General features: G+C 57.7%; 55 protein-coding genes (2 of these 55 running past the window's edge). 31 read left to right on the plus strand and 24 right to left on the minus strand.

Going from position 1 to position 56,503, the window contains the following annotated elements:
- Window positions 1–1,168, minus strand: the 5' end (the start) of a protein-coding gene (gene malP, locus ACW9E7_RS18895) for a maltodextrin phosphorylase (protein ID WP_458728205.1). It extends 1,226 nt beyond the left edge of the window; the window shows 1,168 of its 2,394 coding nt (coding positions 1–1,168); its start codon is at window positions 1,166–1,168; the stop codon falls past the left edge of the window.
- A 585-nt stretch (window positions 1,169–1,753) separates the two neighbouring features.
- On the opposite strand from malP, the gene malT reads away from it, so the two are divergent.
- Window positions 1,754–4,459 carry an HTH-type transcriptional regulator MalT gene (malT, locus tag ACW9E7_RS18900; RefSeq protein ID WP_008503059.1) on the plus strand — a complete coding sequence of 902 codons (2,706 nt, stop codon included), beginning with the start codon at window positions 1,754–1,756 and terminating at the stop codon, window positions 4,457–4,459.
- Between the two features lie 61 nt (window positions 4,460–4,520).
- On the opposite strand, the gene ACW9E7_RS18905 is transcribed toward malT, so the two are convergent.
- Genes ACW9E7_RS18905 through glpE form a run of 3 tightly spaced genes read right to left on the minus strand, consistent with a single transcriptional unit; the run spans window position 4,521 to window position 6,506 of the window.
- A complete protein-coding gene (locus tag ACW9E7_RS18905; RefSeq protein ID WP_008503060.1) occupies window positions 4,521–5,279 on the minus strand; it encodes a DeoR/GlpR family transcriptional regulator in 759 nt (252 codons plus the stop codon).
- A 16-nt stretch (window positions 5,280–5,295) separates the two neighbouring features.
- Complete coding sequence (glpG, locus tag ACW9E7_RS18910; protein WP_133295266.1) at window positions 5,296–6,126, minus strand: rhomboid family intramembrane serine protease GlpG; 831 nt, start codon at window positions 6,124–6,126, stop codon at window positions 5,296–5,298.
- Between the two features lie 47 nt (window positions 6,127–6,173).
- Window positions 6,174–6,506, minus strand: a complete 333-nt coding sequence (gene glpE / locus ACW9E7_RS18915; RefSeq protein ID WP_115876843.1) for a thiosulfate sulfurtransferase GlpE — start codon at window positions 6,504–6,506, stop codon at window positions 6,174–6,176.
- Between the two features lie 188 nt (window positions 6,507–6,694).
- Here glpE and glpD point away from each other — a divergent pair, with 188 nt between their 5' ends.
- The gene (glpD, locus tag ACW9E7_RS18920) at window positions 6,695–8,203 is read left to right on the plus strand and encodes a glycerol-3-phosphate dehydrogenase (protein WP_136195950.1); all 1,509 of its coding nucleotides are present in this window, start codon (window positions 6,695–6,697) and stop codon (window positions 8,201–8,203) included.
- Between the two features lie 95 nt (window positions 8,204–8,298).
- On the opposite strand, the gene glgP is transcribed toward glpD, so the two are convergent.
- The 6 genes from glgP to asd form a co-directional block, all read right to left on the minus strand.
- Window positions 8,299–10,746, minus strand: coding sequence for a glycogen phosphorylase (gene glgP / locus ACW9E7_RS18925; protein WP_133295268.1), 2,448 nt, complete (start codon window positions 10,744–10,746; stop codon window positions 8,299–8,301).
- 18 nt (window positions 10,747–10,764) lie between these two features.
- Window positions 10,765–12,198, minus strand: coding sequence for a glycogen synthase GlgA (gene glgA, locus ACW9E7_RS18930; protein WP_008503065.1), 1,434 nt, complete (start codon window positions 12,196–12,198; stop codon window positions 10,765–10,767).
- Entirely contained in the window at window positions 12,198–13,493 is a 1,296-nt protein-coding gene (gene glgC, locus ACW9E7_RS18935; protein ID WP_008503066.1) for a glucose-1-phosphate adenylyltransferase, read from the minus strand. Before glgC ends, glgA begins: the two co-directional genes overlap by 1 nt.
- A 17-nt stretch (window positions 13,494–13,510) precedes the next feature.
- A complete protein-coding gene (gene glgX / locus ACW9E7_RS18940; RefSeq protein WP_115876841.1) occupies window positions 13,511–15,484 on the minus strand; it encodes a glycogen debranching protein GlgX in 1,974 nt (657 codons plus the stop codon).
- Window positions 15,481–17,667 carry a 1,4-alpha-glucan branching enzyme gene (gene glgB, locus ACW9E7_RS18945; RefSeq protein ID WP_133295269.1) on the minus strand — a complete coding sequence of 729 codons (2,187 nt, stop codon included), beginning with the start codon at window positions 17,665–17,667 and terminating at the stop codon, window positions 15,481–15,483. The genes glgX and glgB overlap by 4 nt, the downstream gene beginning before the upstream one ends.
- A gap of 249 nt (window positions 17,668–17,916) precedes the next feature.
- Window positions 17,917–19,020, minus strand: a complete 1,104-nt coding sequence (asd, locus tag ACW9E7_RS18950) for an aspartate-semialdehyde dehydrogenase (RefSeq protein ID WP_033146834.1) — start codon at window positions 19,018–19,020, stop codon at window positions 17,917–17,919.
- Window positions 19,021–19,199: 179 nt separating this feature from the next.
- Here asd and yhgN point away from each other — a divergent pair, with 179 nt between their 5' ends.
- A complete protein-coding gene (gene yhgN / locus ACW9E7_RS18955) occupies window positions 19,200–19,793 on the plus strand; it encodes an NAAT family transporter YhgN (RefSeq protein WP_003861574.1) in 594 nt (197 codons plus the stop codon).
- A 62-nt stretch (window positions 19,794–19,855) separates the two neighbouring features.
- On the opposite strand, the gene tusA is transcribed toward yhgN, so the two are convergent.
- Complete coding sequence (gene tusA / locus ACW9E7_RS18960) at window positions 19,856–20,098, minus strand: sulfurtransferase TusA (protein WP_017693840.1); 243 nt, start codon at window positions 20,096–20,098, stop codon at window positions 19,856–19,858.
- 167 nt (window positions 20,099–20,265) lie between these two features.
- Between tusA and ACW9E7_RS18965 the strand changes: the two genes are divergently transcribed.
- The gene (locus ACW9E7_RS18965) at window positions 20,266–20,931 is read left to right on the plus strand and encodes a 7-cyano-7-deazaguanine/7-aminomethyl-7-deazaguanine transporter (RefSeq protein ID WP_111963750.1); all 666 of its coding nucleotides are present in this window, start codon (window positions 20,266–20,268) and stop codon (window positions 20,929–20,931) included.
- Between the two features lie 72 nt (window positions 20,932–21,003).
- The gene (locus tag ACW9E7_RS18970; RefSeq protein ID WP_008503073.1) at window positions 21,004–21,561 is read left to right on the plus strand and encodes a DcrB family lipoprotein; all 558 of its coding nucleotides are present in this window, start codon (window positions 21,004–21,006) and stop codon (window positions 21,559–21,561) included.
- A gap of 4 nt (window positions 21,562–21,565) precedes the next feature.
- On the opposite strand, the gene ACW9E7_RS18975 is transcribed toward ACW9E7_RS18970, so the two are convergent.
- Window positions 21,566–22,783, minus strand: coding sequence for an MFS transporter (locus ACW9E7_RS18975; RefSeq protein ID WP_111963748.1), 1,218 nt, complete (start codon window positions 22,781–22,783; stop codon window positions 21,566–21,568).
- Window positions 22,784–22,928: 145 nt separating this feature from the next.
- Here ACW9E7_RS18975 and ACW9E7_RS18980 point away from each other — a divergent pair, with 145 nt between their 5' ends.
- From ACW9E7_RS18980 to acpT, 20 genes are all read left to right on the plus strand, one after another.
- On the plus strand, window positions 22,929–23,978 hold the full coding sequence (locus ACW9E7_RS18980; protein WP_023309517.1) for an AI-2E family transporter: 1,050 nt from the start codon (window positions 22,929–22,931) through the stop codon (window positions 23,976–23,978).
- Window positions 23,979–24,313: 335 nt separating this feature from the next.
- Window positions 24,314–24,703, plus strand: a complete 390-nt coding sequence (locus ACW9E7_RS18985) for a lipoprotein (RefSeq protein ID WP_111963747.1) — start codon at window positions 24,314–24,316, stop codon at window positions 24,701–24,703.
- A gap of 69 nt (window positions 24,704–24,772) precedes the next feature.
- Entirely contained in the window at window positions 24,773–25,837 is a 1,065-nt protein-coding gene (locus ACW9E7_RS18990) for a methyltransferase (RefSeq protein ID WP_115876839.1), read from the plus strand.
- A 67-nt stretch (window positions 25,838–25,904) separates the two neighbouring features.
- Window positions 25,905–26,627 (plus strand): beta-ketoacyl synthase chain length factor, encoded by a 723-nt coding sequence (locus ACW9E7_RS18995; protein ID WP_149367163.1) that lies wholly within the window; start codon window positions 25,905–25,907, stop codon window positions 26,625–26,627.
- Entirely contained in the window at window positions 26,624–27,439 is an 816-nt protein-coding gene (locus ACW9E7_RS19000) for a lysophospholipid acyltransferase family protein (protein ID WP_111963744.1), read from the plus strand. Before ACW9E7_RS18995 ends, ACW9E7_RS19000 begins: the two co-directional genes overlap by 4 nt.
- On the plus strand, window positions 27,420–27,677 hold the full coding sequence (locus ACW9E7_RS19005; RefSeq protein WP_008503081.1) for a phosphopantetheine-binding protein: 258 nt from the start codon (window positions 27,420–27,422) through the stop codon (window positions 27,675–27,677). The genes ACW9E7_RS19000 and ACW9E7_RS19005 overlap by 20 nt, the downstream gene beginning before the upstream one ends.
- 10 nt (window positions 27,678–27,687) lie before the next feature.
- Window positions 27,688–27,939 (plus strand): acyl carrier protein, encoded by a 252-nt coding sequence (locus ACW9E7_RS19010; protein WP_024908875.1) that lies wholly within the window; start codon window positions 27,688–27,690, stop codon window positions 27,937–27,939.
- Between the two features lie 6 nt (window positions 27,940–27,945).
- Complete coding sequence (locus ACW9E7_RS19015; RefSeq protein ID WP_133295273.1) at window positions 27,946–28,533, plus strand: COG4648 family protein; 588 nt, start codon at window positions 27,946–27,948, stop codon at window positions 28,531–28,533.
- Window positions 28,526–29,887 carry a class I adenylate-forming enzyme family protein gene (locus tag ACW9E7_RS19020; RefSeq protein WP_458728206.1) on the plus strand — a complete coding sequence of 454 codons (1,362 nt, stop codon included), beginning with the start codon at window positions 28,526–28,528 and terminating at the stop codon, window positions 29,885–29,887. Before ACW9E7_RS19015 ends, ACW9E7_RS19020 begins: the two co-directional genes overlap by 8 nt.
- On the plus strand, window positions 29,874–30,227 hold the full coding sequence (locus ACW9E7_RS19025; protein WP_111963741.1) for an ApeI family dehydratase: 354 nt from the start codon (window positions 29,874–29,876) through the stop codon (window positions 30,225–30,227). The genes ACW9E7_RS19020 and ACW9E7_RS19025 overlap by 14 nt, the downstream gene beginning before the upstream one ends.
- Window positions 30,218–31,909 carry a glycosyltransferase family 2 protein gene (locus tag ACW9E7_RS19030; protein ID WP_458728207.1) on the plus strand — a complete coding sequence of 564 codons (1,692 nt, stop codon included), beginning with the start codon at window positions 30,218–30,220 and terminating at the stop codon, window positions 31,907–31,909. The genes ACW9E7_RS19025 and ACW9E7_RS19030 overlap by 10 nt, the downstream gene beginning before the upstream one ends.
- Window positions 31,910–31,912: 3 nt before the next feature.
- Entirely contained in the window at window positions 31,913–32,335 is a 423-nt protein-coding gene (locus ACW9E7_RS19035) for an acyl-CoA thioesterase (RefSeq protein ID WP_023309526.1), read from the plus strand.
- Window positions 32,332–32,937 (plus strand): LolA family protein, encoded by a 606-nt coding sequence (locus ACW9E7_RS19040; RefSeq protein WP_458728208.1) that lies wholly within the window; start codon window positions 32,332–32,334, stop codon window positions 32,935–32,937. Before ACW9E7_RS19035 ends, ACW9E7_RS19040 begins: the two co-directional genes overlap by 4 nt.
- A complete protein-coding gene (locus ACW9E7_RS19045; RefSeq protein ID WP_458728209.1) occupies window positions 32,906–35,230 on the plus strand; it encodes an MMPL family transporter in 2,325 nt (774 codons plus the stop codon). The genes ACW9E7_RS19040 and ACW9E7_RS19045 overlap by 32 nt, the downstream gene beginning before the upstream one ends.
- Window positions 35,227–35,805, plus strand: a complete 579-nt coding sequence (locus ACW9E7_RS19050) for a DUF3261 domain-containing protein (protein ID WP_115876832.1) — start codon at window positions 35,227–35,229, stop codon at window positions 35,803–35,805. Before ACW9E7_RS19045 ends, ACW9E7_RS19050 begins: the two co-directional genes overlap by 4 nt.
- A gap of 1 nt (window position 35,806) precedes the next feature.
- Window positions 35,807–36,976: a beta-ketoacyl-[acyl-carrier-protein] synthase family protein gene (locus ACW9E7_RS19055; RefSeq protein WP_127732530.1), complete on the plus strand. Its 1,170-nt coding sequence runs from the start codon at window positions 35,807–35,809 to the stop codon at window positions 36,974–36,976.
- A complete protein-coding gene (locus tag ACW9E7_RS19060) occupies window positions 36,973–37,446 on the plus strand; it encodes an ApeP family dehydratase (protein ID WP_111963735.1) in 474 nt (157 codons plus the stop codon). Before ACW9E7_RS19055 ends, ACW9E7_RS19060 begins: the two co-directional genes overlap by 4 nt.
- Window positions 37,443–38,174 (plus strand): 3-ketoacyl-ACP reductase FabG2, encoded by a 732-nt coding sequence (locus ACW9E7_RS19065; RefSeq protein WP_111963734.1) that lies wholly within the window; start codon window positions 37,443–37,445, stop codon window positions 38,172–38,174. Before ACW9E7_RS19060 ends, ACW9E7_RS19065 begins: the two co-directional genes overlap by 4 nt.
- Window positions 38,171–39,400 carry a beta-ketoacyl-ACP synthase gene (locus ACW9E7_RS19070; RefSeq protein ID WP_115876829.1) on the plus strand — a complete coding sequence of 410 codons (1,230 nt, stop codon included), beginning with the start codon at window positions 38,171–38,173 and terminating at the stop codon, window positions 39,398–39,400. Before ACW9E7_RS19065 ends, ACW9E7_RS19070 begins: the two co-directional genes overlap by 4 nt.
- A 2-nt stretch (window positions 39,401–39,402) precedes the next feature.
- A complete protein-coding gene (acpT, locus tag ACW9E7_RS19075) occupies window positions 39,403–40,020 on the plus strand; it encodes a 4'-phosphopantetheinyl transferase AcpT (protein ID WP_458728210.1) in 618 nt (205 codons plus the stop codon).
- On the opposite strand, the gene arnF is transcribed toward acpT, so the two are convergent.
- The 8 genes from arnF to ACW9E7_RS19115 form a co-directional block, all read right to left on the minus strand.
- Window positions 39,968–40,357, minus strand: coding sequence for a 4-amino-4-deoxy-L-arabinose-phosphoundecaprenol flippase subunit ArnF (gene arnF / locus ACW9E7_RS19080; RefSeq protein WP_115876827.1), 390 nt, complete (start codon window positions 40,355–40,357; stop codon window positions 39,968–39,970). The two genes, acpT and arnF, sit on opposite strands and share 53 nt — an antisense overlap.
- Entirely contained in the window at window positions 40,354–40,692 is a 339-nt protein-coding gene (arnE, locus tag ACW9E7_RS19085; RefSeq protein WP_458728211.1) for a 4-amino-4-deoxy-L-arabinose-phosphoundecaprenol flippase subunit ArnE, read from the minus strand. Before arnE ends, arnF begins: the two co-directional genes overlap by 4 nt.
- Window positions 40,689–42,344: a lipid IV(A) 4-amino-4-deoxy-L-arabinosyltransferase gene (gene arnT, locus ACW9E7_RS19090; protein WP_223580678.1), complete on the minus strand. Its 1,656-nt coding sequence runs from the start codon at window positions 42,342–42,344 to the stop codon at window positions 40,689–40,691. The genes arnE and arnT overlap by 4 nt, the downstream gene beginning before the upstream one ends.
- Window positions 42,341–43,243: a 4-deoxy-4-formamido-L-arabinose-phosphoundecaprenol deformylase gene (gene arnD / locus ACW9E7_RS19095; protein WP_325848818.1), complete on the minus strand. Its 903-nt coding sequence runs from the start codon at window positions 43,241–43,243 to the stop codon at window positions 42,341–42,343. The genes arnT and arnD overlap by 4 nt, the downstream gene beginning before the upstream one ends.
- Window positions 43,240–45,222: a bifunctional UDP-4-amino-4-deoxy-L-arabinose formyltransferase/UDP-glucuronic acid oxidase ArnA gene (gene arnA, locus ACW9E7_RS19100; protein WP_133295281.1), complete on the minus strand. Its 1,983-nt coding sequence runs from the start codon at window positions 45,220–45,222 to the stop codon at window positions 43,240–43,242. Before arnA ends, arnD begins: the two co-directional genes overlap by 4 nt.
- Window positions 45,219–46,202, minus strand: coding sequence for an undecaprenyl-phosphate 4-deoxy-4-formamido-L-arabinose transferase (gene arnC / locus ACW9E7_RS19105; RefSeq protein ID WP_325848830.1), 984 nt, complete (start codon window positions 46,200–46,202; stop codon window positions 45,219–45,221). The genes arnA and arnC overlap by 4 nt, the downstream gene beginning before the upstream one ends.
- A gap of 1 nt (window position 46,203) precedes the next feature.
- Window positions 46,204–47,343 (minus strand): UDP-4-amino-4-deoxy-L-arabinose aminotransferase, encoded by a 1,140-nt coding sequence (gene arnB / locus ACW9E7_RS19110; protein ID WP_325814324.1) that lies wholly within the window; start codon window positions 47,341–47,343, stop codon window positions 46,204–46,206.
- A 325-nt stretch (window positions 47,344–47,668) separates the two neighbouring features.
- Entirely contained in the window at window positions 47,669–48,172 is a 504-nt protein-coding gene (locus ACW9E7_RS19115; protein ID WP_008503103.1) for a phenolic acid decarboxylase, read from the minus strand.
- Between the two features lie 99 nt (window positions 48,173–48,271).
- On the opposite strand from ACW9E7_RS19115, the gene ACW9E7_RS19120 reads away from it, so the two are divergent.
- The gene (locus ACW9E7_RS19120; protein WP_458728212.1) at window positions 48,272–49,126 is read left to right on the plus strand and encodes a LysR family transcriptional regulator; all 855 of its coding nucleotides are present in this window, start codon (window positions 48,272–48,274) and stop codon (window positions 49,124–49,126) included.
- Window positions 49,127–49,185: 59 nt separating this feature from the next.
- Window positions 49,186–49,980 (plus strand): SDR family NAD(P)-dependent oxidoreductase, encoded by a 795-nt coding sequence (locus ACW9E7_RS19125; RefSeq protein WP_115876820.1) that lies wholly within the window; start codon window positions 49,186–49,188, stop codon window positions 49,978–49,980.
- Window positions 49,981–49,985: 5 nt separating this feature from the next.
- Here ACW9E7_RS19125 and ACW9E7_RS19130 read toward each other — a convergent pair whose 3' ends face one another.
- On the minus strand, window positions 49,986–50,513 hold the full coding sequence (locus tag ACW9E7_RS19130; protein WP_133295283.1) for an NlpC/P60 family protein: 528 nt from the start codon (window positions 50,511–50,513) through the stop codon (window positions 49,986–49,988).
- Between the two features lie 240 nt (window positions 50,514–50,753).
- Between ACW9E7_RS19130 and ACW9E7_RS19135 the strand changes: the two genes are divergently transcribed.
- Window positions 50,754–51,416, plus strand: coding sequence for an HAD family hydrolase (locus ACW9E7_RS19135; RefSeq protein WP_111963721.1), 663 nt, complete (start codon window positions 50,754–50,756; stop codon window positions 51,414–51,416).
- Window positions 51,417–51,476: 60 nt separating this feature from the next.
- Here the strand turns inward: ACW9E7_RS19135 and ACW9E7_RS19140 are convergent, their stop codons facing one another.
- Together ACW9E7_RS19140 and ACW9E7_RS19145 are read right to left on the minus strand one after the other, a co-directional pair.
- On the minus strand, window positions 51,477–52,502 hold the full coding sequence (locus tag ACW9E7_RS19140) for a TerC/Alx family metal homeostasis membrane protein (protein ID WP_458728213.1): 1,026 nt from the start codon (window positions 52,500–52,502) through the stop codon (window positions 51,477–51,479).
- A 169-nt stretch (window positions 52,503–52,671) separates the two neighbouring features.
- A complete protein-coding gene (locus ACW9E7_RS19145) occupies window positions 52,672–53,070 on the minus strand; it encodes a potassium channel family protein (protein WP_115876818.1) in 399 nt (132 codons plus the stop codon).
- 317 nt (window positions 53,071–53,387) lie between these two features.
- Between ACW9E7_RS19145 and ACW9E7_RS19150 the strand changes: the two genes are divergently transcribed.
- A complete protein-coding gene (locus tag ACW9E7_RS19150) occupies window positions 53,388–54,722 on the plus strand; it encodes an MFS transporter (RefSeq protein ID WP_458728214.1) in 1,335 nt (444 codons plus the stop codon).
- A 37-nt stretch (window positions 54,723–54,759) separates the two neighbouring features.
- Here the strand turns inward: ACW9E7_RS19150 and ACW9E7_RS19155 are convergent, their stop codons facing one another.
- Complete coding sequence (locus ACW9E7_RS19155; protein ID WP_021242157.1) at window positions 54,760–55,497, minus strand: IclR family transcriptional regulator; 738 nt, start codon at window positions 55,495–55,497, stop codon at window positions 54,760–54,762.
- A gap of 169 nt (window positions 55,498–55,666) precedes the next feature.
- On the opposite strand from ACW9E7_RS19155, the gene ACW9E7_RS19160 reads away from it, so the two are divergent.
- Window positions 55,667–56,359, plus strand: coding sequence for an RraA family protein (locus ACW9E7_RS19160; protein ID WP_458728215.1), 693 nt, complete (start codon window positions 55,667–55,669; stop codon window positions 56,357–56,359).
- Window positions 56,359–56,503, plus strand: the beginning of a protein-coding gene (locus ACW9E7_RS19165) for an NAD(P)-dependent oxidoreductase (RefSeq protein WP_458728405.1). Its footprint extends 794 nt past the window's final position; 145 of the gene's 939 nt are visible here — the first part of the coding sequence; its start codon is at window positions 56,359–56,361; the stop codon falls past the right edge of the window. The genes ACW9E7_RS19160 and ACW9E7_RS19165 overlap by 1 nt, the downstream gene beginning before the upstream one ends.

The raw sequence follows: 56,503 nt of genomic DNA on the forward strand, positions 1-56,503 counted from the left end.
TGCCCGGCCAGGTTTTATCCACGAGCTTTTTAAACTGGTCGTTAATTTTGTTGATGATCTGCATGTGGCGCGGCAGCAGCGTTTTCACCAGCTTCTCATCCCAGCACTCAAGCGCTTCTGGCATCAGGGTGTGGTTGGTGTAGGCAAAGGTACGGCTGGTGATGGCCCAGGCGTCATCCCAGCTCAGCTGGTGCTCGTCGATCAGCACGCGCAGTAGCTCCGGGATGGCAATGGTCGGGTGCGTGTCGTTGAGCTGAATCACTTCAAAGTCCGGCAGCTGCTCCAGCTTGCGGCCCGCCAGGTGATGGCGACGCAGAATGTCCGCCACGGAGCAGGCGCACTGGAAGTACTGTTGCATCAGGCGCAGCTTTTTACCGGCCAGGTGGTTGTCGTTCGGGTAGAGGACTTTGGTCAGCTTCTCGGCATCGATGCCCTGCTGCTCGGCGCGCAGGAAATCGCCGTCGTTGAATTTGGTCAGGTTAAACGGATGCGCGTGCTTCGCCTGCCACAGACGCAGCGGCTGCGCCACGCCGTTACGGTAGCCAAGCACCGGCAGATCCCAGGCTTCGCCGGTGATGGTGAACGCCGGTTCCCAGAGACCCTGCTTTGTCACTTTCCCGCCAATGCCAACCTGTACGTCCAGCTGCGCGTTGTGGCGGAACCACGGATAGGTATTGCGATGCCAGTCGTCCGGCGCTTCCATCTGATGCCCGTCGGCAAACGACTGACGGAACAGGCCGTACTGATAGTTCAGACCATAGCCAATCGCCGACTGGCCGACGGTCGCCATGGAGTCCAGGAAGCAGGCCGCCAGGCGTCCCAGGCCGCCGTTGCCCAGCGCCGGGTCAATCTCTTCTTCCAGCAGGTCGGTCAGGTTAATGTCGTGTTCTTTAAGAACGTCACCGACCTCCTGATACCAGCCGAGGTTCAACAGGTTGTTGCCCGTCAGACGGCCAATCAGGAATTCCATTGAAATGTAGTTTACATGGCGCTGGCCTTTTACCGGGTTTGCCAGGGGTTGAGCATCCAGCTGCTCTGCGAGCGCACCGCTCACTGCCTGCCACCACTGGTGAGGCGTCATCTCGTTTGCAGCATGAAGGCCAAAACGCTGCCACTGACGCGTCAGGGCAGCCTGGAATTGAGCTTTGTTGAAAGTAGGCTGTGACATAGGGGATCGGCATCCTTTAGAAAGAAAACACAAGTTGGCGCTAGTGTGCCTGGCTCATTTCCCCTCTTCCTCCTCCTGTGGGGGATTAGACAGGGAGGAGTAACGGGGATGAGCATAAAAGTGTGATCGAGGCCACTCTCAGAGCATAGTTCGAGTGTGCCCGGAAGATAAAAAAGTAACCGAGGAGAATGTCAAAGAAATGAAATGCGGTTTCGGGTGAAATTAAACCCCGCCGAAATAATTACTTACGTAGAATAATATTTCGGCAATCGGGAAATCGCTAAGGAGATTATTAATCTCCCTTAACTTTACCAGAAGTATATTAAATTCGACGTCACTATCCCTTTCTGAAACCAGTTTCAGCGCAGCCGCAGCACAGCCATACAAGCCAGCATTGACGGGGCATCAAAGACCTTTTCAGAAAGTTCCCTCCTCTGCCTGAATGTTTTGTGACAGAGTGCAAATTCACAGCCACCAAATCCAGACATAACTTGCAATAGTTAACTTATTGGCCGACCTTATATCCATTAATTACGAAGCGCAAAAAAAATAAAATCTCTCGTTCCCCACAGTGAAGTGAAACCTATGTTGATTCCGTCTAAATTAAGTCGCCCAGTTCGCCTTGACCATACAGTGGTCCGCGAGCGTCTGTTGGCTAAACTTTCCGGCGCGCATAATTTCCGACTGGCGCTGGTTACGAGCCCTGCAGGTTATGGAAAAACAACGCTCATTTCGCAATGGGCCGCGGGTAAAAGCGATCTTGGCTGGTACTCTCTCGACGAGGGCGATAACCAGCAGGAGCGTTTTGCCAGCTATCTGATTGCCGCCATACAGCAAGCAACCCATGGACACTGCGTCGCCAGTGAGGTGATGGTGCAAAAGCGCCAGTACGCAAGCCTGTCCTCCCTTTTCTCTCAGCTGTTTATCGAACTGGCCGAATGGCATCGCCCGCTTTACGTGGTGATTGATGATTACCATCTCATCACTAACCCGGTAATTCATGAATCGATGCGTTTCTTCCTGCGCCATCAGCCGGAAAACCTGACCTTAGTCGTGCTGTCACGCAACCTGCCGCAGCTGGGTATTGCCAACCTGCGCGTGCGCGATCAGCTCCTGGAAGTGGGCAGCCAGCAGCTGGCCTTTACCCACCAGGAAGCGAAACAGTTCTTTGACTGCCGCCTGAACTCACCGATTGAGGCCGCCGAAAGCAGCCGCCTGTGTGATGACGTTGCCGGCTGGGCAACGGCGCTGCAGCTGATTGCCCTCTCAGCCCGGCAAAATAACAGTCCGGCACATCAGTCTGCGCGGCGCCTGGCGGGCATCAACGCCAGCCACCTTTCTGACTATCTCGTGGATGAGGTGCTGGACAGCGTCGATCCCTCAACGCGTAATTTCCTGCTGAAAAGCTCTCTGCTGCGCTCCATGAACGATGCGCTCATCGTGCGGGTGACGGGCTGTGAAAACGGCCAGCTGCAGCTCGAAGAGATTGAACGTCAGGGCCTTTTCCTGACGCGCATGGACGATCCGGGCGAGTGGTTTAGCTATCATCCGCTGTTTGGCAGCTTCCTGCGCCAGCGCTGTCAGTGGGAGCTGGCGGTTGAACTGCCGGAGATCCACCGCGCCGCTGCCGAAAGCTGGATGGCGCAAGGCTTCCCAAGCGAAGCCATCCACCACGCGCTGGCCGCCGGTGATGCCAGCATGCTGCGCGATATCCTCCTCAATCATGCGTGGGGCCTGTTTAACCACAGCGAGCTGACGCTGCTGGAAGAATCCCTCAAAGCCCTGCCGTGGGAAAGCCTGCTTGAGAATCCGCGTCTGGTGCTGCTGCAGGCCTGGCTGATGCAGAGCCAGCATCGCTACAGCGAAGTGAACACCCTGCTGGCGCGCGCCGAGCAGGAGATGGAAAGCGAAATGGATACCACCCTGCACGGCGAGTTCAACGCGCTGCGCGCTCAGGTGGCGATTAACGATGGCGACCCGGACGAAGCTGAACGGCTGGCGATGGTCGCGCTGGATGAACTGCCGCTTGCCAACTTCTACAGCCGTATCGTGGCGACCTCCGTGCACGGCGAAGTGCTGCACTGCAAAGGCGATCTCACGCGATCGCTTTCACTGATGCAGCAAACCGAACAGATGGCGCGTCGTCATGATGTCTGGCATTACGCCCTGTGGAGCCTGATCCAACAGAGCGAGATTTTATTCGCGCAGGGGTTCCTGCAGGCTGCCTGGGAAAACCAGGAAAAAGCGTTCCAGTTGATTCGTGAACAGCATCTGGAACAGCTGCCGATGCACGAGTTCCTGTTGCGTATTCGCGCCCAGCTGCTGTGGGCATGGTCGCGTCTGGATGAAGCGGAAAGCTGCGCCCGTCAGGGTGTGGATGTTCTTTCCAGCTTCCAGCCTCAGCAGCAGCTGCAGTGCCTGGCGCTGCTGGTGCAGTGCTCGCTGGCGCGCGGCGATCTCGACAACGCCCGCAACCATCTTAACCGCCTGGAAAACCTGCTCGGCAACGGCCAGTATCATAGCGACTGGGTGTCAAACGCCGACAAGGTCCGGGTGATTTACTGGCAGATGACCGGCGATAAAAAATCTGCCGCCAACTGGCTGCGCCAGACGCCAAAACCGGAATTTGCCAACAACCACTTCCTGCAGAGCCAGTGGCGCAACATTGCCCGCGCGCAGATCCTGCTCGGTGAATTAGAGCCCGCTGAGATTGTGCTGGAGGAGCTGAACGAGAACGCGCGCAGCCTGCGCCTGATGAGCGACCTGAACCGCAACCTGCTGCTGCAAAACCAGCTCTACTGGCAGGCGGGTCGTAAAAACGATGCCCAGCGCGTGCTGCTGGAGGCGCTGCAGCTGGCAAACCGCACCGGGTTTATCAGCCACTTTGTAATTGAAGGGGAAGTGATGGCGCAGCAGCTGCGCCAGCTGATTCAGCTCAACACGCTGCCGGAACTGGATCAGCATCGCGCCCAGCGCATTCTGCGCGAGATTAACCAGCATCATCGGCACAAGTTCGCGCATTTCGATGAGAACTTTGTTGAACGTCTGCTGAACCACCCGGAAGTGCCGGAACTTATCCGCACCAGCCCGCTCACCCAGCGCGAATGGCAGGTTCTGGGGCTGATTTATTCAGGCTACAGCAACGAGCAGATTGCCGGTGAGCTTGCGGTGGCGGCGACCACCATCAAAACGCATATCCGCAATCTGTACCAGAAGCTGGGCGTGGCGCATCGTCAGGATGCAGTACAGCATGCACAGCAGCTGTTGAAGATGATGGGGTACGGCGTTTAGATTTGTGCGGCCTGACGCCCTCACCCCGGCCCTCTCCCACAGGGAGAGGGAGAACGGCTTTTCAACACAACTCTAACTGCAAATTATTATCTTTAATTACCTGCATCACGCCCGCCGGCGGCATCACGTCGGTATAGACCGCATCCACCATGCTGATGCTGCCCATGTTCACCATCGCGTTACGGCCAAACTTGGAATGATCCACCACCAGCATCACGTGGCGTGAATTTTCAATAATCGCGCGCTTGGTGCGCACCTCGTGGTAATCAAACTCCAGCAGCGAGCCGTCGCTGTCGATACCGCTGATCCCCAGAATGCCGAAGTCGAGGCGGAACTGCGAGATAAAGTCGAGGGTCGCTTCGCCGATAATCCCGCCGTCGCGGCTGCGCAGCTCGCCGCCCGCGAGGATGATGCGGAAGTCGTCTTTCTGCATCAGGGTATTGGCCACGTTCAGGTTGTTGGTGACCACGCGCAGGTTCTCGTGATCCAGCAGCGCATGGGCGACCGCTTCCGGCGTGGTGCCGATATCAATAAACAGCGTCGCGCCGTTCGGGATCTGGCTGGCGACCTTGCGGGCAATGCGCTCTTTCTCTGCCGTCTGCGTCGCCTTACGGTCGTGCCAGGAGGTGTTGACCGAGCTGGACGGCAGCGCCGCGCCGCCGTGGTGGCGAAGAATACGGTTCTGATCGGCCAGGTCGTTCAGGTCACGACGGATGGTTTGTGGGCTGACGGCAAACTGCTCCACCAGCTCTTCGGTGCTGACGTATCCCTGTTTTTTTACCAGTTCGATAATGGCGTCATGACGTTGTGTTTGTTTCATCAATTATCCCTGAGAATTATGTTCGTTTTCGCGCATGGAGCGTGTCGGCAAAGGCCATCGCCAGCCCCACGGCCAGCCCGGCGACGTGCGCACCGTTGGCGATAGACATACCAAACAGATCAAACCATCCGGCAATTAGCCATATTAATGCAAAGGTTATTAATCCGCGTTGCAGATAGATGCCACTTTCCGGGTCGCGCTCCCCGCGAAGCCAGACGTAGCCCATCAGGGCATACACGACACCCGACAGCCCGCCGAACCATGGCCCGCTGAACTTGTGCTGCACGTAGCCACTTAACAGGGCGCTGATGATGGTGATAACGATCAGCTTGCCGCTGCCCAGACGCTTTTCAACGGCACCGCCGAGATACCACCACCAGAGCAGGTTAAAGAGGATATGCATCACCGAGAAATGCATCATCACGTGGCTAAAGTAGCGCCAGACGTCAAACTCAAGAGACGAGTCATAGGGCCACGCCAGGGCAATCATTACGCTCTGGTCGCCGACCACGTTCATGATAATGAAGACGATGATACAGGCCGCCATCAGCAGCAGCGTAAACGGGCCCGCGCGCTCGCGAATAGTGGCGAGGAAAGGAAAGCGGCTGTAGTGCAATCCGCTGCCGGTCTGGCCGGACTGCCAGCTGGCCGCCAGATAGCGCGGGTCGCCAGGGTTCTCAAGAAAACGCGCCAGCTCCTCGTTTACCCGTCCGGCCTGGCTCTCATCGGCCAGCCAGACGTCTGTCTGCGTATGTTGTTGAATAGTCAGAATAACGCCCTGCGTCGCCATATAGTCGACAAACGCCTGGGCGACACGCGGGTTAGTAAAAGAGGTGATCATCAACATGGGCAGCGGTCGCTTATTTCCACACAAAAGAGGACAGTATAGCGGGATCAGCGCTCAAAAGCGTATTCCACTTCCGCCGGGAAATGACGATGCCAGGCATCGAAACCACCGTCGACGCTGTAAACTGCGTCGTAACCCTGCTGAAGCAGATACTGCGCCGCGCCTTTGCTGCTGTTGCCGTGGTAACACATGACCATCACCGGCGTGTCGAAGTCGTTATCGCGCATAAACGCGCTCAGCGTGTCGTTGGTGAGATGGAACGCGCCCGGCGTATGGCCCATCGCAAAACTCTGCGGATCGCGGATGTCCACCAGCACCGCTTTTCCCTGGTGCATCTTCTGGTGGGCTTCTTCTACGTTAATACATTCAAACTGATCCATGGTGTTCTCTTTACAGTGGTCAACGACAAGATTTTACCCCGTAGTGTACGTCCTGGCGGCGGGTAAACGCCATTATGTTATCCATATCACTCTAAATTGTTTTTTTGATGTTACCAAAAGCGCGTTCCTTTGCTATTATGAGCGATATCGAACATTTCTGAGCTTTAACGAAAGTGCATGAGGGTGTTATGGAAACCAAAGATCTGATTGTGATAGGCGGTGGCATCAACGGTGCCGGTATTGCGGTCGATGCCGCAGGACGCGGTTTGTCCGTACTGATGCTGGAAGCTAACGATCTCGCCTGCGCGACGTCGTCCGCCAGCTCCAAACTGATTCACGGTGGCCTGCGCTACCTGGAACACTACGAATTCCGCCTGGTCAGTGAAGCGCTGGCCGAACGTGAAGTGCTGCTGAAAATGGCCCCGCATCTGGCGATTCCGATGCGCTTCCGCCTGCCCCATCGCCCGCATCTGCGTCCGGCGTGGATGATTCGCATCGGTCTGTTTATGTACGATCATCTGGGTAAACGCACCAGCCTCCCGGGTTCGAAAGGGTTGCGTTTTGGCTCAGAATCGGTCCTTAAGCCGGAAATCGTGCGCGGATTCGAATATTCCGACTGCTGGGTGGATGATGCCCGCCTGGTACTGGCGAATGCGCAGATGGTTGAGAAGAAAGGTGGCGAGGTGAAAACCCGCACCCGCGCAACCGCTGCCCGTCGTGAAAATGGCCTGTGGATTGTGGAAGCGGAAGACATTGATACCGGCGAGAAATTCAGCTGGAAAGCGCGCGGCCTGGTGAACGCTACCGGCCCGTGGGTGAAGCAGTTCTTCGACGACGGCATGCATCTGCCTTCTCCATACGGCATTCGCCTAATCAAAGGCAGCCACATTGTGGTGCCGCGCGTGCATACCCAGAAGCAGGCTTACATCCTGCAGAACGAAGACAAGCGCATCGTGTTTGTGATCCCGTGGATGGACGAATTCTCGATCATCGGTACTACCGACGTGGAGTACAAAGGCGATCCGAAGAACGTCGAGATCGACGAGAGCGAAGTGAACTACCTGCTCAAAGTGTATAACGCGCACTTTAAGAAACAGCTGTCGCGCGACGACGTTGTCTGGACCTACTCCGGCGTGCGTCCGCTGTGCGATGACGAATCTGACTCACCGCAGGCCATTACCCGCGACTATACGCTCGATATTCACGACGTTGACGGTCAGGCGCCGCTGCTTTCCGTGTTTGGCGGTAAGCTCACTACCTACCGCAAGCTGGCCGAGCACGCGCTGGAAAAACTGGCGCCGTACTATAAAGGCATTGGCCCGGCATGGACCAAGGGCGCGGTACTGCCCGGCGGTGATATCGGCGATAACCGCGATGATTACGCCGCGAAGCTGCGCCGTCGGTTCCCGTTCATCACCGAAGGAATGGCGCGCCACTATGCCCGCACTTACGGCAGCAATACCGAGCTGATTCTGGGCGATGCGAAGGACATGGCGGATCTGGGCGAGCATTTCGGCCACGAGCTGTACGAAGCCGAACTGCGTTACCTGGTTGAGCACGAGTGGGTGCGTCGTCTGGACGATGCTATCTGGCGCCGTACCAAGGAAGGGATGTGGCTCAACGCCGAGCAGCAGTCTCGCGTGGCGCAGTGGTTACTGCAAAATGCGGGGAAGCGTGAGCTGTCGCTGGCGTCGTAATACGACCGGTGCGGACTGATGCCCTCACCCTGCCCCTCTCCCACAGGGAGAGGGAACAAACACTAAAAACGGCAACCGAGGTTGCCGTTTTGCTTTTACAATCTCACCGGATCAATATGCCAGATCGTCTCGGCATACTCCTTGATGGTCCGGTCTGACGAGAAATAGCCCATATTGGCGATGTTGTACATCGCGGCGCTGGTCCACTTCTCCTGCTGACGGTACAGCTCGTCAACCTTATCCTGACAGTCCACGTAGCTGCGATAATCCGCCAGCACCTGGTAGTGATCGCCAAAGTTAATCAGCGAATCCACCAGATCGCGATAGCGGCTCGGTTCATCCGGGCTAAACACGCCGGTCGCGATCTGCGTCAGCACCTGACGCAACTCTTCATCCTCTTCGTAATATTGACGCGGCGAGTAGCCTTTCCTGCGAAGCGCCTCCACCTCTTCCGTCGTGTTACCGAAGATGAAGATATTTTCTTCGCCCACGTGCTCCAGCATCTCGACGTTCGCCCCGTCCAGCGTGCCGATGGTCAGCGCGCCGTTGAGGGCAAACTTCATATTACTGGTACCCGATGCTTCAGTACCCGCCGTCGAAATCTGTTCAGAGAGATCCGCCGCCGGGATGATCAGCTGCGCAAGGCTGACGCTGTAGTTCGGAATGAACACCACCTTCAGCTTGTCGCCAATGTCCGGATCCTGGTTAACCACCTTCGCCACGTCGTTGATGAGATGAATAATGTGCTTCGCCATGTAGTAGGCGGAAGCCGCCTTACCGGCGAAGATCTTCACGCGCGGCACCCATTCGGCCGTTGGATCGGCCTTGATGCGGTTGTAATGGGTGATCACGTGCAGCACGTTCATCAGCTGACGCTTGTATTCGTGGATGCGTTTGATCTGCACGTCGAACAGCGCTTTCGGGTTAGCGACCACGTTGAGGTGCATCGCCAGCCAGACCGCCAGACGCTTTTTGTTCAGCAGCTTGGCTTCGCGTACGGCTTTGTTCACCGTCGGGAAATCAATATGCTGTTCCAGCTCGCTCAGCTGGCTCAAATCGGTACGCCAGGTGCGGCCGATATTCTCGTCCAGCACCTCAGAGAGCGGCTGGTTGGCCAGCGCCAGCCAGCGGCGCGGCGTGACGCCGTTGGTCACGTTGCAGAACCGCGTCGGGAAGATCTTCGCGAAGTCCGCAAACAGAGACTGCACCATCAGGTTCGAGTGGAGCTCGGACACGCCGTTGACCTTGTGGCTGATGACAACCGCCAGCCAGGCCATGCGCACGCGACGACCGTTCGACTCATCAATGATGGACGCACGGCTCAGCAGGCCGGTATCGTTCGGATACTGCTCCTGCAGCGTCTTGAGGAAGTAGTCGTTAATCTCAAAGATAATCTGCAGGTGGCGCGGCAGGATTTTACCGAGCATGTCCACCGGCCACGTCTCCAGCGCTTCGCTCATCAGCGTGTGGTTGGTGTACGAGAACACCTGGCAGGTCACCTCAAAGGCGTCATCCCAGCTGAACTTATGCTCGTCGATCAGCAGGCGCATCAGTTCCGGAATAGAGAGCACCGGGTGGGTGTCGTTAAGGTGGATCGCGGTTTTCTCCGCCAGGTTGGCGTAGGTTTTGTGCAGCTGATGGTGGCGGCTGAGGATGTCCTGAATGGTAGCCGAAACGAGGAAATACTCCTGACGCAGGCGCAGCTCGCGACCCGAGTAGGTCGAGTCATCCGGGTACAGCACGCGGGACACGTTCTCGGAGTGGTTTTTATCCTCCACCGCCGCGAAGTAGTCACCCTGGTTAAATTTACCGAGGTTAATTTCGCTACTGGCCTGGGCACTCCACAGGCGCAGCGTGTTGGTGGCGTCGGTATCGTAGCCGGGGATAATCTGGTCGTAGGCCACGGCCAGGATCTCTTCCGTTTCCACCCAGCGGGATTTTTTCCCTTCCTGCTGGATACGCCCGCCAAAGCGCACCTTGTAACGCGTGTTGTGGCGCTTGAATTCCCACGGGTTGCCGTACTCCAGCCAGTAGTCCGGCGACTCTTTCTGACGCCCGTCGACGATGTTCTGTTTGAACATACCGTAGTCGTAGCGAATACCGTAGCCGCGGCCCGGCAGCGCCAGCGTCGCCAGCGAGTCGAGGAAGCAGGCGGCGAGACGCCCCAGACCGCCGTTGCCGAGGCCCGGGTCGTTCTCTTCGTCGATCAGTTCTTCTAAATCTAACCCCATCTCTTCGAGTGCGGTTTTGACATCGTCATAAATACCGAGCGACAGCAGCGCGTTGGACAGCGTGCGGCCAATCAAAAATTCCATCGACAGGTAGTAAACCTGACGCGTCTCCTGCGAAAGCTGGGCGCGGTTTGAGCGCAGCCAGCGTTCAACCAGGCGGTCACGCACCGCAAACAGGGTGGCGTTCAGCCACTCGTGCTTGTTGGCTATAACCGGATCTTTCCCGATGGTGAACATCAGCTTGTAGGCGATGGAGTGCTTTAACGCCTCAACGCTGAGCGTGGGTGAAGAGTAGCTAAATGGAGCGTTCATATCAGTAACTTCGCCTCGTTACATCAAGCGTTGATAGAGATCGCGGTATGACTGCGCCGCGACGTGCCAGCTAAAGTCCATGGACATCGCCTGACGCTGAACGTAACGCCAGAGTGATGGACGGGACCACAAGACGAAAGCACGCCGAATCGCCCGAAGCAGCGACCAGGCATTACTGTCCTCAAAGACAAACCCGCTGGCGATACCGTCCGCCAGATTTTCCAGAGAGCTGTCGGATACGGTATCCGCCAGTCCGCCCGTGCGGCGCACCAGCGGCAGCGTGCCGTATTTCAGACCATAAAGCTGCGTCAGGCCGCAGGGTTCGAAACGGCTTGGCACCAGAATGACGTCCGCGCCGCCCATAATTCGGTGCGAGAACGCCTCGTGGTAGCCAATCTGCACGCCCACCTGCCCCGGGTGTTCCGCAGCGGCGGCAAGGAAACCTTCCTGCAGCACCGGATCGCCCGCGCCGAGCAGCGCCAGCTGTCCGCCCTGCTCCAGTAAACCGGGCAGCGCCTCCAGCACCAGATCCAGCCCTTTCTGGCTGGTCAGGCGGCTCACGACGGCGAACAGCGGCACTTTGTCGTTCACCTTCAGGCCCATCGCAATCTGCAGCTGGCGTTTGTTTTCCGCTTTGTCTTCCACGGAATCACGGCCATAGCGCGCCGCCAGCAGGAGATCGGTTTCCGGGCTCCAGATCTGTTCATCCACGCCGTTCAGAATACCCGACAGGCGGCCTTCGCGATGGCGCTGCTGCAGCAACCCTTCCATGCCGTAGCCAAACGCCGGCTGGGTGATCTCACGCGCGTAGGTCGGGCTCACCGCCGTGATGTGATCGGCGTAGTACAGCCCCGCCTTCAGGAACGAGATCTGCCCGTTAAACTCCAGACCGTGCATGTTAAAGAACGACCATGGCAGATCGATGTCATTCATGTGATGGGCGTAGTACATCCCCTGATAGGCAAGGTTATGCACGGTAAAGACCGATTTCGCCGGGTGGCCGCGCGCGGCGAGATACGCCGGGGCAAGCCCGGCGTGCCAGTCGTGCGCGTGCACCACATCCGGACGCCAGAACGGATCCAGCCCCGTCGCCATTTCTGCTCCAACCCAGCCGAGCAGCGCAAAGCGCAGCACGTTGTCGGTGTAGGCGAACAGGTTCGTATCGTGATACGGGCTGCCCGGGCGATCGTATAAGTGCGGCGCGTCGATCAGGTAAATCCCTACGCCATTGTAATGTCCAAACAGCAGGGTAATGCGTCCGGCAAACGTTTCACGGCGGGTCACCACTTTTGCATCGGGTATACCGCGCCGGATATCCGGAAAGGCGGGCAGCAGGACTCGGGTATCCACGCCTCCGGCGATTTGCGCCGCCGGTAATGCGCCAAGCACATCTGCCAGTCCGCCCGTTTTTAATAACGGGAACATCTCAGAACATACGTGTAAAACCTGCATCATCGCTCCTGTTTGATCTGCAGCTTCCGCAACATTTCCCGTGTGACTAACACGATCCCCTCTTCCGAACGGTAGAAACGACGCGCGTCTTCTTCCGCATTCTCCCCAATGACCATCCCTTCAGGGATGACGCAGGCACGGTCGATCACGCAACGACGCAGACGACACGAGCGCCCTACCCAGACATCCGGCAACAAGACTGCCGAATCGATATTACAGAATGAATTTATCCGCACGCGCGGGAACAACACCGACTGCACCACGACCGAACCGGAGATAATGCACCCGCCGGACACCAGCGAGTTCAGCGTCATACCGTGGCTGCCGGAGCGGTCCTGCACGAATTTGGCCGGCGGTAGCGACTCCATATGGGTACGAATCGGCCAGTTCTGGTCATACATATCCAGTTCAGGCGTGACCGATGCCAGATCGAGGTTCGCTTTCCAGTAAGCTTCCAGCGTTCCCACATCGCGCCAGTAGGGTTCCGCATTCGGATCGGACTGTACGCAGGACAGCGGGAATGGATGTGCATACGCCATGCCAGCTTTCGTGATTTTCGGAATGATGTCTTTACCGAAGTCGTGGCTGGAGTTTTCGTCTTTGTCGTCTTCTTCCAGCAGCTCATAAAGATAATCTGCGTCAAAGACATAGATCCCCATGCTGGCGAGCGATTTGGTGTCATCGCCCGGCATCGTTGGCGGGTTCGCCGGTTTTTCAACGAAGTCGATAATTTTGTCGTCGGCATCCACGTGCATGACGCCAAACGCCGTCGCTTCGGCAACGGGCACAGGCAGACACGCCACGGTGCAGCGCGCCCCTTTTTCGACGTGGTCGATCAGCATGTGGGAGTAATCTTGCTTGTAGATGTGGTCCCCGGCGAGGATCACGATGTATTCCGCGTTATAGCGACGAATAATGTCGAGGTTCTGGGTCACCGCATCCGCCGTACCGCGGTACCAGTTCTCGCCGTGAACGCGCTGCTGAGCAGGAAGGAGATCGACAAACTCGTTCATCTCTTCGCTGAAGAATGACCAGCCGCGCTGGATATGCTGAACCAGCGTGTGCGACTGATACTGCGTAATGACGCCGATGCGGCGAATGCCCGAGTTCAGACAGTTGGAGAGCGCAAAGTCGATGATGCGGAACTTACCACCAAAGTGAACAGCCGGTTTGGCGCGCTTGATGGTCAAATCTTTCAGACGGGTACCACGCCCACCCGCAAGGATCAGGGCAACCGTTTTTAATGGTAGCTGGCGTGCCAACATTAAGGGATCGTTCTTCTCTAATCTAACCATGACTAACTCCTTTTTTATCATCTTTGGAATACGCACACTCCGTGCGCAGGCCCGTGCCAGACAGCCATTACTACCGGATTATCCGCTCCGGCAAAGGGGGGAACGGCGCGCCACTCCCCGTCAGGTAAAACAATCTCTGCGACGTCATCCGTCGCGTTCAGCGTGACCAGCCATTTATCCGACAGCAGGATTTGCAGGCGTGGTACGCCGTGTTGCCACTCTTGCGCGCTTAACGGTTGCGCGTCTTTATTCAGCCAGCGAACGTTGCCGTCACCCTCTTCCCACCAGCTGTTGGCGGTCAGCGCGGGGATCTGCTGGCGAAGATGGATCAGCGCAGCGGTGAAATGAATCAGCCCGCTGTTGGCTTCCCCCCAGTCGAGCCAGGTTAAGGTGTTGTCCTGGCAATACGCATTGTTATTACCGTGCTGGCTGTGACCATGCTCATCGCCTGCCAGCAGCATCGGCGTGCCCTGCGACAGTAAAAGCGTTGTCAGCAGCGCATGAACGCTGGCGCGTCGCCGCTCGATGACGTCGAGGCTTCCGCCTAACCCTTCTATACCATGATTAAAGCTATGGTTATTGTTAGTGCCATCGCGATTCTCTTCGCCGTTTGCCTCATTGTGTTTCTGATTGAAACAAACGCAGTCCCTGAGCGTAAAACCGTCGTGCGCCGTCAACAGGTTGACGGTAGCCGACGGGCGTTTGCCGTCGCGCTTAAAGAGATCGCTCGACGCGGCAAAGCGCCCGGCAAATTCCCCCAGCGACAGATTGCGTTCCAGCCAGAAGCGGCGCACGGCGTCGCGGTAGTGATCGTTCCACTCGGCAAACAGCGGCGGGAAATTCCCGACCTGATAACCGCCTTCGCCAATGTCCCACGGCTCGGCAATGAGCTTCACCTGCGAGAGCACCGGACAGTTTTTTATCGCCTCGAACAGCGGCGCCTGCCGGCTGAACGCCGGCGTGCGCCCCATCACGGGCGCCAGGTCGAAACGAAAACCGTCGACGTGGAACGTCTCCACCCAGTATTTCAGGCATTCATACGCAAAATGCGTGACCGCCGGATGGCTGAGGTTGAGCGTGTTACCGCAGCCGGTCCAGTTCTCATAATCGCCATCCTGCCTGATCCAATAATAGCTACGGTTATCAATTCCGCGCATGGAGAGCGTCGGACCGTCGAGATCGCTTTCTGCACTGTGGTTGAGCACCACGTCCAGAATGACCTCAATGCCCGCCGCGTGGAGAGCCTTCACCGCATCGCGGAACTCGTCCCGCGCTTTTTCCGGATGGACGGCATAGCGCGGCTCGAGCGCGAACATCGCCAGCGGGTTGTAGCCCCAGTAGTTGCTGAGCCCCAGCCGCTGCAGGCGCGGCTCGCTGGCAAAATGGGCAACGGGAAGCAGTTCCAGGGCGGTGATACCGAGATGTTTCAGGTAGGCGATCATGGTGGGATGCCCGAGCGCCTTATAGGTGCCGCGCATCTCTTTGGGGATCGACGGGTGCAGGTACGTCAGCCCTTTAACGTGGGCTTCATAAATGACGGTATTGCCCCACGGCGTGTGCGGCGGGGCATCGTCTTCCCAGTCATAAAGATCGTTCACCACCACGCTTTTTGGCGCGACGGGCGCGCTGTCGCGGTGGTCGGGCTCGCCGTAGCCCACGTGGAAGAGCGGGTCATCTTTAAATTCGCCGTCCACGCGGTGCGCGCACGGGTCAATCAGCAGCTTCGCCGGGTTAAACCAGTGACCCTGCGCCGGATCCCACGGACCATGTACGCGAAAGCCATAGTGCATGCCTGGCCGTCCTCCGGCCAGGTAGCCGTGCCAGGTATCCCCCGTGCGCGCGGGTAAATCGTAACGGTGCTCGTTACCTTCCCCGTCAAACACGCACAGTTCAACCCGCTCGGCGTGAGCGGAAAAGAGGGTGAAATTGACACCCTTTCCGTCAAAACGCGCCCCGAGCGGTTCGGGTTTACCTGCCGTAAGCTGCGTCATTCGCCCTCCCGCATCAGCCAGATGGTGCCAAGCGGCGGCAGCGTCAGGCTCAGGGAGTTGGGTCGCCCGTGGCTTTCTATGGCGTCACTCTGTACCAGCCCGCCGTTACCGGCGTTGCTGCCGTGGTAGTGCATCGAATCGGTATTCAGAATTTCACGCCATTTGCCCGGCTGGTTAATGCCGAAGCGGTAGTGTTCGCGCGGCACCGGGGTGAAGTTGCTGGCGACGATGATCTCGTTACCGGCCTTGTCACGACGCACAAAGACAAACACCGAGCGCTCATGGTCGTCCACCACCAGCCACTCAAAGCCGTACGGATCGAAGTCCAGCTCGTGCAGCGCTTTGTGGTGGCGATAGGTCAGGTTCAGATCGCGCACCAGACGCTGCACCCCGTGGTGCCAGTTGTCGCCGCCTTCCAGCAGATGCCAGTCGAGGCTGGCGTCGTGGTTCCACTCGCGACCCTGAGCGAACTCATTGCCCATGAACAGCAGTTTCTTACCCGGGAAGGCAAACATCCAGCCGTAATAGGCGCGCAGGTTGGCAAACTTCTGCCACGCGTCGCCCGGCATGCGGTCGAGAATGGATTTTTTGCCGTGCACCACCTCATCGTGCGACAGCGGCAGCATGAAGTTTTCGGTGTAGTTGTAGAGCATCCCGAACGTCAGCTTATCGTGATGATACTTACGGTGAACCGGATCCAGCTTCATATAGTCGAGCGTGTCGTGCATCCAGCCCAGGTTCCACTTATACCAGAACCCCAGGCCGCCCAATGACGGCGGACGGGAGACGCCCGCAAAGTCGGTCGACTCTTCCGCCATGGTCACGGCACCGTCCACCTGCTCGCCGATAATGCGGTTGGTATTGCGCAGGAACTCAATGGCTTCCAGGTTTTCGCGGCCGCCAAACTCGTTCGGGATCCACTCCCCCTCTTTGCGGCTGTAGTCGCGGTAGATCATCGACGCCACCGCATCGACGCGCAGGGCATCAATGCCAAACCGCTCGATCCAGTACAGGGCATTCCCGACCAGGTAGTTTGAGACCTCACGGCGACCGTAGTTGTAGATCAGCGTATTCCAGTCCTGGTGATAGCCTTCGCGCGGATCGCTGTGCTCGTACAGCTTCGTACCGTCAAATTCTGCCAGCGCGAAATCATCCGCAGGGAAATGGCCCGGCACCCAGTCGAGGATGACGTTCAGCCCGGCGGCGTGCGCGGCATCAATGAAATAGCGGAAGTCGTCGCGCGTGCCGAAGCGGCGCGTTGGCGCATACAGCCCGGTGGGCTGATAGCCCCAGCTGCCGTCGAACGGGTGTTCATTGACCGGGAGCAGCTCAAGGTGAGTAAAGCCCATCCATTTGGCGTACGGCACCAGCTGGTCGGCAAGCTCCCGGTAGCTCAGCCAGAAGTTGTTATCGGTGTGGCGGCGCCAGGAGCCGAGATGAACTTCATAGACGGAGATCGGCGCATCAAAGCGGTTGGCCTGTTTACGCTCTTCCGTCTGGACGACCTTCTCAGGCAGGCCGCAAATCAACGACGCGGTATCCGGGCGCATCTGCGCTTCGAAGGCATACGGGTCGGCTTTAATGCGTAGCTTGCCGTTGGCGTCGATCATCTCGAATTTATAAAGCTGCCCGGGGTGCGCCCCGGGGATAAACAGCTCCCAGATGCCGGTTTCCCGGCGCAGGCGCATCGGGTGTCGGCGACCGTCCCAGTAGTTGAACTGGCCTACAACGGAGACGCGCTGGGCGTTAGGCGCCCACACGGCGAACCGCGTGCCGGTAATGCCATCCATGGTATCGGCATGGGCACCCAGCGTTTCATAAGGGCGAAGATGCGTTCCTTCGGAGAGCAGCCAGGCGTCCATCTCTTTTAAGAGCGGACCAAAGCTGTAAGGATCGTCAATCAGGTTTTGCTGACCGTGCCAGAGAACGGCGAGCTGATAGCGAAAAGGGTTTTTACGACGGGGCATTACGCCCGAGAAGAAGCCACGCGAATCGAGGCATTCAAGATTACCAACCTTGCGGCCAGTTTTGGGTTCAATCACCCAGACTTCTGTGGCATCCGGTAATAGCGCCCGAACTTCCAGACCCGCCTCAGTACGATGCATCCCAAGCACAGAAAAGGGGTCAGCGAAATGACCCGCAATAAGCGCATTAATCACGTCTCTATCCACACGATCGGACATGGTATTCATCCTGTTTTTTATGTCGTCCTTTTTAAGCGCTCCGGGACGACTTTTAATGTGACCTGAACGGGACAGCACAAAAATGTGCATCCATTCTGCTCCGTTCGAACCTCAGGTAAGAAATGACTCTTCCTTAAAGCATAGCCAACGCTCTAGATGACTCCTGATAAAAAATAAGACATACGCGTGTTACTCCGTGTAGTACGCAAAAAAAAGGGGTGAAAATCACCCCCGGTAGTTAACAAATTATTACGCCAGCTGGCGCAGCATGCGGCGCAGCGGCTCGGCGGCGCCCCAAAGGAGCTGGTCACCGACGGTGAACGCGGAGAGATACTCCGGCCCCATGTTCAGCTTGCGCAGACGGCCAACCGGCGTGGTCAGCGTGCCGGTAACGGCAGCCGGGGTCAGCTCGCGCATGGTGATATCACGATCGTTTGGCACCACTTTCGCCCATGGGTTATGCGCGGCCAGCAGTTCTTCCACGGTCGGAATAGACACATCTTTTTTTAGTTTAATGGTGAAGGCCTGGCTGTGGCAGCGCAGCGCGCCGATACGCACGCACAGACCGTCAACCGGAATGGTGTTCGCGGTCGCGAGGATTTTGTTGGTCTCTGCCTGGCCCTTCCACTCTTCGCGGGTCTGGCCGTTATCAAGCTGTTTGTCGATCCACGGGATCAGACCGCCGGCCAGCGGTACGCCAAAGTTATCCACCGGCAGCTCGCCGCTGCGGGTCAGCTGGGTGACCTTACGCTCGATATCCAGAATAGCGGATGCCGGGTTTGCCAGCTCGGTCGCAACGCTCTGGTGCAGCTGGCCCATCTGGGTCAGCAGCTCGCGCATATGGCGCGCGCCGCCGCCGGACGCGGCCTGGTAGGTCGCCACGGAGACCCACTCCACCAGATCCTGAGCGAACAGGCCACCGAGGGACATCAGCATCAGGCTGACGGTGCAGTTGCCGCCAACAAAAGTTTTTACGCCGTTGTTCAGGCCATCGGTGATCACGCCCTGGTTCACCGGGTCGAGAATAATGATGGCATCATCTTTCATGCGCAGCGAAGAAGCCGCGTCAATCCAGTAGCCCTGCCAGCCGCTTTCACGCAGCTTTGGATAGATTTCGTTGGTATAATCGCCGCCCTGGCACGTCACAATAATGTCGAGTGCCTTCAGCGCTTCCAGATCGTAAGCATCCTGCAACGTGCCTGTGGTACCACCAAAGGACGGAGCAGCCTGGCCGAGCTGGGAAGTGGAGAAGAAGACCGGGCGGATAGCGTCGAAATCGCGCTCTTCAACCATGCGTTGCATGAGTACAGAGCCGACCATACCGCGCCAGCCGATAAAACCAACGTTTTTCATAGCATTTTTTTCCTGCTGAGGGTGTGTGCTGATTGTGCAAGCCAGTATTGAACTGGGATATGCTTCACATTACAAAATGCTGCCAAAGTCGCAAGCGAAATTAATCGATGATTGCCCGGCAATCAGAAAAAGCGCTAATCATCGAAATAACACTACTAAGTATCAGGGATAATTTAAAGATGAGTGAAATCATTTCCGCGGCGGTTTTATTGATCCTGATTATGGATCCACTGGGTAACTTGCCGATCTTCATGTCGGTGCTGAAGCACACCGAACCGAAGCGCCGCCGGGCGATCATGATCCGCGAGCTGCTCATCGCCCTGCTGGTGATGTTTATCTTCCTGTTTGCGGGTGAAAAAATCCTCGCATTCCTGAACCTGCGCGCCGAAACCGTGTCGATTTCCGGCGGGATTATTCTTTTCCTGATTGCGATTAAGATGATTTTCCCGAGCGCGGAAGGCAGCAGCAGCGGCCTGCCTGCGGGTGAAGAGCCGTTTATTGTGCCGCTGGCGATTCCCCTCGTTGCCGGGCCGACCATTCTGGCCACGCTGATGCTGCTGTCGCACCAGTATCCGAACCAGATGAGCCATCTGGTGATTGCCCTGCTGATTGCCTGGGGCGGAACGTTTATTATCCTGCTGCAGTCATCCCTGTTCCTGCGCCTGCTGGGTGAGAAAGGGGTAAACGCGCTGGAGCGCCTGATGGGGCTGATTCTGGTAATGATGGCAACGCAGATGTTCCTGGACGGCATTCGGGCGTGGATGAAGGGATGACTTTCTCCCTCTCCCTGTGGGAGAGGGCCGGGGTGAGGGCATCAGGCAGCAGAGGCGCCCACTCAACCCTTACGAATCAAATACCGGTACGGCAGCGTTTCCGTCTGCTGTGCCACCAGCTCATGCTCCATAAAGGTACAAAAACCGGGAATATCGCGCGTGGTGGCCGGGTCGTCGGCAACGATCAGCAGCGTTTCACCGGTCTGCATGTTGCGCACGGTTTTACGTACCATCATTACCGGTTCCGGGCAGCGAAGGCCCTGGGCATCAAGAGTGTGGTCTGGGCTGGAAAACAGGTCGGTCATGATCTTCTCGGTCTGATAAAAACGGCTGTAGTTTACGCCCGGTTGCGATCAATGCAAACCAGGTTAACGATTGCGTAAAAACTAACCATTGCAATGTCCTGACAAAGCAGTATCATGCTGCGGTTTTTATTGGGTTCCCTCACCCCAACGTATAAAAAGGTCACAATATGACGCAGTTTTCTGAATCTCAGCGCGTAAAAGCGTTGTTCTGGCTTTCGCTTTTCCATTTGCTGGTGATCACCTCCAGCAACTATCTGGTGCAGCTCCCGATCTCCATCTTTGGTTTCCATACCACCTGGGGCGCGTTTAGTTTCCCGTTTATTTTCCTCGCGACGGATTTGACCGTGCGTATTTTTGGCGCACCGCTGGCTCGCCGTATTATTTTTTCGGTCATGCTCCCGGCGCTGTTCATCTCGTACGTGATTTCGTCTCTGTTTTATATGGGAAGCTGGCAGGGCTTTGAGGCGTTAACCCACTTCAACCTGTTCGTTGCCCGTATCGCCGCGGCAAGCTTTATGGCCTACGCGCTGGGGCAGATCCTCGACGTGCATGTGTTTAACCGCCTGCGTCAGAATCATCGCTGGTGGATGGCGCCAACCGCCTCCACGCTGTTCGGTAACGTGAGCGATACGCTGGCCTTCTTCTTCATCGCCTTCTGGCGCAGCCCGGATGCGTTCATGGCCGAGCACTGGATGGAAATCGCGCTGGTGGACTACTGCTTTAAGGTTCTCATCAGCATTGTTTTCTTCCTGCCGATGTACGGCGTGCTGCTCAATATGCTGCTGAAAAGGCTGGCAGATAAATCTGAAATCACAGCATTGCAGGCTGGTTAAGGGTTCGCTTTATCAGTTGTGATAAGATGAGCGAATGAGCCGTTATGGCCGTTTATCGAAAGGAAGAAGTCAATGCGCAATCTGGTTAAATATGTCGGGATTGGCCTGCTGGTTGTGGGTCTTGCAGCCTGTGATAACAGCGACACGAAAACGCCTGCTCAGGGCGCATCCGCAGAAAGCAATGCGACCGGCCAGCCGGTGAATCTGATGGATGGCAAACTCAGTTTCTCTCTGCCAGCCGATATGACTGACCAGAGCGGCAAGCTGGGCACCCAGGCGAACAACATGCACGTTTACTCCGACGCAACCGGGCAGAAAGCGGTCATTGTGATTGTGGGCGACGACACCAGCGAAGACCTGGCCGTCCTGTCCAAACGTCTTGAAGATCAGCAGCGCGGACGTGACCCGCAGCTGCAGGTCGTGACCAATAAATCCATCGAGCTGAAAGGCCATAAGCTGCAGCAGCTCGATAGCATCATCTCCGCAAAAGGCCAGACCGCTTACTCCTCTGTTGTGCTGGGCAAGGTCGATAACAAACTGCTGACCCTGCAGATCACCCTGCCAGCGGAAGATCAGCAGAAAGCGCAGACGGCCGCTGAAAACATCATTAACACCATCGTGATCCAGTAACGCTTCACGACGATGACGTGGCCTCCGGTGCCTGCACCGGGGGCCATTTTTTTAGCCGCCACGTCAGCAGCAGCGCAATAACCACCAGACCCGCCGCGGCAAGATAGATCACCGGCACGCCTGCCCAGGCCATCACCAGCCCCGCCAGCGGGCCGGTAATGCCTAAAGACATATCCATGAATACCGTATAGGTCGCCAGCGCCGCCCCCTGATTCTGCTGCGGCACGGCTTTTACCGCCACCACGCCCAGCGCCGGGAAGACCAGGGAAAAGCCTGCCCCCGCGAGGAACACGCCCACTTTGGCGACCCACGGCACCATCGCAATTCCGGTCAGCAGCAGCCCGACAATCTCTATCGCAAAGCAGATCATCGCCACATTCAGCCCGCCGAGACGGTTGATGCCGTTAGGGAAAAGCAGGCGGGCACCTACAAACGCACAGCTAAACAGGGTTAACGCAAAGGCCGCGCCGTCCCAGCCTTTGGCGTCGTAGAACAGGGTGATGAAGGTCGCAATTACGCCAAAGCCGGTGGTTGCCAGCGCCAGGGCCATGCCGTACGGCCAGACGCGTCCCAGCACCGCCCGAAACGGCAGCGGCTTGCCTTTGCTGGCCTTAACTTTCGGACGCGGCAGCGCAAAGAGAATTGCCAGCAGCGCGACCGCCATAATAGTGATAGACAGCCCATACAGCCCGCCAAGCGCATAGCAGGCCACGCCGAGCGGCGCCCCGAGGGCCATTGCCCCGTAGGTGACAATCCCGTTCCAGGAGATCACCCGGCCAATGTGCGGCGCGCCGACAACCCCAACGCCCCAGAGCGTCGAGCCGGTTCCCGCCAGGCTTTGTCCGATGCCGAGAATGACGCGGCCCAGACAGAGCAGCGCCAGGCTGACCAGCGGCCAGTGGCTGGTTGCGGCAGCCAGCAGGTAGCTCAGGCCACTGAGGAAACAGCCGCATAAACCCACCACCACAATGCTTTTTGGACCGAACAGGTCCGCGTAGCGCCCGGCATGGGGGCGACTCAGGAGCGTGGCGAAATATTGCAGGCTGATGACCAGCCCCGCCCAGAAGGCGCTGAAGCCCATCACGTCATGGACATAGCCCGGCAGGACCGCCAGCGGCAGGCCAATGGTCAGATAGCTGGCAAAGTTGAAAATCACAACGGAAACGATGCGCAGATTGAGGCGCAATCCGCTCAGTGCCGGTTCAGCGGCAGGTTCGGGCATGGGGTTTTACCTGGATTTTTTACAACCGTGTTTCACTATTACCACGGCGCAATAAGAAAATCAGCACCGACTTTCAGATTAACGGCTCCAGACGAAGCGAAGCCCGGGCACTACACTTACCGGGTCATCATATTAAGGAACACGCATGATCGCTAACCCGTCCGACAAAGCAGGACTTCACATCTTATTAAAACTCGCCTGTCTGGTGGTTATCCTTGCGGGTATTCATGCTGCCGCCGACATTATTGTTCAGCTCCTGCTGGCGCTCTTTTTTGCCATTGTGCTTAATCCTCTGGTCACCTGGTTTTTACGTCGGGGAGTCAGCCGCCCGGTAGCCATCACCATTGTGGTTATTGTTATGCTGATTGGCCTGACGGCGCTCTTCGGCGTACTGGCGGCATCGCTGAGCGAATTCTCCACCATGCTGCCGCAGTACAACAAAGAGCTGACGCGTAAAATTGTCGCGCTGCAGGAGATGGTACCCTTTCTTAATCTGCATATTTCACCCGAACGGATGCTGCGCAGAATGGACTCCGAGAAGGTCATGACCTACGCCACCACCTTGATGACGGGGCTTTCCGGCGCGATGGCCAGCATTCTGCTGCTGGTCATGACGGTGGTGTTTATGCTGTTCGAAGTTCGCCACGTCCCCTATAAGCTGCGCTTTGCACTGAACAACCCACAAATTCACATTGCCGGATTACACCGGGCACTGAAGGGCGTCTCAAAATATCTGGCGCTGAAAACGCTTCTGAGCGTCTGGACCGGGGTCATTGTCTGGCTGGGGCTGATGCTGATGGACGTGCAGTTCGCGCTGATGTGGGGCGTGCTGGCATTTCTGCTGAACTACGTGCCGAATATTGGCGCGGTGCTTTCCGCCGTGCCGCCGATGATTCAGGCGTTTCTGTTCAACGGTTTCTACGAATGCATGCTGGTCGGCGCGCTGTTCCTCGTCGTGCATATGGTGCTGGGCAATATTCTTGAACCGCGCATGATGGGACACCGTCTGGGCATGTCGACGCTGGTGGTATTTTTATCCTTACTGATTTGGGGATGGCTGCTGGGCCCGGTCGGTATGCTGCTGTCGGTCCCCCTGACCAGCGTATGTAAAATCTGGATGGAAACCACCAAAGGCGGCAGCAAGCTGGCGATCCTGCTCGGTCCGGGGAGGCCGAAAAGCCGATTACCCGGATAACCGACCTACCTGTACAGGTAGGTTTAAACCATCAGTAATACACCGTAAATTACCGCGTCCTTAATCCGTCGCGGTATTTTATTTGCGTTAAGGCGATATTCACCCTGTTTTATTTACGTCGTGAGCATTACTCTCAAACGCAATTCATGATTTAACGCAAATTATAAAAAATGAAATGGTTATTTATTTTTCCATGTTATTATTTCCGCCTTCGCTTCAACGTAATGCAAACATTAATATTGATTAAAAATACGCCTGGCGCCAACGGAAAGCCGGATGAATATTATTTGTAAAAACCACTACCTTTAATTGTTAATATTGATATGGAGTTGTTGATGAAAAAGATCGTTAAATGGTGTGCTGCTGCCGTATTCGTTGGCGCACTGGCAGGCTGTGCGCGTACCGCCCCAATCGCTCAGGTTCACTCTATTGTAAGCGCGGGTCATACTGCCGATCAGGTAAAAACGGCAATTTTGAAAGCAGGCCAAAAACGTGACTGGATCATGACGGAAGCGGGCCCGGGAATGATTAAGGGGCGTCTGCAGTCGCGCGATCACTCGGTCCAGGTGAGTATTCCGTATACGGCAACAAGCTATTCAATCAACTATGAAAACAGCCTTAATCTGAAAGCGGCAGACGGTAAAATTCACAAAAATTATAACCGCTGGGTGAATAACCTCGACCACGATATTCAGCTGAACCTCTCCGCAGGCGCCACGCTGTAATATTTTTCTAAAGTCGGGCCGCGTATGGCCCGATAACCTCTCTTTATTATCCTCAAAGGTTACGTAGTAATGTACGAAAAGGACACACTCAGCGCACTGGATGCCATTACCGAAGCGCAACGCATCGCTTTTGCCCCGATGTTATTCCAGACTGCGCTTTGTCTGCGTAACTCAGGCGTTCTCGCCTGGCTAGATAAACAAGGGAAAGAAGGTGCCAGCCTTGAGGAAATAACAGAACACAGCACGCTAGGTAGCTATGGTGTCAGCGTACTGCTGGATATGGGATTAAGCGGTCGAATCGTAACCCAACAGCAAGGACGTTATTTCCTGGCGAAAGTGGGCCATTTTTTACTGCACGACGAAATGACCCGCGTAAATATGGATTTCACCCAGGACGTTTGTTACCAGGGGCTATTTCACCTGGCGGACGCCCTGCAGGAAGAAAAACCTGCCGGATTAGCCGTGTTTGGCAACTGGCCAACCATCTACCCGGCTTTATCCCAATTACCTGCTCCGGCGAAGGATAGCTGGTTCGCCTTCGATCATTACTATTCTGACGCCGCTTTTGACGCGGCTTTGCCATATATATTCGCAAGCTCGCCGACAAAATTGTACGATGTGGGCGGAAATACGGGTAAATGGTCGTTACGCTGCTGCCGCTATGACGAAAATGTTGCCGTGACGATCCTCGATCTGCCGCAGCAGATAGCGCTGGCGCAGGAAAACATCGCAAAAGCAGGTTTTTCTCATCGTATTGCATTCCATGCTGTCGATATGCTTAGCCCAGCAACATTGCCGGGTGACGCCGACGTCTGGTGGATGAGCCAGTTCCTGGATTGTTTCTCTCCGGATCAGATTGTCGCCATGCTGACGCGCGTCGCACAGGCCATGAAGCCAGGCGCACGTTTGTGCATCATGGAGCTTTTCTGGGATGCTCAGAAATTTGAAGCAGCCTCTTTCAGCCTGAATGCCACCTCGCTCTATTTCACCTGTATGGCGAATGGCAATAGCCGGTTTTACAGCGTAGAAAAGTTTTATCGCTACCTGGAGAGTGCAGGTTTCAGCGTTGAACAGCGGCTGGACAACCTTGGGGTCGGTCATACCCTGCTGATATGCACCAAACGTGAACAATAGAGCAGCTTAGCTGCCCGGGTGGCCTAGTCTGCCTTTTGAATACGGTTTTTTTCGCGGACGCGCGTAGATGAAATTTTCACTGAACATTATCGACTGGCAGGCCAGAGCGCCAGGACTCAGCGATGCCACAGAGTGGCAGGCGTGGTCTCGCCTGCAGCTGGCCGTCGATCCAGCTGCCCCGCTTCCCCGGTTGACCGCTTTACCTATGATGACCGCGCGCCGCCTCAATTCAGGCAGTAAGCTGGCGGTGGATATTGGTCTTGCCATGCTGCAAAACCACGCCATTGATGCCGTCGTCTATTCCAGCCGCCACGGCGAGCTGGAGCGCAACTACCGTATTCTGCATGCTCTGGCAACCGGCCAGTCCGTATCGCCCACCGACTTCGCCATGTCCGTGCACAACTCGGCGGTGGGCAATCTCACGATTACCGCACGCCAGCCCATCGTCTCGTCATCCATCTCTGCCGGGCTGGACACCTTCCAGCAGGCTTTATGTGAAGTGCTGAGCCTGCTGCATGCCGGCTACTCCCGCGTCTTGCTGGTCGATTTTGACGGCGCGCTGCCGGAATTTTACCATCCGGCGTTACCGCAGCAGATGCCCACCTGGCCCTACGCGCTGGCGCTGGTCATTGAATCCGGACAGGAATTGCAGTGTGAAACCCACAGCGGCAGCACAGGTGAAGAACCCGCCCTGCCGCAAAGCCTGATGTTCCTGCAGCGCTATCTCAGCGAGGAACGTCAGTTTGTAGTGCCCGGCGAACGTTTGCTGTGGCAATGGACGCGCGCATGAACCACCTGGCTGCCCGTATCAACTGGTTATGGCGTCTGGTGATGACCGGATTCTGCTTCGCGCTGTTTGGCGTGGGCGGACTGCTGCTGTCGCTGGTCTGGTTCAACCTGCTGCTGATCGTCCAGCGCGACCGCGCCAACCGTCGACGTCTGGCGCGTCGCAGCATTGCGGCCAGCTTCCGTTTCTTCCTGACCGTTGCGCGCGGACTCGGGGTACTGGATTATCGCATTCGCAATCTTGACGCGCTGCGCAGCGATCGGGGTTGTCTGGTGGTAGCTAACCACCCCACGTTAATTGACTACGTGATTCTGGCGTCGGTGATGCCAGAAACCGACTGTCTGGTGAAGAGCGCGCTGCTGCGTAATCCCTTTGTCAGCGGCGTCATCCGCGCGGCGGATTACCTGATTAACAGCGAAGCCGAGCCCCTGCTCGCGGCTAGCCAGCAGCGTCTGGCTCAGGGCGACACGCTTTTGATCTTCCCGGAAGGCACGCGAACCCGGTTTGGCGAGGCTATCTCCCTCCAGCGCGGCGCGGCTAATATCGCCGTGCGCTGTAACAGCGATCTGCGGGTGGTGCTGATCCACTGTAGCGAACATCTGCTGGATAAAAAAAGTCACTGGTATGATGTACCGCCAGAAAAACCTGTTTTCACCGTGGATGTCCGCGACCGCGTGAACATCGACGAATTTTACGATGCAAATGAACAAGAACCGGCGCTGGCGGCAAGGCAGTTAAACCGGCATCTGGAGCATCGATTAACATCAGGCCTTCAATCTTTGTCAGGAATTAATGATGCAAGCGCTTTATCTTGAAATTAAGAATCTCATTATCACCACGCTGAATCTGGACGAGCTTACCGCAGAGGATATTGATACCGATGCCGCGCTGTTTGGCGATGGGCTGGGTCTGGACTCCATTGACGCGCTGGAACTGGGTCTGGCCGTGAAAAACCAGTATGGCGTGGTGCTTTCTGCCGAAAGCGAAGAGATGCGCCAGCACTTCTTTTCCGTCGCCACGCTGGCGTCCTTTATCAACGCTCAACGCGCCTGAGATGTGAACGATGACTGAACAAGAAACCATTTATCAGGAAGTCTGCGGCCTTCTGACCAAGCTCTTTGAAATCGACCCGCAGGACATTACGCCCGAAGCCCGTCTTTATGAAGACCTGGAGCTGGACAGCATTGACGCGGTGGACATGATCGTTCACCTGCAGAAAAAAACCGGTAAGAAAATCAAGCCGGAAACCTTCAAATCGGTTCGTACCGTTCAGGATGTGGTAGACGCCGTCGAACAGCTTCTGCGCGAAGAGTAAGACGTCGTGCGTGGTGGACGGACGTTCCCGCTCATCCCACTGCTGACGGGTCTGATGCTGCTGGCGTGGCCTTTTCTGATTGGATTTGGGTTGACCCACAACAGCCTGCAGTGGCTGTTACCGGTGATGGCGCTGATGTTGCTGCTGCGGCTGCGTCAGGCACAGCGGAACCGTGGCCCGATGCGGTATGTGGTGCAGTGCGTGGCGCTCGCGGGCATTGCGCTCTGCGCGGCAAGCTACCTGCTGAAAACCCACCAGTGGCTGCTGTTTTACCCGGTGGTCGTCAACCTTGTGATGCTGGCCGTGTTTGGCGGTTCGCTGTGGACCGCGATGCCGCTGGTCGAACGGCTGGCGCGCTTGCGCGAGCCGGATTTGCCCCCGGAGGGCGTGCGCTATACCCGCAGGGTGACCCTCGTCTGGTGCGGCTTTTTCATCGGAAACGGCGCGATGGCGCTGTTCACCGTTCTCCACGGCGACCTGCATCTGTGGACGCTGTGGAACGGTATGGTGGCTTATATCCTGATGGGAACGCTGATGGCGACCGAGTGGCTGGTCCGCCAGCGGGTGATAAAAAAAGAGATGCACAATGACTAACCCCCTTCCGCTGGGCCAGTGGTTAAACGCCCCGCGCCCTGACGACATGCCCGTTGCCTGGCTTGACGATCGTACCTGGACGCTGGGCCAGCTGCGCCACGACGTGACCTTGCTGGTCGACACCCTGCGTCAGCAGGAAGGCGAGCGCTGGGCGCTGTGCTTTGAAAACAGCTACCTGTTTATCGTTGCGCTTCTGGCCTCGCTGCATGCCGGTAAAACGCCGGTCATTCCCGGCCATAGCCGCGTCTCGCAGCTTGAAGAACAGCAGTCGTTGTTTAGCGGCGTCCTGAGCGACAGGACACTCGATTTCCATGGCAAGCTGATTGTGGTGGCCTCCAGCCATCAGACTGCTCGCCACTGGGCGCCCCTGCCGGACATTGACGAAAGCCGCTTTGTTGAACTGTTCACCTCCGGCTCCACGGGAACGCCGCGTCGGGTGATTAAGCACATCGTCAGTCTGGATCGCGAAGCCCGTCTGCTGGCTGACCGCTTCGGCGAGCGTCTGACTGGCTGTAGCGTTGTCGCCTCGGTCGTACCGCAACATCTGTACGGCCTGACCTTCCGCATCGTCTTGCCGATGGCGCTGGGCCTGCCGCTGCATGCCGCGATGCTCTACTACGCAGAGCAGCTGGCCGCCCTTCCTCATGACAGACATTACCTGTTCATCAGCAGCCCGGCGTTTCTGAAGCGCCTGGATACGGAGCTTCCCGCGCCGCCCGTCAGAATGCTGATTTCAGCAGGCGGAATGCTGCCCTGGTGCGACGTATCCACCACCGCTGGCTGGCTTAACATCTGGCCGGATGAAATTTATGGCAGCACCGAAACCGGGATCCTCGCCTGGCGCCATCGCCAGCAGGATAACGTGCCGTGGCTCGCGTTCCCCGGCGTTATCTTCCATCAGGAAGATGACGCCTGTCGCGTCACGTCGCCACTGATCCACGAGGCTGAAGGACTCCAGCTGGACGATATCCTCCACTTCGACAGCGAGGGGCTTTTCAGCATCGCCGGGCGTCGCGGGCGGGTGGTCAAAATTGAAGAAAAGCGCATCTCGCTTAACGAGATCGAACGTCGCCTGCTGGAGCTCGACGGCATTTGCGAAGCGGCGGCCCTGCCGGTCACGCGCGGGGGCCGTCAGGGTATTGGCGCCCTGCTGGTCCTGGACGAAGCGGTTCGTCAGCGCGGCTATATGCAGGATAAAAAAGCGCAGGAGTTTGCCTGGCGTCGCGCCCTGCTGCCGTGGCTTGAGCCGGTCGCCGTTCCACGCTACTGGCGTATTGTCGATGAAATGCCGGTAAACAGTATGAACAAGCGTGTCTATGCGCAGTTAGAGGAGTTATTTCATGAAAATTCATGAAATTGAGCGCCACCAGACACAGCCGGAGAAGCTGGAGATCGTTTTGCATCTCGACGCGGCGCTGTTCTGGTTTCAGGGCCATTTTGCCGTACAGCCGCTGCTGCCCGGCGTTGCGCAGCTTGACTGGGTGATGCACTACGCCACGACGTTACTGGCACCGGGCTACCGCTTTCACAGCATTCAAAACGTGAAGTTCCAGGCACCTCTGCTGCCGGAAACCACGGTGACGCTGATGCTTGAGTGGCATGCTGAACGTCAGATGCTGACCTTCAGCTACCAGCGTCACGCAGGGGCTGAGCGCCATACCGCCAGCAGCGGGAAAATTCGGCTATGTCAGTAACCTTCCGCCCCTGCGTGCTGATCCCGTGCTACAACCACGGCGCCATGATCGCCAGCGTGCTCTCACGTCTCGCGCCGTTCGGCCTGCCGTGCCTGGTGGTGGATGACGGCAGCGACGCAGTCACCCGTCAGGAGCTTGAGCGCCTGGCGGCTGAGCAGCCGCAGATGACGCTGGTCCGTCTGGCGCAAAACGCCGGAAAAGGTGCCGCGGTCATCAGGGGGCTGGAAGAGTGCGCGCGCGCGGGCTATACCCACGCCGTGCAGGTGGACGCGGACGGCCAACACGCCATCGAAGATATCCCCAAACTGCTGGCGCTGGCGGAGCGCCACCCGGACGCGCTGATTTCCGGCCAGCCCATTTACGATGATTCCATTCCGCGCTCGCGACTCTACGGGCGCTGGATAACCCACGTCTGGGTCTGGATTGAGACCTTATCCCTGCAGCTTAAAGACAGCATGTGCGGCTTTCGGGTCTACCCGGTCTCGCCCACGCTGCGGCTGGCAGCGCGTGAAACGCTCGGTAAACGGATGGACTTTGACACCGAAGTGATGGTCCGTCTTTACTGGCAGGGCAACACCAGCGTCTTTTTGCCCACCCGTGTCACCTACCCGCAGGACGGCTTGTCCCACTTCGATGCGTTAAAAGATAACGTGCGGATCTCCCTGATGCATACCCGACTCTTCTTCGGCATGCTGCCCCGCATGCCCGGCCTGCTTTTCCGTCGACGCCGCCAGCACTGGGCGCAGCAGGACGAGGTCAAGGGTCTGTGGGGGATGCGCCTGATGCTGCGCGTCTGGAAACTGCTGGGTCGGCGGGCCTTTACCGTGCTGCTGTGGCCGGTGATCGGCGTGTACTGGCTTATCGCACGTCCTGCACGGCAGGCCTCGCGGCAGTGGATTGGAAGGGTCAAGCAAGAACTGCATAAGCGGAACATGCCCGTTCCCCCGCGGCTCAACAGCTTTTTCCATTTTATGCGCTTCGGCAACGCGATGCTGGATAAGGTCGCCAGCTGGCGCGGCGAGCTGAAGTTTGATCGCGACGTGGTCTTTGCCGCCGGCGCGAGCGAAACGCTTAATATCGCGGCGCCGCAGGGCAAGCTGCTGCTGGCCTCGCATCTTGGCGACGTAGAAGCCTGCCGGGCCCTGGCCCAGCTGGACGGCAGCAAAATTATCACCGCCCTGGTCTTCAGCGAGAACGCCCAGCGCTTTAAGCAGATCATGAGCGAAATGGCGCCCGAGGCCAGCGTGAATTTGATGTCGGTCACCGACATCGGCCCGGACACCGCGATCGCCATCAAAGAGAAGCTTGAGCGGGGAGAATGGGTCGCGATTGTGGGCGATCGCATCGCGGTGAATCCGCAGCGTGGCGGCGAGTGGCGGGTGATCTGGAGTAAGTTTATGGGGCAGCCAGCGCCGTTCCCACAGGGGCCGTTTATCCTGGCCTCCATCCTGCGCTGCCCGGTGGTGCTGATTTTTGCCCTGCGCCAGCAGGGTAAGCTCGTCCTGCACTGTGAACCGTTTGCAGATCCGCTGCACCTGCCGCGCGGTGAACGCCAGAAGGCGCTGCAGAATACCGTCGATCGCTACGCGCAGCGGCTGGAGCATTACGCCCTCATGTCGCCGCTCGACTGGTTTAATTTTTTCGATTTCTGGCATCTGCCAGAGCCCAGTGAAAAGGAGTAAAGGGTGCTGACCGATCCCCGCTTTACGACTGAAGTCGAGATCACCGTTCCGTTCCACGACGTCGATATGATGGGCGTGGTCTGGCACGGTAACTATTTCCGCTACTTTGAGATCGCCCGCGAGGCGCTGCTCAATCAGTTTGACTATGGCTATCGCCAGATGAAGGCCTCCGGCTACGTCTGGCCCGTCGTCGACACGCGGGTGAAATACCGCGATGCGGTGACCTTTGAGCAGCGTATTCGCGTCCGCGCGCACGTTGAAGAGTATGAAAACCGCCTGCGCATTGCCTATCAAATTTTCGATGCGCAGACCGGCAAACGCACGACCACCGGGTACACCATCCAGGTGGCGGTGGAAGAAGCCACCCGCGAAATGTGCTTTGTGAGCCCGGCAATACTGTTTGAACGTATGGGAGTAACGCCATGAAATGGTTGCCTTTACTGGCGCTAATCCTCAGCCCGCTGGTCAGCGCCGTGACGCTGGATGAGCTGCAGCAGCGCTTCACCGAGCAGCCCGTGGTGCGCGCGCACTTCGAACAGGTTCGCACCATAAAAGATATGCCGCAGCCGCTGCGCTCGCAGGGCGAAATGCTGATCGCCCGCGACAGCGGCCTGCTGTGGGATCAAAAAGCGCCGTTTCCGATGACGCTGCTGCTGGACGACAAGCGGATGGTTCAGGCAATCAACGGCCAGCCGCCGCAGACCATCACTGCCGACAATAATCCGCAGATGTTCCAGTTCAATCATCTTCTGCGCGCCCTGTTCCAGGCCGACCGCAGGGTGCTGGAAGAGAACTTCCGCATTGATTTTAAAGACCTGGGAGCGGGCCGCTGGTCGCTGGTGCTTACGCCAAAAACGACGCCGCTGGACAAGATTTTCGCCACCCTCGATCTGGGCGGCGCGACCTATCTGGAGACGATTCGCCTCAACGACAAACAGGGCGACCGTACCGATATCGCCCTTTCACGCCACCAACTGACGCCCGCCAGCCTGACCGATGACGAACGCCAACGCTTTGCCACACCGTAAATCCCTGCGCCCGGCGCTGCTGTGGGCCACGCTATGCCTGATTCTGATGGGCGTGCTGCTGTCGCTGCTGCCCGGCGCGCGTCTGAACAGCAGCGTGCTGGCCATGCTGCCGAAGCAGACGCTGGGGGCGATCCCGCCGGCGCTCAACGACGGGTTTATGCAGCGTCTCGACCGCCAGCTGGTCTGGCTGGTCAGCCCCGGCAAAGAGCCCGATCCGCGCGTGGCGCAGCAGTGGCTGGCGCTGCTGCAAAGCACTGATTCGCTTAGCGAGGTCAAAGGCCCGATGGACGCCGCAGGGCAAAAGGCCTGGGGAGAGTTCTTCTGGCAGCACCGAAATGGCCTGATCGATCCCGCCACCCGCGCCCGCCTGCAAAACGGCGGAGAAGCGCAGGCGCAGTGGATTTTATCTCAGCTTTATTCGGCCTTTTCCGGCGTCAGCGGCAAAGAGCTGCAAAACGATCCCCTGATGCTGATGCGCGGCTCGCAGCTCGCTCTGGCGCAAAACGGCCAGAAGCTACGGCTGATGGACGGCTGGCTGGTCACAAAAGATGAGGCGGGAAACTACTGGTATCTTCTGCACGGAGAGCTGGCGGGCTCGTCATTTGATATGCAGCAGACCCACCGGCTCGTGACGACGCTTAACGCGCTGCAGGAGACGCTCAAAGCCCGTTACCCGCAGGCACAGCTGCTTTCCCGCGGAACCGTGTTTTATAGCGATTACGCCAGCCAGCAGGCCAAACGCGACGTCTCAACGCTGGGCATCGCCACCCTGCTTGGCGTGTTCCTGCTCATCGTGGCGGTGTTCCGCTCTCTGCGTCCGCTGCTGCTGAGCGTGCTCTCGATTGCCATCGGCGCGCTGGCGGGCACGGTGGTAACGCTGCTGCTCTTTGGCGAGCTGCACCTGATGACGCTGGTGATGAGCATGAGCATCATCGGTATTTCAGCCGACTACACGCTCTACTACCTGACCGAACGGATGGTGCACGGCGCGGAGCTTTCCCCCTGGCAAAGCCTGGACAAAGTTCGCAATGCGCTGCTGATGGCGCTGCTGACGACGGTCGCCGCCTACCTGATTATGATGCTGGCCCCCTTCCCCGGGATCCGCCAGATGGCGGTGTTCGCCGCCGTGGGGCTGAGCGCCTCCTGCCTGACGGTGATTTTCTGGCATCCGTGGCTGTGCCGCGGGTTACCGGTGCGCCCGGTTCCATTTATGGTCCTGATGCTGCGCTGGCTGGCCGCCTGGCGGCGCAGTAAAAAATTGTCCGTTGGTTTGCCCGTCGCGCTGGCGCTGCTCTCCGCCGTGGGGATGAGTACGCTGAGGGTGGACGACGACATCGCCCAGCTGCAGGCGCTGCCGAAAGATATTCTGGCGCAGGAGAAGGCCATTACCGCCCTGACCGGACAGAACGTCGATCAGAAATGGTTTGTGGTTCACGGCGCCTCGCCTCAGCAAACGCTGGAGCGGCTGGAAGCCTTTACCCCGGCGCTGGCGGAGGCGCAAAAAGCGGGAGAAATTGCCCGCTGGCGCACCCTGCCGCTGAACTCGCTGGCCCGCCAGAAAAGCGATCTTACGCTTCTACAGAACGCCGCGCCTGCGGTAATGAACGTGCTGAAAAACGCCGGGCTCAACGCCGTCTCCCCGAATCTCGACGCCATGCCGGTCAGCGTGGACGCGTGGCTTAAAAGCCCGGCGAGCGAAGGCTGGCGTCTGCTCTGGCTGACCCTGCCCGAAGGGGAAAGCGGCGTGCTTGTGCCGGTGGACGGTGCGAAAAACAGCGCTTACCTCGGTGAGCTGGCCGTGCGCCATGACGGCGTCGTCTGGGTCGATCGCAAAGCCAGCTTTGACAGCCTGTTTGCCCTCTACCGCACGCTGCTGACGGGGCTACTGTTTGCGGCGCTGGCGGTGATTGCCTGCGGGGCGATGCTGCGCCTCGGCTGGCGTAAAGGGCTGATAAGCCTGGTGCCGTCCTTGCTGTCGCTGACCTGCGGGCTGTCGGTCCTGGCCGCAACGGGCCACCCGGTGAATCTGTTTTCACTTCTGGCGCTGGTACTGGTGCTCGGCATTGGCATTAACTACACGCTGTTTTTCAGCAACCCGCGCGGTACGCCGCTGACCTCCATGCTGGCGATTACGCTGGCCATGATGACCACGCTGCTGACGCTGGGCATGCTCGTCTTTAGCGCCACCCAGGCCATCAGCAGCTTTGGTATCGTGCTGGTGAGCGGTATTTTTACCGCCTTCCTGCTGGCGCCGCTGGCGATGCCGGATAAGAAAGAGAGAAAACGTAAATGAACGCTTTTTACCGCGCCGTCGCGCTAACCGCAGCGCTGCTGCTGGCGGGCTGCAGCCATTCGACCGATACCAAAGAGACGCGTCCCCAGGCCTGGCTCCAGCCGGGAACCAGAGTGACGCTGCCGCCGCCCGGCATCAGCCCGGCGGTAAGCTCCCAGCAGCTGCTGACCGGCAGCTTTAACGGACAAACGCAATCTCTGCTGGTGATGCTCAACGCGGATGCGCATAAGGTGACGCTGGCCGGGCTCTCTTCCGTGGGCATTCGTCTGTTCCTGGCGACGTACGATGAGACCGGTATTCATACCGAACAGTCGATCGTTGTGCCGCAGCTGCCGCCCGCAAGCCAGGTGCTGGCGGACGTGATGCTAAGCCACTGGCCGATTAGCGCCTGGCAGCCGCAGTTGCCGAAGGGCTGGACGCTAACGGACAATGGCGATCGACGCGAGCTGCGTAACGCCAGCGGAAAGCTGGTGACGGAGATTGTCTACCTGCAGCGTAAAGGCAAGCGCGAGCCGATCAGCATCGAGCAACACGTATTCAAATACCACATCACCATTCAATATCTGGGTGACTGAGATGATTTATATTTCCGCTGTTGGCATGGTCAACGCGTTGGGCAACTCGCCTGATATGATTGCCGCGAACCTGGTGGCAGGCGTGGCGCCGGGTATGCACGCCCGGACCGGCTGGTTGCAGGACTCACCCGAAGCCGTTCTGGGCGGTGTGGAAGGCGAATTGCCGCCCATCCCGGACACCTTCTCCGCACACCGCACCCGCAATAATCAGCTGCTGCTGGCCGCGCTGGCGCAGATTCAGCCAGCCGTCGACGAGGCTATCGCCCGCGTCGGTCGCGATCGCGTGGCCGTGGTGCTGGGGACCAGCACCTCCGGGCTGGATGAAGGCGATGAGCACGTACAGCGCATGACCCATGGCGAAGCAAGCACGCGCTGGCAGTATCCGCAGCAGGAGCTTGGCGATCCGTCCCGCTTCCTCGCCAGCTGGCTTCAGCTCGAAGGCCCGGCCTATACGATTTCAACAGCCTGCTCTTCCAGCGCGCGGGCGATGATCGGCGGCAAACGTCTGATCGAAGCCGGGCTGGTTGACATCGCCATCGTCGGCGGAGCAGATACCCTGAGCCGGATGCCCGTCAACGGCTTTAACAGCCTTGAATCCTTCTCCCCTACGCTCTGCGAACCGTTTGGTCGCGACCGCAAGGGGATCACCATCGGAGAAGCCGCCGCGCTGATGGTATTGAGCCGCGAGCCCGCCGACGTGGCGCTGCTCGGGACGGGTGAATCCAGCGATGCGTACCATATTTCCGCCCCGCATCCGCAGGGCGAAGGAGCGATAAGGGCGATTACTCAGGCGCTTAACGAAGCGGGTATGCAGCCGGAGGATATCGGCTACATCAACCTGCACGGCACGGCCACGCCGCTTAACGATCAGATTGAATCGCAGGTGGTACACGATCTCTTCGGGGAAAGCGTGCCGTGCAGCTCAACCAAACACCTTACCGGCCATACGCTGGGCGCTGCCGGTATTACCGAAGCGGCCCTGAGCTGGCTGATTCTTTCGCGCGATCTACCGTTGCCGCCGCAGGACTTCGCCCGCTACGCGCCCGACGACACGCTGGCGCCGTGCGGCCTGCTGCACCGGCACATCGCGCTGAAAAAGCCGGTTATTCTGTCTAACTCGTTCGCGTTTGGCGGCAACAACGCCAGCATTCTGCTGGGGAGAGCCTCATGAGCTACTTATCACCCGAAGCCTATCTGCCGCACGAGGCGCCGATGATGCTGCTGGGGTCCGTTGAGAAAGTTACGGACGATATGGCGGTCTGCCGCGTGGCGGTCAATGGGCAAAGCGTGCTGGCGCCGTTTCTTAATGCCGATGGCGACCTGCCGGGCTGGTACGCGCTTGAGCTAATGGCGCAGACCGTTGGCGTCTGGTCAGGCTGGCATCGTCAGCAGCAGGGGCAGGAACATATCGCGCTGGGCATGGTGCTCGGCGCGCGCGAGCTGGTCTGCGCCAGCGGGCATTTCGCCGCAGGCCTGACGCTGGACATTACCGTTAAGCTGCTGATGCAGGACGAACGCTTCGGCAGTTTTGAATGCGCAATTTCCGCTAATGAAGAGACGCTAGCCACGGGCCGGGTCAATACCTTCCAGCCGAGCGCAGAAGAATTAACATCGCTATTTAATCAGGGATCTAACGCATGAGTCGTTCCGTACTGGTCACAGGGGCCAGCAAAGGCATAGGGCGCGCCATTGCCCGCCAGCTTGCCGCCGACGGGTTTACCGTAGGCGTGCATTACCATCGTGATGCCGCAGGCGCGCAGGAGACGCTGGACGCCATCACGCAGGCGGGTGGGAACGGTCGTCTACTCGCCTTTGATGTGGGCAACCGCGAACAGTGCCGCGAGGTGCTGGAGCAGGAGATTGAAACCCATGGCGCATGGTATGGCGTTGTCAGCAACGCCGGAATTACCCGCGACGGCGCCTTTCCGGCGCTGAGCGAAGACGACTGGGACAGCGTGATCCACACCAATCTCGACAGTTTTTATAACGTCATTCACCCCTGCATTATGCCGATGATTGGCACCCGTAAAGGAGGACGCATTATCACCTTATCGTCCGTGTCCGGCGTGATGGGTAACCGCGGGCAGGTGAACTACAGCGCGGCAAAAGCGGGCATTATCGGCGCCACCAAAGCGCTGGCGATTGAGCTGGCAAAACGCAAAATCACCGTGAATTGCATTGCCCCGGGGCTGATTGATACCGGCATGATTGAGATGGAAGAAGCCGCGCTGAAGGAAGCGATGTCCATCATCCCAATGAAACGTATGGGCCAGGCTGAAGAAGTCGCCGGGCTGGCAAGCTATCTGATGTCGGATATTGCGGGCTACGTTACCCGCCAGGTCATTTCCATTAACGGAGGAATGCTATGACGCGTCGCGTGGTGATTACGGGCATGGGCGGCGTGACCGCCTTTGGCGAAAACTGGCAATCCGTGTCCAGCAGGCTGCTGGCGTATGAAAACGCGGTGCGTAAAATGCCGGAATGGCAGGTCTATGATGGCCTGCATACCCTGCTCGGCGCGCCGATCGATGATTTCACGCTGCCGGAACACTATACCCGCAAGCGTATTCGCGCCATGGGCCGGGTGTCGCTGATGTCGACCCGCGCCACCGAGCTGGCGCTGGAGCAGGCGGGGCTGATTGGCGAAGCGGTGCTCACCAATGGTCAAACGGGTATCGCCTACGGTTCTTCGACAGGCAGCACCGGCCCGGTCAGCGAATTCGCCACCATGCTTACCGAAAAGCACACCAATAACATCACCGGGACAACCTACGTCCAGATGATGCCGCACACGACCGCGGTGAATACCGGCCTGTTCTTTGGATTGCGCGGCCGCGTGATCCCGACGTCGAGCGCCTGTACCTCCGGCAGCCAGGCGATTGGCTATGCCTGGGAGGCGATTCGCCACGGGTATCAGACCGTGATGGTCGCGGGTGGCGCGGAGGAGCTGTGTCCGTCTGAAGCAGCGGTGTTTGACACGCTGTTTGCCACCAGCCAGCGTAACGACGAACCCAAAACCACCCCTTCACCGTTCGATACGCAGCGCGATGGTCTGGTCATTGGGGAAGGCGCTGGCACCCTGATTCTGGAAGAGCTGGAGCACGCCAGAGCGCGCGGGGCCACAATCTATGGCGAGATCGTGGGCTTTGCCACCAACTGTGACGCGGCCCATATCACCCAGCCTCAGCGTGACACCATGCAGATTTGCATGGAGCAGTCGCTGGCCATGGCGGGATTAAGCGCCCGGGATATGGGGTATATTTCCGCGCACGGTACCGCCACCGATCGCGGCGATATCGCCGAAAGCCAGGCCACTGCCGCTATCTACGGTGATAACGTGCCGGTTTCCTCGCTGAAGAGCTATTTTGGCCATACGCTTGGGGCCTGTGGCGCGCTGGAAGCGTGGATGAGCCTGCAGATGATGCGTGAAGGCTGGTTTGCCCCGACGCTCAATTTAACGCAGCCGGATGAGCAATGCGGTGCTTTAGATTATATTATGGGAGAAGCCCGTCAGATTGACTGCGAGTATTTGCAGAGCAATAACTTCGCGTTTGGCGGCATCAACACCTCGATTATCATTAAACGCTGGGCGTAACTATGTACCAGTTTGTACTGGGAAAAATCTCCACCCTTTGCGCGGACCCGCTGGCGTCAACGCGCGCAGACAGGGCACCTCAGGGTGCCCAACAGGCCTCCTGGCTGGCCGGGAGGACGCTGCTCGCGAGAACGTTATCCCCTCACCCACTCCCCGACATTATTTACGGCGAGCAGGGGAAACCGGCCTTTGCGAAGGGTCATCCGCTGTGGTTTAACCTGAGCCACAGCGGTGACGATATCGCCCTGCTGATGAGCGATGAAGGCGAAGTCGGCTGTGATATCGAAGTGATTCGTCCCAGGAAAAACTGGCAGGCGCTGGCGAATGCGGTCTTCAGCATGACGGAGCATGATGAGCTTGAGCGCGAAGCGCCAGAGGAACGGCTTGCCGCCTTCTGGCGCATCTGGACGCGAAAAGAGGCGATCATAAAGCAGCGCGGCGGCAGCGCCTGGCAGATTGTCAGCATCGACAGCACGGCGCAGACGCACGCGGTCAGCCAGCTACAGGTCGGTTCGCTGAGCCTTGCCGTCTGTACATCGACCCCTTACACCCTGACCCACGAATCGATTATTCACGTCGGGACGTTCGGGGCAGAAAAATCACTAACACACCCAGAATAATAAACCCGACGCCCACCAGCCCGTGCCAGGAGAAGCGTTCTCCCCAGCCGGGCAGCAGGATCGCCGCGGCCCACACCAGGATGTAGCTAAGACTCAGCAGGGCATACGCTTTGCTGAGCGCCATACGATGCAGCGCCAGATACCAGCAGCCCATGGAGGCCACATACCCCATCAACCCCAGCAGCAGCGCCCCCGTGCCGGATGAGAAGTGCCACAGCGCGGAAATAAGCGCCAGAACATCGCTGACCGGCGGCAGTGCCTGCATGGCATCGCGCAGCAACAGCTGCGCCGCGCTGACTAACAGCACGCTGCATAAGGCCCAGAAAGTCCCTTTCACAGGCTCCCTCCCAGGATAACAATCCCCATGATGATGAACCCCACCCCCAGCCAGTGATGCGACGCGACGTTTTCACGCCAGAATACCCTGGCCGCCAGCGTCACCCAGACAAAATTGAGGCTCAGCATAGGGTACGCGATGCCGACAGGCAGGCGTTGCAGCACCACCAGCCAGACCAGCATCCCGCAGCCCAACGCCAGCAGTGCCAGACCAAGCCACAGCGCGATGTGCGTCCCGCGCCGCCCGGCTTTCGCCGGACGGGTGGCCTGTTTCTGGCACAGCTGACCCGCGCAGCTGAGCAGGCTTGCCAGTATCAGCCAGATCCAGGTCATCACTTCGGCAGGTACTCCAGCAAGGCCAGACGCCCCTGGATATAGAGATTGTCCGGCTGCGGTAAATTCGCCCGTGAAATATCGTCGCGTTTTGAGAGCAGCATGACCAGCGACACGCGCCCCTGCTGACGATGCGCTGCCAGCCACTGCGCGAAGTCGTCTTCACTGACAAAACGATCTTTCACATCGGGATAATCCAGCCCGTAGCGCAGTTCGCCGCTCTGACCAAACAGCGTGATGTCATTGCGCTTCAGCTCCCACGCCAGGCCCGCGGCCACGCCTACGTTATTGGCGAGCACGAATCGGCTCTCCTGCAGCGGCTCGCGCACGGTATCGACCAGCGACTGCGGCTGTTTGGAATCCACCACCAGGTTAGGAATAGCAAACCCAATCAGCAGCGCCAGGCCTGCTGGACACAGAGCCGCCAGCCACCAGCGCTGCTGGCTCTGCCGGAACGTAAACCAGCCTACCGCGGCCCAGATGAGGAACGCGACCACCGCGCAGAACACTTTATACAGTTCGACCGAGGTCCAGACCGGATGCTTAGACAGTCCCCACGGGGAGACCACCAGCGCGGCCACCACGCCGATAACGCCAAACGCCAGGTTAATTCCGCCGTTAATGCGTAACGCTCTGGCGCCTTTCTCCGCCGCCAGGCAGGCATAGCGCGCCATCAGGATAGCAAGCGGGGCAAAGCAGGGCAGTATATAGGTCGGCAGCTTGCCTTTGGCGATGCTGAAGAACAGCAGCGGCATCACCACCCAACCCAGCAGATAGAACCCACCGCCCGCGTTTTGTCGGTCATTCCAGCCGAGACGAAACGCGCCGGGCAGCAGCGCCAGCCACGGCAGGCTGCCCGCAATCAGGAACGGTATGTAGTACCAGAACGGGGCTTTATGCTGCGCGTCGCTCTGGGCAAAACGCTGAATATGTTCCACCCAGAAGAAGTAACGCCAGAAGTCAGGCTCTCTCTGCGCAATGGCCAGCCCCCATGGCAGAACAATCAGCACGCAGCTCAGGATCGCGAGCCAGCCAAAAATCAGCACCTCTTTCCAGCGCTTCTGGGCGATCGCCCACGGCAGCACGCCAATCACCGGTACCGCCAGCGCCAGGAAGCCTTTGGTCATCACCCCCATCCCGCAGGCCAGCCCAAGCAGCACATAGCCGCCCGCTTTTCCGGCAACGGTTTGGGCCTGTGATGCGAGCCAGAAGCTGCACATCGCCGCCACCAGCCACAGGGTGATGATAGGATCCAGTACCGCATACGTGCCGATGCCATACACCAGGAACAGGGTCAGGAAGATCAGCCCGGAGAAAATGGCGGTCCGCTTATCCCGCCAGAGACGCCAGGCCATCCAGATGACCAGCAGCGCGGCTAAGCCGGTAGAGAAGATAGACCCGGCGCGCACGGCGAGGTTCGTGTGCCCGAACAGCATCTGTCCGATGCTGTTGATCCAGTAGCCGGCAATCGGCTTTTCAAAGTAACGCAGCCCCAGAAAATGCGGGACTACCCAGTCTCCGGAGGCCAGCATTTCACGGCTGATTTCCGCATAGCGCGTTTCATCAGGCTGCCAGAGCAGGCGGATATCGACCGGAATGAGGTAGTAAACGATAAACAGTGCGAGAAGCGCTAAGCCATAACGGGCTGTTTTCATGGGGCCGGACTCACGATTTGTTGATAGCCAAGCCAGCCTTCCCGGCCAGCCATTTCATTACGGACAACTTTGCCTACGGGCAGGGTGCTGAGGTCGTCTGGCAGCAGCTCGCTCAACGGGCAGAATTCGATGCCCTCCTGAGCGGCCATGGTCAGCAGTTCGTCGAAATCATGCTGATACGCAATCCCTTCCACTTCGGCATGGATGGTATACACCGGCGTGCCGGCGTCACGATGAATGCGGTCCAGAATGTAGCGATTGAACTCATTCGCTTTCACCTCGCGCCCGACCACTTCATCCCAGGTAGGAAGCGTGACCGGAATTTGCACTGTACCGTAGCGATTTTCGCCTAACAGCGGTAAAAAGGGCCCGTTTCCGCGGCAATCGCTGTTGTAGCGAAACGCGAAGGCCTCTTTAGCTTTCACCACGCGCTGATCCGCACGCCATCCCGCCACGGCGGAGCAGCGCACGGGCTGACCGATAATGGCCTCCAGCTCCAGCATCCCACGCTCGACCTCACGAGACAGGCGCGGGATATCCCAGACGCCCGCCCAGGCTTGCCAGGCATGGTGATCCCAGGCGTGCAGACCCACCTCATGATGCTGCGCCGCCTCGCGGATAACCGCTTCATTACCCGCGCCGATGCGTCTGCCGGGCCAGGCGGTGCCTGCCAGCAAAATATCCCAGCCGTAGAGGGATGCTGCGCGCGAGCGCAGCATTTTGAACAGAAATGCCGGTTTAATCAGACGCCATAAATGGCGCCCCATGTTGTCAGGCCCCACGCTGAAGAAAATGCTGGAGCGCACGCCGTGCTTGCTCAGCAGCTCCAGCAGTTTGGGTACACCGTCACGCGTTCCCCTGAAGGTGTCGACATCAATGCGTAAACCGACTTTTTTCATGAGACCTGTTCCGACAGCTCCACGGTGCGCAGGAAGAAATCGAGCGTTTCATCAATGGTCTGCTCCATCTTCACCGTCGGCGTCCAGTTCAGGCAGCGCTTCGCGTTGCGAATGCTTGGCTTACGGTGCTCAACGTCCTGGTAGCCCTTACCATAGTAGCTGCTGCTTTCCACTTCGCGGAAACCGGCAAACGGCGGGAATTTATCGCGCAGCGGATGGCGCTCAAAGCTGGCCAGCAGCATCTCGGCCAGCTCGCGAATGCTCGCTTCGTTGTCCGGGTTACCGATGTTAATGATTTCACCGTTGCAGCGGTTATCTTTGTTTTCGATGATGCGGAACAGCGCTTCGATACCGTCGCTGATATCCGTAAAGCAGCGTTTCTGTTTCCCGCCTTCGATAAGCTTGATTGGCGAGCCTTCCACCAGGTTCAGGATCAGCTGGGTGATTGCACGGGAGCTGCCGATACGCGCCGCGTTCAGGTTATCCAGACGTGGCCCCATCCAGTTGAACGGACGGAACAGGGTAAAGCGCAGGCCCTCTTTCTCACCGTAGGCCCAAATCACGCGGTCCAGCAGCTGTTTGGAGACGGAGTAAATCCAGCGCTGTTTGTTGATCGGCCCGACCACCAGGTTAGAGGTGTCTTCATCGAAGTTCTTATCGGTACACATGCCGTACACTTCAGAGGTGGACGGGAAGATGATGCGCTTGTCGTATTTCACGCAGTCGCGGATGATCTTCAGGTTCTCTTCGAAGTCCAGCTCGAAAACGCGAAGCGGGTTACGGGTGTACTCGATTGGCGTGGCAATGGCGACCAGCGGCAGCACCACGTCGCATTTTTTGATGTGGTATTCAATCCACTCGGAGTGGATGCTGATGTCCCCTTCCACGAAGTGGAAGCGCGGGTTGTCCAGGAAGCGGCTGATCGCGTCCGCGCCGATATCCAGACCGTAAATCTCGTAGTTATCGTCCTTAAGCAGACGTTCGGTCAGGTGGTTACCGATAAAACCGTTCACGCCGAGGATCAGCACGCGGGTGCGGCGTTTGATGGCAACAACCGGCGCGCTGGTGATCAGCGCCCCGGCCACCAGGCCCAGAGACTGCGCCAGCTGGGTGCCCTGAACGTACAGGCCGTTGTCGGTTTGTCCGGTGACGATCTCCAGCGCCTGCTCGCCACAGCTCACAATCAGCGGGGAGACGGAGACGACGGTGCCCGGTTTAGCGGCCGGGATGTCGTCACGCACGCGGGATTTCCAGACGATGAATTTGCTTACGCCTGCAAAGCTGTACGCGCCCGGCCACGGGTCGGTCACGGCGCGTACCAGGTTGTGCAGCTGACGGGCCGGTTTATTCCAGTCCAGACGACCATCTTCCGGCGCGCGGCGGCCAAAGCAGCTTGCCTTGCTCTCGTCCTGTGCGGTTTCGCTGAAGTTACCGTTAAGGATGCCCGGCAGCGCATCACGCAGCAACGTCTGTGCCGTCGCGTTCAGCTTTTGATGCAGCTGCAGCGCGGTATCGTCCGCATCAATAGCGACCTTCTGCTGTGCCACGATAGCGCCCGCATCCGCACGGCGTACCATGCGGTGCAGCGTCACGCCCGTTTCCGTTTCACCGTTCACCAGCACCCAGTTCAGCGGGGCGCGGCCACGGTAGGCGGGCAGCAGAGAACCATGAAGATTAAAGGCGCCTTTTGCGGCCAGGCCTAAGATCTCGTCGCAGATCAGGTTGCGATAGTAGAACGAGAAGATGACGTCAGGCGCGAGGGCGCGAATGCGCTCCACCCACAGCGGGTGGTTGACGTCGTCCGGCGCATAAACCGGAATTCCACGCTCGGCGGCGATACGCGCCACGGAGCCGAAAAAGTTGTTCTCTCCGGCCGTGTCCGGATGGGTAAAGATTGCCGCAATGTCATAGCCCGCTTCCAGCAGGGCCAGCGTGCCCGTGCACCCCATATCGTGATAGGCAAATACAACAGCTTTCATGGGTGAATTTCCTCTTGAGATGCTTTGTGTTCCTGACGGACAACACGTTGAATAAAGTAGCGCGGACGTGCGCGAACGTCGTTATAGATACGGCCAATGTATTCACCGAGGAGCCCCATCCCGACAAACTGGGCGCCGATGAACATAAACAGCACGGCAAAGAGCATGAAGACCCCTTCCGCCGCCCACTGCGGGCCAAAGACCAGTCGCAGTACCACCAGCAGAACGGACAGCCCAAAACCGGCCACGGCGATGATGCTGCCGAAAACGCTCAGCAGACGCAGCGGCGTGGTGGTCAGGCAGGTGATGAGGTCGTACATCAGGTTGATGAGACGCATAAAGCTGTACTTCGATTCCCCGTGCTCGCGCTCGGCGTGCAGGACCGGGATTTCCGTTGCCTTACGGGCAAAGGTATTCGCCAGAATCGGAATGAAGGTGCTGCGCTCATGGCAATGCAGCATGGCGTCGACAATGTGGCGGCGGTAGGCGCGCAGCATGCAGCCGTAATCGCCCATCGCTTTACCGGTCGTGCGCTGGATCAGACGGTTGATGGTACGCGAGGCGAGCTTACGGAACAGGCTGTCCTGGCGGTTCTGACGTACCGTGCCGACCACGTCATAGCCTTCGTCGGCTTTGGCCACAAGGCGCGGGATCTCTTCCGGCGGGTTCTGCAGGTCCGCGTCCAGGGTGATGATTAGATCGCCCGTGACGTGGCTAAACCCCGCCATAATCGCCGAGTGCTGGCCGTAGTTGCGGTTGAGCAGTACGGCCACAATGTGGCTGCCTTCAGCCTGTGCGGCTTCGGTCAGCATCAGCGCGGAATTGTCGCTACTGCCATCATCCACCAGCAGAATTTCGTAGGCCTTGCCCATCGTGTCGCAGGCGGCCGTTGTACGGCGGATCAGTTCGGGCAGGCTCTCCTGCTCGTTGTAAACCGGGATTACCACGGAAACTTTTTGTACAGGCGGTACACTGAACATATCAATGTCCTGCAAGCTGATGGAGTGCGGTAATGACGCGGGTTGTGTCGTCATGAGTCATGTCCGGGAAAAGAGGGAGAGAACAAATACGCGCGCTATTCCATTCAGAATTCGGGAGCGATACATCAGGAAAACGCTCGCGGTAGTATTTTTGCGTGTGGGCCGCGCGGAAATGGAGGCCGGTACCGATGCCTTTCTCTTTCAGCGCCGCCATCAGGTTGTCGCGTGAGATCCCGCAGCGCGCTTCATCAACGCGAATAATAAACAGGTGCCAGGCGTGCACATGCGGCCATGACGGGATGGTGAGCGGCTGGAACGGCGTATCGGCAAGCTCCCGCAGGTAGCGTTCAGCGATTTCCTGGCGGCGCCTGTTGGCCTCTTTCAGTTTGCCTAACTGCACCAGCGCCAGCGCGGCGTTGATGTCCGCCAGGTTGTATTTATAGCCCGGTGCGATCACTTCCGCCTGCGGCGCGCGGCCGTGCGTCTGACGATCATAGGCGTCTACGCCGAGGCCATGGAATTTCAGACTGCGGATCCGCTGTGCCAGTTGGGCATTATCGGTGACCACCAGGCCGCCTTCCGCGCAGGTCATGTTTTTAATGGCGTGGAAGGAGAAAATTGCCGTTCCCTTCCAGCCAACGTGACGGTTTTTGTAGTACGTTCCGGCGGCATGGGCCGCATCTTCAATCACCGGAATACCGTGACGTTCACCAATGGCGTGAATGGCGTCGATTTCACACGGCGCGCCGGCATAGTGAACGGGAATAATGGCTTTGGTACGCGGGGTTATGGCAGCTTCAATGGCTTCTGGCGTCACCATTAATGTGTCTTTATCCACATCAATCATGACCGGCGTGGCGCCCAGCAATACGATCATATTCAGCGTGGAGACCCAGGTCTGGGAAGGGGTAATGACTTCATCGCCCGGGCCAATATCCAGCGCCATCAGCGTGACGTGCATTCCCGCGGTGGCGGAACAGACGGCAATCGCGTGTTGATTCCCGGTAAGCTGACAGAATGCCTCTTCGAGTTCCTGATTCTTAGGCCCAGTGGTGATCCAGCCCGACATCAAAACGTCCTGAAGCGCCGCAATTTCCTCAGCGCCCATCGACGGTCGCGAAAAAGGCAGAAAATCACTCATTATTAATTTCCTTGCAATCAAAATGGCACGTTTTTGATATTAACCAAATGCTGGCCCGTTTATTTCAACGAACCATAAACTTATATCAAAGTATCTCTCTTTCCTTAGGGAAAAATTAAGACAGCGTTTACAACGCTATAAGACAACTAGCAGCCAATTGAAAAACAACAAGTTAATTTAATATTAAATATTTTTGATGTGATCTTCCGCAACATTTTGAAATGGGATCATTTAAACCATACATCAACAAACAAAAAAATCCCGGCCATTTCAAAATAATATGAAATAGCCGGGAACTTTTCTTTTTAGTTAATTGTCGCGCTTATTACAGGTTATCTGGAAAGTTTTTCGGTAATTCACTGGCCGCGCAGGCGATAACGCTTTCATTATTTGCACCGCAGTCGCGCACAAAGGTGATCGTGGCAAACTCATCAATCACTTCCGTTGGATACGCCGGGCCCGCATCGCGATAGCTATTCATCAGCGGAATATGGTCGTTCTGGAAGCAGACGGTTTTTTCCGGGTTGTTCATGACCCAGCGTGGGAAGAAGATGGTGCCGTGGAACAGTTTGTCGCCCAGGTTCACAATCAGGCTGACGTCAGTGCCGGTTGGCTCGGTCCAGGAAATTTTATAGATGCTCTCCCCTACCCGCACGATGTAAGCCTGCTGATCTTTTACCCAACGGTTTGCCACCAGGCCGCTGTGAATACGGTAATCAAGCGTGGTCTCATTTTTGACGTAAATCTCGTAGTTCCAACCGTTGTCGTAGGTATAAACAAGGTGTTTGCCAACGAAGCCGCTTAAGTCGTGTTTGTCGAAAGTGTTCATAAGATGTCTCCTTTGTTTTGATGAGACGATCGTACCCCTTCAAAAAATGAATGAATAACGCTATGTTTTAATCAAATTCATCCAAAATTTAGATAAATTATGAACAAGACGACGCTGGAACAATGGTCTTTACTGGCGAAAGTGGTGGAAGCGGGCAGCTTTGCCAAAGCCGCGGAAGAAACCCACCGCAGCCAGTCCTCGGTGAGCTATAACCTGTCGCTGCTGCAGGAGCGACTCGGCGTGGCGCTGCTGGTCCCGGAGGGGCGACGGGCGGTGTTAACGCCGGCAGGAGAACTGCTGCTCAACCAGGTTAAACCGCTGCTGAAAGCCTTTTCGTACGTTGAGACGCGCGCAGCGACCCTTCGCAACGGAATGCGCACGCGGCTGGATCTGGTGGTGGACTCCATTTTCCCGCGCCGCCGCCTGTTCGCTATTCTACGTGAGTTCCAGCAGCAGTATCCGCAGACCCAGGTACGTCTGACCGAGGTGCTGGAAAATACCCGCGCCGATGCCATTAACGACGAAGCCGATGTGATGGTCTTAACCCGCCGCCAGGATATTACCGGGCTCGGCGAATGGCTGATGAATATCGACTTTGTTGCCGTGGCCCATCATCAGCATCCCCTCTTTCACCTCGACGCGCCGCTTAACGACGACATGCTACGCCCGTGGCCGCTTATTCAGATTGCGGACAGCCAGCCCGCCGCGCGCGCGGCCGGCGAGTCATGGACCTTCTCCACCATCGATGCCGCCATAGAGGCCGTGGTCTCTCAGGTCGGCTACGGCTGGCTGCCGGAGGAGCGCATCCAGACCCAGCTGGATCAGGGCGTACTGAAACGCCTGCCGCTGAGCCACGGCGCACGCAGGGCAACGCCGCTACACCTGATTATAAAGCGCTCTCTCGCCCCGCTTGATGAGCAGGTTGAGACGCTATTGCACCTTTTTAGCCAGTAGCCGCCATCCTCACCTGCTACGCTTTAAGGTTCGAACGTTAAAACGATAAGGAGCAGATGATGAAAATCGACTTTGCGGGGAAAGTGGCGCTGGTAACCGCCTCAACCGGCGGGATCGGATTCGCCATTGCCAGAGGTCTGGCAGAAAGCGGTGCGGAAGTGATCGTCAATGGCCGGAGCACGGAATCGGTGAATAGAGGCATTCAGCAGCTGCAGCAGGTAGTGCCAGGCGTACAGGTGCGCGCCGCGATTGCCGATCTCAGCACGGCGGAAGGGGTAGAATCGCTGCTGAAGGTGGCGAATAACGTCGATATTCTGGTCAACAACGCCGGGATTTACGGTCCGCAGGATTTCTATGCCACCGACGATGAGACCTGGGAGCGTTACTGGCAGACCAACGTGATGTCCGGCGTGCGTCTGTCCCGCGCCCTTCTGCCGGGCATGGTGCAGAAAGGCTGGGGACGTGTGGTGTTTATCTCCTCCGAGTCGGCCTGCAATATTCCGGCAGATATGATCCACTACGGCGTGACCAAAACGGCGCAGCTCTCGCTGGCGCGCGGGCTGGCGAAGTTCGTGGCGGGAAGCGGCGTGACGGTCAACAGCGTCTTGCCGGGGCCAACGATGTCTGACGGTTTCGCAGAGATGATGAAAGATGAAATCGAAAAAACCGGCAAATCGCTGGAGCAGCTGGCGAAAGAGTTTGTGATGGCCAACCGCCCCAGCTCGGTTATCCAGCGCGCGGCCACGGTTGAAGAGGTGGCCAATATGGTGATTTATGTCTGTTCGACCCAGGCCTCCGCCACCTCGGGCGCGGCGCTGCGCGTCGATGGTGGCGTCGTGGATGACATCATCTGATGCTGTCAGGCCGCGCTGCCTGCGACCCGACGAGCGGTAATATAGTGTGCTTGCCAGTAATCATCCGTCAGGGTTGAAACCGTTACGCCCTGGCTGCTTGAGGCATGAATAAACTGGTTTTCGCCAATATAAACGCCAACGTGCTTGCGGTTCGGACCCGTCTGGAAGAATACCAGGTCTCCGGGCCTCAGGCGGTATTGCGCCACCTGCACGCCGCGATGAATTTGCTCGCGCGTCGTGCGGGGTAAATTAAGGTGTGCCGCATCGCTAAACAGGTGCTGCATCAGCGCGGAGCAATCCACCCCGCGATGCGTGGTTCCGCCCCACCGGTACTGGGTGCCTTTCCATTTCTGGTATTGTTCGAGAATACGCGAGCGCAGCGGGCCTGTTTCCTGATGCACCAGCGCAGATTTCGCCGGTGAAACTGCCAGCTCACTGTTCATCGAGACCATCGACGCTGGAAGTTGAAAGCTAAACGCAGAAAACGAAGCAAAACTTAATGTGAGGATTGAAATAAGCGATCTAAGAGTCATATCAAGAAAGAAGTAGTGAGTGAGTTTTTCCTTACCTGTGGGGTTCAATGGGTTCCCCTAAATATCTTGCGATGTGGCGATAATATAGACAGGTCGTTTTTTCGCCAATCCTTATCGAGGCCAAAAATAGACTGACTTTGAGATCGCAAGATTGAGAAAAAAATGGTGGGGATATAAGGACTGTCCTGCTAAAGCAGGTAAACTGATCCGCAGAATGTGTATTTCAGCTAAGACGTATTTATGACCAATATGATTGCCGACGAGACGGTGGCAAAATCTAACGTGCTCTCTGTCTTTGACTTTGACGGGACGTTAACGCACCACGACAGCTTTATTCCTTTCCTGCGTTTTGCCTTCGGTAAACGTTACTTCGCGGGCCGCCTGGTGCGTATGGCGCTGCCCACGCTCCACTGCGTGCGTCGCAAGCTGACGCGCGATGAGCTGAAGGAAGTGCTGATTAAAACGTTCCTGACGGGCGTGGATGAACACTGGCTGCGCCAGCAGGCGGAAGCGTTTTGCGAAAAATACTGGAACAAGCTGATGCGTCCCGAAGGGGTTCTGGCGGTGGCGGCTGAGGTGAATTCCGGTGCGGAAGTGACCATCTGTTCCGCATCCCCGGCGCTGGTGCTCCAGCCGTGGGCTGACAAACTGGGCATTAAGCTGATTGGCACGCAGCTGGAAGTGAAAGACGGCAAGCTGACGGGGCGCATCACGGGCAATAACTGCCGCTGCGCCCAGAAGGTGGCCAGGCTGGAAAAAGTGTATGGCGATCTCAACGCCTATCACCTGCGCGCCTGGGGAGACACCCGCGGCGACCACGAGCTGCTGGCGGCGGCGCAGGATCCGCACTGGCGGCACTTCCATCACCCGCGCAAGCGTCGGAATTCACCGATTAAGGGTTAGGTGCGGTCTGGTGCCCTCACCCCGGCCCTCTCCCACAGGGAGAGGGAGAAAAACGATGCATCAGGCCTCACGTTTTCCCGGGAACATCACGCTCGCAATAATTCCCAGCGCCAGCACGCCCAATACCACAAACAGGCTGGCCGTGGCGCCAATGCTGTAACCGTGATGCCAGAAGTGATCGGTGGCATTTAACCCCAGCTTGAACGCCACGAAGAACAGCAGAAGCACCACCGCTTTCTCGAGATGCACCAGATACTGCTTCAGCGCTTCCAGCACGAAGTAAAGCGTACGCAGGCCAAGAATGGCGAACATCATGGCGCTGTAGATAATCAGCGGTTCGCGGCTCACGGCAATAATGGCCGGCACGGAGTCAAACGCGAACATCACGTCAGAGAGTTCGACGACGGCCACGCAAAGTAATAGCGGCGTCGCATAGCGCTTCGCCTTCTTCACGCGTCCGACCATCACGTCCTGGTTTTCCGGCTTTTCAAGCTCCGCATCCACCTCTTTCTGCGTCAGAATAAAGGCATTGCTGCTGATTTTTGGCCAGACCGGATAGAAGCGCTTCACCAGACGATAGGCGAGATGACCCGAGTAATCTTCCACTTCGTCACTCTCTTCATTGCGTCGGAGCATCATCACCGCCGTCCAGCCGACGACCAGCGCGAAAATAACCTCAACGTACGGCCCAAGGCTTAGCAGGCTGGTCCCGATAGCCACAAAGATGCCGCGGAAGACAATTGCCCCCAGCACGCCCCAGTAGAGCACGCGGTGACGGTACTTATCCGGCACGCCGAACCAGGCGAAGATCGCCATCATCACGAACAGGTTATCGACGGAAAGCACCTCTTCCAGCGCGTAGCCGGTGAGGAACAGGCTCGCCATCTCGGCGCCGTGGTGAACGTACAGGAAACCGGCGAAGACCATCGCCATCATGACCCAGAAAACGGACCACATCGCCGCGCTTTTCAGCGAGATCGGTTTATCGTGACGGTGCATAAAGAGGTCGATAAACATCGCTCCAACGGCCATCACCACAAAGACAACAACGGTTTCAGTCGGGAAACCGAGATGAGCAGCAGACATACAAAACCCTTTTGGCAGACAAAACACAACACCATGCAAACTGGCGTAAACCAGGAACAGAAAAGGGTGGGCTGTTAATCAGCCTTTTCACCCTCAAAGCCGCAGCCCTGTCGGCTACGTAAAGAGTGGTGTACTTTACCTTACCAGGCGGGGATCGCGCATCTGCCGTTTAGGCGCTCATTCCGCGCAAGCGCTGCAGCACCGCCACCAGAACCGCTACAGACCAGCCCACCATCAACGCGCCCACCAGCCCCTCCACCCCGCCGATGAGCCGCCAGTGCTGGGGTAACGTGACGTCGCCGTACCCTACCGTCGCATAGCTCACCAGTGAAAAGTAGAAGCTGGTGTTCCAGTCATTAAACGCGTCGATGACAAAATAAAACGCCGCAAACAGTCCGGCCTCAAGGAGATGGGCGAAGATCATGGAGATCACGATACCGACATTGCGTAAAACAATGCGTACCGCAGAATCGACGTCTAATTTAATGAATTTTAAAACGCCAAACATCCACAGCGAATGAATCACCACGGTTAGGGTAAGCAAAATAATAATACTGAGTAGCTGCATGATGCGTGCTCTGACCAAAGGGAGTATGGCCCCGCGAGCGCGGCGGGGCATCTGGTCGAAGCTTAGTTGAATGGAGAGGAAAAGTTGGTGCAATAATTGCGTTGCGTGATTATTTCTCTGCCGGAACGCCCAGCTTGCGGCTGGTTAGCAGCTGAAAGCACTATATCCGCAGCGCACTATCTGTGAGTCACCTCTTATTTACATCATTTAAACCTTCCATTAACTGGATAAAAATAACGCGCCGTCGCTATAGTGGTTTTGTTTAATAAAACTAAGTTGTACCCAATAAAACCAAGAACACACCCTGCGAGGATACAATGACAGAACATTTACGTAACGGCGCGACCGCCACCGAGGACATAGAAAGAGAGACGATGCGGAAGGTGATCTGGCGTATTCTCCCGTTTCTGATTGTCAGTTACCTGGTCTCCATTATCGATCGCGGGAATATCGGCATGGCTTCGCTGCAGATGAATGAGGACCTTGGCCTCAGCAAAGCGGCGTTTGGCTTCGCCAGCAGCCTTTACTTCGTGGCCTATTTTTTGTTTGAGGTACCCAGTAATCTGGCCATGCAGAAAGTCGGTGCCCGGCTGTGGATCCCGCGCATTATGATCAGCTGGGGCATCGTCTCCATGGGCATGGCGCTGGTTCAAAACACCACATCGCTTTATATCGTCCGTTTTCTTCTCGGGGCAGCGGAAGCAGGCTTCTTCCCAGGCGTCGTGCTGTATCTGACCTGGTGGATCCCTTCCCGCTACCGCGCGCGCATTATTGCGTCCTTTATGGTCGCCATCCCGCTCGCTAACTTCATCGGTTCCCCGCTTTCAGGGTTGATACTGTCGCTGGATGGCTGGCTGGGTCTTCGCGGCTGGCATCTGCTGTTCATCATTGAAGGCTTACCTGCGGTGCTGCTGGGTATTGCGGCCTGGTTTATTCTCCGGGATCGCCCTCATCAGGCGAAATGGCTGAGCAATGAACAGAAAAAGTGGCTGGAAACCACGCTGGAAACCGAGCGGAGCCAGCAAAAGAACATTGGGCATCAGACGACGTGGCAGTTGCTGAAGCATCGCCAAATCTGGCTGATGGCGCTGATTTACGCGGGCGCATCGTCCGCGGGCACCACCATCAGCGTCTGGTCTCCTCAGCTGCTGAAATCCTTCCATCTCGATAATCTTGAGACAGGTCTGTTTAACGCTATCCCTTACGGCCTGGCATCGGTTCTGATGATTGTCTGGGGACGACACTCCGATCGCACCAACGAACGCCGCTGGCATACCGCGCTGACGCTGTTCATGATTGCTGCGGGCGTGTTCGCTGCCTTTGTAAGCGTCTCGCTCTTTGCCACTATCGTGATCCTGAGCATTATCCTGACGGGTGCGTATTCTATGAAAGGACCTTTCTGGGCGCTGGCATCCGGCTGGATGAGCAGCTCCTCGGCAGCGGCGGGGCTGGCCGCGATTGGCGCCATCGCGAACCTGATTGGCGGGGCGGTAATGGTAAATGCCTACGGCATGATCAGCGAGAGAACGGGCAGCTACAAGCTGGCTATGCTTCCGCTGGCCGCGCTTTGCCTGGCCGGGGGTATCGCGGTGCTCATTATGGGACGGCAGACCCGCAACGCTCAGCTACACGAAAAACAGGTCACACATTAGTGATGACAGAAGCGGGACAAATGTCCCGCTTCTGCGTTTAAAGATTTTCTTCCGCCGCGTCGCTCGTTTCACCAAAGAACTGCTGACAGAAGGGCTTACTGGCTCCCATTTTCTGCGACAGACGGCTGGCCGCCGCCTTCATCAACGGGCCTATCTCCTTCTCACGACGATCTTCCGTCAGCCGCGAGATGGGGCCGGTCAGGGCTAACGCCGCAACCAGCTTGTCGTGAACGCCGAAGACGGGCATCGCAAACGCCGCGGTGTGGGGATCGCGTGCGCCTGACGTGTAGAAAGGGAGTTCAGCGTCTCCCTCCGGCAGGCTCTCATTGAGCCCCCAATGGCGCAAGACCTTACTGATGGCCGAATTATCGAGCGGGAACTGGCTGCCGGGAAGATTGCTGTGTCGCAGGCCGTGCGACGCTTCCGCGCGAAACAGGCAAAGGCGCTGCCCGCCCTCCAGCACATACCAGCTGGCACTTTCCTGAGACGCCAGGGAGAGCGCCTGAAGCTCTGGCTGAACCACCCGGGAAAGATGGAAAGATTGTTCATACAGCTTGCCGAGGTAAAGCAGACGTGGGCCAAGCGCATAATTGCCGTCTTCATGCCTGACGACGTAATTCATCCGTTCAAGAGAATTCATCAGGCGGTAAACCGTGGTTTTGTGATAACCCGACAGCTGTGCCAGCGCGGTCAGCGTCAGGCTCTCATCCCCAGGACGGAAGCAATCCAGTAAAGCCAGCGCTTTTTCAACCGCTACAACGCCTTCATTCCCCATCATTATCTCCTTGTTAGCCCGGCAGTGAGTGTACCTCAAATTTTGTGAGTCACTTCGTGTTTACATCACAAACGCCACCTCGGGTCTGGCTAAAAGGAAAGCAACACCGCTATAGTTGTTTTGTTCTGTACACCTGCATTTTACTCAGTAAAACAACATGGAGGCATTTATGTCCGTTACTGAAAAAAAACCGATTAATCGCCAGTTCGAGCGCGTTTCTGCCGAGGACGTTCGTCGGGCTGCCGAGTATCAGGCAGCTATTCTGGCCGACGTGGCCGGTCGCCGCGGTACGCTTCATGGCCGCATCAAACCACTGGCCCCACACATGTCCGTTGCGGGTCCGGCCGTCACCGTGGAAGTCCGTCCGGGTGATAATCTGGCGATTCATGCCGCGATGGCCGTGGCGCAGCCCGGCGATGTCCTGATCGTCGATGGCAAAGGCGACCTGAGCTGCGCGCTGCTTGGGGAAATCATGGCCACTCAGGCTCAGGCGAGCGGCATTGCGGGCATTATTATTGATGGCGCTGTACGTGACGCCGATACCCTGAGCAAAGGTCACTACCCCGTCTTTTCTGCCGGTCTGAACCCCTGCGGCCCGACAAAGTTAATCTCTGGCCGGGTTAATCATCCCATTTCAGTCGCCGGGGCGACGGTTCAGGCCGGGGATCTGGTTGTCGCGGATATCGACGGCGTGGTCGTTATCCCGCGAGATGAGGTTCAGGAGGTTATCGCTCTGGCAAAAGAAAAGCTGGAGATGGAGACCCGGCGCCTTGCCGCCATCCGTGAAGGCGATTTACGTCCACACTGGCTTGATGACGCGCTTCGTAAAGCAGGAATGTTAGCTGACGGGGAGACGCTGTGATGGGGGGCAAAGACGTAGTACTGGTTACCGGTAGCGACCTGGCGGAGCAGGCCATGGTGATGTTGCAGGGTTTTGAGGTAGTGTTTGCGGGCCGTCAGCCCACAGAAGATGACCTGATCGCGCTGTGTAAACGACACAATCCTG

Source organism: Enterobacter sp. H2G27, from assembly GCF_054403075.1.

Excerpts from the sequence above, each read along its gene's own strand:
- malT (WP_008503059.1), top strand. The coding sequence starts at position 1,754 with ATGTTGATTCCGTCTAAATTAAGTCGCCCAGTTCGCCTTGACCATACA.
- ACW9E7_RS18905 (WP_008503060.1), bottom strand. The coding sequence starts at position 5,279 with ATGAAACAAACACAACGTCATGACGCCATTATCGAACTGGTAAAAAAA.
- glpG (WP_133295266.1), bottom strand. The coding sequence starts at position 6,126 with ATGTTGATGATCACCTCTTTTACTAACCCGCGTGTCGCCCAGGCGTTT.
- glpE (WP_115876843.1), bottom strand. The coding sequence starts at position 6,506 with ATGGATCAGTTTGAATGTATTAACGTAGAAGAAGCCCACCAGAAGATG.
- glpD (WP_136195950.1), top strand. The coding sequence starts at position 6,695 with ATGGAAACCAAAGATCTGATTGTGATAGGCGGTGGCATCAACGGTGCC.
- glgP (WP_133295268.1), bottom strand. The coding sequence starts at position 10,746 with ATGAACGCTCCATTTAGCTACTCTTCACCCACGCTCAGCGTTGAGGCG.
- glgA (WP_008503065.1), bottom strand. The coding sequence starts at position 12,198 with ATGCAGGTTTTACACGTATGTTCTGAGATGTTCCCGTTATTAAAAACG.
- glgC (WP_008503066.1), bottom strand. The coding sequence starts at position 13,493 with ATGGTTAGATTAGAGAAGAACGATCCCTTAATGTTGGCACGCCAGCTA.
- glgX (WP_115876841.1), bottom strand. The coding sequence starts at position 15,484 with ATGACGCAGCTTACGGCAGGTAAACCCGAACCGCTCGGGGCGCGTTTT.
- glgB (WP_133295269.1), bottom strand. The coding sequence starts at position 17,667 with ATGTCCGATCGTGTGGATAGAGACGTGATTAATGCGCTTATTGCGGGT.
- asd (WP_033146834.1), bottom strand. The coding sequence starts at position 19,020 with ATGAAAAACGTTGGTTTTATCGGCTGGCGCGGTATGGTCGGCTCTGTA.
- yhgN (WP_003861574.1), top strand. The coding sequence starts at position 19,200 with ATGAGTGAAATCATTTCCGCGGCGGTTTTATTGATCCTGATTATGGAT.
- tusA (WP_017693840.1), bottom strand. The coding sequence starts at position 20,098 with ATGACCGACCTGTTTTCCAGCCCAGACCACACTCTTGATGCCCAGGGC.
- ACW9E7_RS18965 (WP_111963750.1), top strand. The coding sequence starts at position 20,266 with ATGACGCAGTTTTCTGAATCTCAGCGCGTAAAAGCGTTGTTCTGGCTT.
- ACW9E7_RS18970 (WP_008503073.1), top strand. The coding sequence starts at position 21,004 with ATGCGCAATCTGGTTAAATATGTCGGGATTGGCCTGCTGGTTGTGGGT.
- ACW9E7_RS18975 (WP_111963748.1), bottom strand. The coding sequence starts at position 22,783 with ATGCCCGAACCTGCCGCTGAACCGGCACTGAGCGGATTGCGCCTCAAT.
- ACW9E7_RS18980 (WP_023309517.1), top strand. The coding sequence starts at position 22,929 with ATGATCGCTAACCCGTCCGACAAAGCAGGACTTCACATCTTATTAAAA.
- ACW9E7_RS18985 (WP_111963747.1), top strand. The coding sequence starts at position 24,314 with ATGAAAAAGATCGTTAAATGGTGTGCTGCTGCCGTATTCGTTGGCGCA.
- ACW9E7_RS18990 (WP_115876839.1), top strand. The coding sequence starts at position 24,773 with ATGTACGAAAAGGACACACTCAGCGCACTGGATGCCATTACCGAAGCG.
- ACW9E7_RS18995 (WP_149367163.1), top strand. The coding sequence starts at position 25,905 with ATGAAATTTTCACTGAACATTATCGACTGGCAGGCCAGAGCGCCAGGA.
- ACW9E7_RS19000 (WP_111963744.1), top strand. The coding sequence starts at position 26,624 with ATGAACCACCTGGCTGCCCGTATCAACTGGTTATGGCGTCTGGTGATG.
- ACW9E7_RS19005 (WP_008503081.1), top strand. The coding sequence starts at position 27,420 with ATGCAAGCGCTTTATCTTGAAATTAAGAATCTCATTATCACCACGCTG.
- ACW9E7_RS19010 (WP_024908875.1), top strand. The coding sequence starts at position 27,688 with ATGACTGAACAAGAAACCATTTATCAGGAAGTCTGCGGCCTTCTGACC.
- ACW9E7_RS19020 (WP_458728206.1), top strand. The coding sequence starts at position 28,526 with ATGACTAACCCCCTTCCGCTGGGCCAGTGGTTAAACGCCCCGCGCCCT.
- ACW9E7_RS19025 (WP_111963741.1), top strand. The coding sequence starts at position 29,874 with ATGAAAATTCATGAAATTGAGCGCCACCAGACACAGCCGGAGAAGCTG.
- ACW9E7_RS19030 (WP_458728207.1), top strand. The coding sequence starts at position 30,218 with ATGTCAGTAACCTTCCGCCCCTGCGTGCTGATCCCGTGCTACAACCAC.
- ACW9E7_RS19040 (WP_458728208.1), top strand. The coding sequence starts at position 32,332 with ATGAAATGGTTGCCTTTACTGGCGCTAATCCTCAGCCCGCTGGTCAGC.
- ACW9E7_RS19045 (WP_458728209.1), top strand. The coding sequence starts at position 32,906 with ATGACGAACGCCAACGCTTTGCCACACCGTAAATCCCTGCGCCCGGCG.
- ACW9E7_RS19050 (WP_115876832.1), top strand. The coding sequence starts at position 35,227 with ATGAACGCTTTTTACCGCGCCGTCGCGCTAACCGCAGCGCTGCTGCTG.
- ACW9E7_RS19055 (WP_127732530.1), top strand. The coding sequence starts at position 35,807 with ATGATTTATATTTCCGCTGTTGGCATGGTCAACGCGTTGGGCAACTCG.
- ACW9E7_RS19060 (WP_111963735.1), top strand. The coding sequence starts at position 36,973 with ATGAGCTACTTATCACCCGAAGCCTATCTGCCGCACGAGGCGCCGATG.
- ACW9E7_RS19065 (WP_111963734.1), top strand. The coding sequence starts at position 37,443 with ATGAGTCGTTCCGTACTGGTCACAGGGGCCAGCAAAGGCATAGGGCGC.
- ACW9E7_RS19070 (WP_115876829.1), top strand. The coding sequence starts at position 38,171 with ATGACGCGTCGCGTGGTGATTACGGGCATGGGCGGCGTGACCGCCTTT.
- acpT (WP_458728210.1), top strand. The coding sequence starts at position 39,403 with ATGTACCAGTTTGTACTGGGAAAAATCTCCACCCTTTGCGCGGACCCG.
- arnT (WP_223580678.1), bottom strand. The coding sequence starts at position 42,344 with ATGAAAACAGCCCGTTATGGCTTAGCGCTTCTCGCACTGTTTATCGTT.
- arnD (WP_325848818.1), bottom strand. The coding sequence starts at position 43,243 with ATGAAAAAAGTCGGTTTACGCATTGATGTCGACACCTTCAGGGGAACG.
- arnA (WP_133295281.1), bottom strand. The coding sequence starts at position 45,222 with ATGAAAGCTGTTGTATTTGCCTATCACGATATGGGGTGCACGGGCACG.
- arnC (WP_325848830.1), bottom strand. The coding sequence starts at position 46,202 with ATGTTCAGTGTACCGCCTGTACAAAAAGTTTCCGTGGTAATCCCGGTT.
- arnB (WP_325814324.1), bottom strand. The coding sequence starts at position 47,343 with ATGAGTGATTTTCTGCCTTTTTCGCGACCGTCGATGGGCGCTGAGGAA.
- ACW9E7_RS19115 (WP_008503103.1), bottom strand. The coding sequence starts at position 48,172 with ATGAACACTTTCGACAAACACGACTTAAGCGGCTTCGTTGGCAAACAC.
- ACW9E7_RS19120 (WP_458728212.1), top strand. The coding sequence starts at position 48,272 with ATGAACAAGACGACGCTGGAACAATGGTCTTTACTGGCGAAAGTGGTG.
- ACW9E7_RS19125 (WP_115876820.1), top strand. The coding sequence starts at position 49,186 with ATGAAAATCGACTTTGCGGGGAAAGTGGCGCTGGTAACCGCCTCAACC.
- ACW9E7_RS19130 (WP_133295283.1), bottom strand. The coding sequence starts at position 50,513 with ATGACTCTTAGATCGCTTATTTCAATCCTCACATTAAGTTTTGCTTCG.
- ACW9E7_RS19135 (WP_111963721.1), top strand. The coding sequence starts at position 50,754 with ATGACCAATATGATTGCCGACGAGACGGTGGCAAAATCTAACGTGCTC.
- ACW9E7_RS19140 (WP_458728213.1), bottom strand. The coding sequence starts at position 52,502 with ATGTCTGCTGCTCATCTCGGTTTCCCGACTGAAACCGTTGTTGTCTTT.
- ACW9E7_RS19145 (WP_115876818.1), bottom strand. The coding sequence starts at position 53,070 with ATGCAGCTACTCAGTATTATTATTTTGCTTACCCTAACCGTGGTGATT.
- ACW9E7_RS19150 (WP_458728214.1), top strand. The coding sequence starts at position 53,388 with ATGACAGAACATTTACGTAACGGCGCGACCGCCACCGAGGACATAGAA.
- ACW9E7_RS19155 (WP_021242157.1), bottom strand. The coding sequence starts at position 55,497 with ATGGGGAATGAAGGCGTTGTAGCGGTTGAAAAAGCGCTGGCTTTACTG.
- ACW9E7_RS19160 (WP_458728215.1), top strand. The coding sequence starts at position 55,667 with ATGTCCGTTACTGAAAAAAAACCGATTAATCGCCAGTTCGAGCGCGTT.